The organism is Arthrobacter sp. M4 (assembly GCF_020251205.1).
Taxonomy (GTDB): domain Bacteria; phylum Actinomycetota; class Actinomycetes; order Actinomycetales; family Micrococcaceae; genus Arthrobacter.
This window is the reverse complement of record NZ_JAIWYX010000018.1, coordinates 1-56324: the sequence shown is the minus strand read 5'-3', so window position 1 is coordinate 56324 and position 56324 is coordinate 1. Positions and strand designations below refer to the sequence as shown.

Annotated in this window: 55 protein-coding genes and 2 pseudogenes; 28 read left to right on the top strand and 29 right to left on the bottom strand. The window is 61.8% G+C overall.

The features are described 5' to 3' along the window. The first annotated feature begins 215 nt into the window (after positions 1–215). The 9 genes and pseudogenes from secY to map all read left to right on the top strand — a co-directional run bounded on the left by secY (position 216) and on the right by map (position 9018). Positions 216–1526: a preprotein translocase subunit SecY gene (gene secY / locus LD110_RS20360; protein ID WP_225501629.1), complete on the top strand. Its 1311-nt coding sequence runs from the start codon at positions 216–218 to the stop codon at positions 1524–1526. 5 nt (positions 1527–1531) lie between these two features. After that, on the top strand, positions 1532–2101 hold the full coding sequence (locus LD110_RS20355; protein WP_225501653.1) for an adenylate kinase: 570 nt from the start codon (positions 1532–1534) through the stop codon (positions 2099–2101). 180 nt (positions 2102–2281) lie between these two features. Next, a pseudogene (locus LD110_RS23970) lies at positions 2282–2803 on the top strand (3-oxoacyl-ACP synthase III family protein); the annotation flags it as partial. A 203-nt stretch (positions 2804–3006) separates the two neighbouring features. Beyond that, positions 3007–3342, top strand: a complete 336-nt coding sequence (locus tag LD110_RS20345) for a 3-oxoacyl-[acyl-carrier-protein] synthase III C-terminal domain-containing protein (protein WP_225501627.1) — start codon at positions 3007–3009, stop codon at positions 3340–3342. Further along, positions 3339–4130 (top strand): glycosyltransferase family 2 protein, encoded by a 792-nt coding sequence (locus LD110_RS20340; RefSeq protein ID WP_225501625.1) that lies wholly within the window; start codon positions 3339–3341, stop codon positions 4128–4130. Before LD110_RS20345 ends, LD110_RS20340 begins: the two co-directional genes overlap by 4 nt. Next, the gene (locus tag LD110_RS20335) at positions 4127–5302 is read left to right on the top strand and encodes a cytochrome P450 (protein WP_225501624.1); all 1176 of its coding nucleotides are present in this window, start codon (positions 4127–4129) and stop codon (positions 5300–5302) included. The genes LD110_RS20340 and LD110_RS20335 overlap by 4 nt, the downstream gene beginning before the upstream one ends. 353 nt (positions 5303–5655) lie before the next feature. Further along, a complete protein-coding gene (locus tag LD110_RS20330; protein WP_225501622.1) occupies positions 5656–7218 on the top strand; it encodes a class I adenylate-forming enzyme family protein in 1563 nt (520 codons plus the stop codon). Continuing rightward, complete coding sequence (locus tag LD110_RS20325) at positions 7215–8144, top strand: NAD-dependent epimerase/dehydratase family protein (protein ID WP_225501620.1); 930 nt, start codon at positions 7215–7217, stop codon at positions 8142–8144. Before LD110_RS20330 ends, LD110_RS20325 begins: the two co-directional genes overlap by 4 nt. A gap of 46 nt (positions 8145–8190) precedes the next feature. Continuing rightward, positions 8191–9018, top strand: a complete 828-nt coding sequence (map, locus tag LD110_RS20320) for a type I methionyl aminopeptidase (protein ID WP_225501618.1) — start codon at positions 8191–8193, stop codon at positions 9016–9018. A gap of 90 nt (positions 9019–9108) precedes the next feature. Here map and LD110_RS20315 read toward each other — a convergent pair whose 3' ends face one another. The 3 genes from LD110_RS20315 to LD110_RS20305 form a co-directional block, all read right to left on the bottom strand. Then, a complete protein-coding gene (locus tag LD110_RS20315) occupies positions 9109–10455 on the bottom strand; it encodes an ABC transporter substrate-binding protein (protein ID WP_225501616.1) in 1347 nt (448 codons plus the stop codon). Positions 10456–10524: 69 nt separating this feature from the next. Continuing rightward, entirely contained in the window at positions 10525–11424 is a 900-nt protein-coding gene (locus tag LD110_RS20310; RefSeq protein WP_374200372.1) for a carbohydrate ABC transporter permease, read from the bottom strand. Positions 11425–11432: 8 nt separating this feature from the next. Then, complete coding sequence (locus LD110_RS20305) at positions 11433–12416, bottom strand: carbohydrate ABC transporter permease (RefSeq protein WP_225501614.1); 984 nt, start codon at positions 12414–12416, stop codon at positions 11433–11435. 365 nt (positions 12417–12781) lie between these two features. Here LD110_RS20305 and LD110_RS20300 point away from each other — a divergent pair, with 365 nt between their 5' ends. The 8 genes from LD110_RS20300 to LD110_RS20265 all read left to right on the top strand — a co-directional run bounded on the left by LD110_RS20300 (position 12782) and on the right by LD110_RS20265 (position 18091). Continuing rightward, complete coding sequence (locus LD110_RS20300; RefSeq protein ID WP_374200371.1) at positions 12782–13711, top strand: P1 family peptidase; 930 nt, start codon at positions 12782–12784, stop codon at positions 13709–13711. A gap of 216 nt (positions 13712–13927) precedes the next feature. Further along, positions 13928–14149, top strand: a complete 222-nt coding sequence (infA, locus tag LD110_RS20295) for a translation initiation factor IF-1 (RefSeq protein ID WP_009358723.1) — start codon at positions 13928–13930, stop codon at positions 14147–14149. A 67-nt stretch (positions 14150–14216) separates the two neighbouring features. Beyond that, positions 14217–14330 carry a 50S ribosomal protein L36 gene (rpmJ, locus tag LD110_RS20290; protein WP_011775570.1) on the top strand — a complete coding sequence of 38 codons (114 nt, stop codon included), beginning with the start codon at positions 14217–14219 and terminating at the stop codon, positions 14328–14330. Positions 14331–14537: 207 nt separating this feature from the next. Then, positions 14538–14915: a 30S ribosomal protein S13 gene (gene rpsM / locus LD110_RS20285; RefSeq protein WP_021472434.1), complete on the top strand. Its 378-nt coding sequence runs from the start codon at positions 14538–14540 to the stop codon at positions 14913–14915. A 44-nt stretch (positions 14916–14959) separates the two neighbouring features. After that, entirely contained in the window at positions 14960–15364 is a 405-nt protein-coding gene (gene rpsK / locus LD110_RS20280; RefSeq protein ID WP_225501610.1) for a 30S ribosomal protein S11, read from the top strand. Between the two features lie 142 nt (positions 15365–15506). After that, entirely contained in the window at positions 15507–16517 is a 1011-nt protein-coding gene (locus LD110_RS20275; protein WP_225501609.1) for a DNA-directed RNA polymerase subunit alpha, read from the top strand. Between the two features lie 66 nt (positions 16518–16583). Then, positions 16584–17153 carry a 50S ribosomal protein L17 gene (gene rplQ / locus LD110_RS20270; RefSeq protein WP_225501607.1) on the top strand — a complete coding sequence of 190 codons (570 nt, stop codon included), beginning with the start codon at positions 16584–16586 and terminating at the stop codon, positions 17151–17153. A 47-nt stretch (positions 17154–17200) separates the two neighbouring features. Continuing rightward, positions 17201–18091 carry a tRNA pseudouridine(38-40) synthase TruA gene (locus LD110_RS20265; protein WP_225501605.1) on the top strand — a complete coding sequence of 297 codons (891 nt, stop codon included), beginning with the start codon at positions 17201–17203 and terminating at the stop codon, positions 18089–18091. 190 nt (positions 18092–18281) lie between these two features. Here the strand turns inward: LD110_RS20265 and LD110_RS20260 are convergent, their stop codons facing one another. Next, positions 18282–20024 carry a cell wall metabolism sensor histidine kinase WalK gene (locus LD110_RS20260; protein ID WP_225501603.1) on the bottom strand — a complete coding sequence of 581 codons (1743 nt, stop codon included), beginning with the start codon at positions 20022–20024 and terminating at the stop codon, positions 18282–18284. Positions 20025–20231: 207 nt separating this feature from the next. On the opposite strand from LD110_RS20260, the gene LD110_RS20255 reads away from it, so the two are divergent. Then, a complete protein-coding gene (locus LD110_RS20255) occupies positions 20232–21065 on the top strand; it encodes a response regulator transcription factor (RefSeq protein WP_225501601.1) in 834 nt (277 codons plus the stop codon). 21 nt (positions 21066–21086) lie between these two features. Here LD110_RS20255 and LD110_RS20250 read toward each other — a convergent pair whose 3' ends face one another. From LD110_RS20250 to LD110_RS20155, 20 genes are all read right to left on the bottom strand, one after another. Then, entirely contained in the window at positions 21087–21542 is a 456-nt protein-coding gene (locus LD110_RS20250) for an Hpt domain-containing protein (protein WP_225501598.1), read from the bottom strand. Between the two features lie 135 nt (positions 21543–21677). Then, a complete protein-coding gene (locus LD110_RS20245) occupies positions 21678–22562 on the bottom strand; it encodes a type II secretion system F family protein (protein ID WP_225501596.1) in 885 nt (294 codons plus the stop codon). A gap of 7 nt (positions 22563–22569) precedes the next feature. Next, positions 22570–23502, bottom strand: a complete 933-nt coding sequence (locus LD110_RS20240; protein ID WP_225501594.1) for a type II secretion system F family protein — start codon at positions 23500–23502, stop codon at positions 22570–22572. A 6-nt stretch (positions 23503–23508) separates the two neighbouring features. Beyond that, positions 23509–25017: a CpaF family protein gene (locus LD110_RS20235; RefSeq protein ID WP_225501592.1), complete on the bottom strand. Its 1509-nt coding sequence runs from the start codon at positions 25015–25017 to the stop codon at positions 23509–23511. Continuing rightward, positions 25018–26232: an AAA family ATPase gene (locus LD110_RS20230; RefSeq protein ID WP_225501590.1), complete on the bottom strand. Its 1215-nt coding sequence runs from the start codon at positions 26230–26232 to the stop codon at positions 25018–25020. Further along, positions 26229–26999: a Flp pilus assembly protein CpaB gene (locus tag LD110_RS20225; RefSeq protein ID WP_225501588.1), complete on the bottom strand. Its 771-nt coding sequence runs from the start codon at positions 26997–26999 to the stop codon at positions 26229–26231. Before LD110_RS20225 ends, LD110_RS20230 begins: the two co-directional genes overlap by 4 nt. Positions 27000–27047: 48 nt before the next feature. Continuing rightward, a complete protein-coding gene (locus LD110_RS20220) occupies positions 27048–28097 on the bottom strand; it encodes a pilus assembly protein TadG-related protein (protein ID WP_225501586.1) in 1050 nt (349 codons plus the stop codon). Next, a complete protein-coding gene (locus LD110_RS20215) occupies positions 28085–28459 on the bottom strand; it encodes a TadE/TadG family type IV pilus assembly protein (protein ID WP_225501584.1) in 375 nt (124 codons plus the stop codon). Before LD110_RS20215 ends, LD110_RS20220 begins: the two co-directional genes overlap by 13 nt. Before the next feature lie 133 nt (positions 28460–28592). Continuing rightward, positions 28593–28820 (bottom strand): Flp family type IVb pilin, encoded by a 228-nt coding sequence (locus tag LD110_RS20210; RefSeq protein WP_225501580.1) that lies wholly within the window; start codon positions 28818–28820, stop codon positions 28593–28595. A gap of 399 nt (positions 28821–29219) precedes the next feature. Then, positions 29220–29441, bottom strand: coding sequence for a Flp family type IVb pilin (locus LD110_RS20205; protein WP_225501578.1), 222 nt, complete (start codon positions 29439–29441; stop codon positions 29220–29222). Beyond that, positions 29438–30313 carry a type II secretion system F family protein gene (locus LD110_RS20200; protein ID WP_225501576.1) on the bottom strand — a complete coding sequence of 292 codons (876 nt, stop codon included), beginning with the start codon at positions 30311–30313 and terminating at the stop codon, positions 29438–29440. The genes LD110_RS20205 and LD110_RS20200 overlap by 4 nt, the downstream gene beginning before the upstream one ends. A gap of 10 nt (positions 30314–30323) precedes the next feature. Continuing rightward, on the bottom strand, positions 30324–31277 hold the full coding sequence (locus tag LD110_RS20195; RefSeq protein WP_225501574.1) for a type II secretion system F family protein: 954 nt from the start codon (positions 31275–31277) through the stop codon (positions 30324–30326). Continuing rightward, positions 31274–32596 carry a CpaF family protein gene (locus LD110_RS20190; RefSeq protein ID WP_225501649.1) on the bottom strand — a complete coding sequence of 441 codons (1323 nt, stop codon included), beginning with the start codon at positions 32594–32596 and terminating at the stop codon, positions 31274–31276. The genes LD110_RS20195 and LD110_RS20190 overlap by 4 nt, the downstream gene beginning before the upstream one ends. Before the next feature lie 149 nt (positions 32597–32745). Further along, positions 32746–33951, bottom strand: coding sequence for an AAA family ATPase (locus LD110_RS20185; RefSeq protein ID WP_225501573.1), 1206 nt, complete (start codon positions 33949–33951; stop codon positions 32746–32748). Further along, positions 33948–34712, bottom strand: coding sequence for an RcpC/CpaB family pilus assembly protein (locus LD110_RS20180; RefSeq protein WP_225501571.1), 765 nt, complete (start codon positions 34710–34712; stop codon positions 33948–33950). The genes LD110_RS20185 and LD110_RS20180 overlap by 4 nt, the downstream gene beginning before the upstream one ends. A 15-nt stretch (positions 34713–34727) precedes the next feature. Next, a complete protein-coding gene (locus LD110_RS20175; protein WP_225501569.1) occupies positions 34728–35723 on the bottom strand; it encodes a TadE/TadG family type IV pilus assembly protein in 996 nt (331 codons plus the stop codon). After that, positions 35711–36100: a TadE/TadG family type IV pilus assembly protein gene (locus LD110_RS20170; protein ID WP_225501567.1), complete on the bottom strand. Its 390-nt coding sequence runs from the start codon at positions 36098–36100 to the stop codon at positions 35711–35713. The genes LD110_RS20175 and LD110_RS20170 overlap by 13 nt, the downstream gene beginning before the upstream one ends. Positions 36101–36225: 125 nt before the next feature. Then, complete coding sequence (locus LD110_RS20165; protein WP_225501565.1) at positions 36226–36426, bottom strand: Flp family type IVb pilin; 201 nt, start codon at positions 36424–36426, stop codon at positions 36226–36228. An 11-nt stretch (positions 36427–36437) separates the two neighbouring features. Beyond that, entirely contained in the window at positions 36438–36638 is a 201-nt protein-coding gene (locus LD110_RS20160) for a Flp family type IVb pilin (protein WP_225501562.1), read from the bottom strand. Between the two features lie 316 nt (positions 36639–36954). Then, on the bottom strand, positions 36955–37611 hold the full coding sequence (locus LD110_RS20155; RefSeq protein ID WP_225501560.1) for a prepilin peptidase: 657 nt from the start codon (positions 37609–37611) through the stop codon (positions 36955–36957). A 298-nt stretch (positions 37612–37909) separates the two neighbouring features. Between LD110_RS20155 and rplM the strand changes: the two genes are divergently transcribed. Both rplM and rpsI read left to right on the top strand, forming a co-directional pair. Beyond that, positions 37910–38353 carry a 50S ribosomal protein L13 gene (gene rplM / locus LD110_RS20150; RefSeq protein WP_225501647.1) on the top strand — a complete coding sequence of 148 codons (444 nt, stop codon included), beginning with the start codon at positions 37910–37912 and terminating at the stop codon, positions 38351–38353. Positions 38354–38390: 37 nt separating this feature from the next. Beyond that, entirely contained in the window at positions 38391–38894 is a 504-nt protein-coding gene (rpsI, locus tag LD110_RS20145) for a 30S ribosomal protein S9 (RefSeq protein WP_225501558.1), read from the top strand. Between the two features lie 87 nt (positions 38895–38981). Here rpsI and LD110_RS20140 read toward each other — a convergent pair whose 3' ends face one another. Both LD110_RS20140 and LD110_RS20135 read right to left on the bottom strand, forming a co-directional pair. Further along, complete coding sequence (locus tag LD110_RS20140) at positions 38982–40922, bottom strand: glycosyltransferase family 39 protein (RefSeq protein WP_225501556.1); 1941 nt, start codon at positions 40920–40922, stop codon at positions 38982–38984. Next, the gene (locus LD110_RS20135; protein ID WP_225501555.1) at positions 40919–42154 is read right to left on the bottom strand and encodes a bifunctional glycosyltransferase family 2/GtrA family protein; all 1236 of its coding nucleotides are present in this window, start codon (positions 42152–42154) and stop codon (positions 40919–40921) included. Before LD110_RS20135 ends, LD110_RS20140 begins: the two co-directional genes overlap by 4 nt. Positions 42155–42389: 235 nt before the next feature. Between LD110_RS20135 and glmM the strand changes: the two genes are divergently transcribed. Continuing rightward, positions 42390–43754 (top strand): phosphoglucosamine mutase, encoded by a 1365-nt coding sequence (gene glmM, locus LD110_RS20130; protein WP_225501553.1) that lies wholly within the window; start codon positions 42390–42392, stop codon positions 43752–43754. Positions 43755–44205: 451 nt separating this feature from the next. Here glmM and LD110_RS20125 read toward each other — a convergent pair whose 3' ends face one another. Further along, positions 44206–45192 carry a hypothetical protein gene (locus tag LD110_RS20125; RefSeq protein WP_225501551.1) on the bottom strand — a complete coding sequence of 329 codons (987 nt, stop codon included), beginning with the start codon at positions 45190–45192 and terminating at the stop codon, positions 44206–44208. A gap of 409 nt (positions 45193–45601) precedes the next feature. On the opposite strand from LD110_RS20125, the gene LD110_RS20120 reads away from it, so the two are divergent. The 3 genes from LD110_RS20120 to LD110_RS20110 are packed head-to-tail and all read left to right on the top strand — an operon-like array spanning position 45602 to position 47581. Continuing rightward, positions 45602–46243, top strand: a complete 642-nt coding sequence (locus LD110_RS20120) for a hypothetical protein (RefSeq protein ID WP_225501549.1) — start codon at positions 45602–45604, stop codon at positions 46241–46243. A 52-nt stretch (positions 46244–46295) separates the two neighbouring features. Then, positions 46296–46823, top strand: coding sequence for an RNA polymerase sigma factor (locus LD110_RS20115; protein WP_225501547.1), 528 nt, complete (start codon positions 46296–46298; stop codon positions 46821–46823). Next, positions 46820–47581: a hypothetical protein gene (locus tag LD110_RS20110; protein WP_225501545.1), complete on the top strand. Its 762-nt coding sequence runs from the start codon at positions 46820–46822 to the stop codon at positions 47579–47581. Before LD110_RS20115 ends, LD110_RS20110 begins: the two co-directional genes overlap by 4 nt. A gap of 15 nt (positions 47582–47596) precedes the next feature. On the opposite strand, the gene LD110_RS20105 is transcribed toward LD110_RS20110, so the two are convergent. Continuing rightward, positions 47597–48271 carry a M15 family metallopeptidase gene (locus LD110_RS20105; RefSeq protein WP_308012464.1) on the bottom strand — a complete coding sequence of 225 codons (675 nt, stop codon included), beginning with the start codon at positions 48269–48271 and terminating at the stop codon, positions 47597–47599. A 212-nt stretch (positions 48272–48483) separates the two neighbouring features. Continuing rightward, entirely contained in the window at positions 48484–49449 is a 966-nt protein-coding gene (gene coaA / locus LD110_RS20100) for a type I pantothenate kinase (protein ID WP_225501543.1), read from the bottom strand. A gap of 168 nt (positions 49450–49617) precedes the next feature. On the opposite strand from coaA, the gene glmS reads away from it, so the two are divergent. The 4 genes and pseudogenes from glmS to glgX all read left to right on the top strand — a co-directional run. After that, positions 49618–51507 carry a glutamine--fructose-6-phosphate transaminase (isomerizing) gene (glmS, locus tag LD110_RS20095; RefSeq protein WP_225501541.1) on the top strand — a complete coding sequence of 630 codons (1890 nt, stop codon included), beginning with the start codon at positions 49618–49620 and terminating at the stop codon, positions 51505–51507. Positions 51508–51511: 4 nt separating this feature from the next. Further along, positions 51512–51859, top strand: a complete 348-nt coding sequence (locus LD110_RS20090) for a holo-ACP synthase (RefSeq protein ID WP_225501539.1) — start codon at positions 51512–51514, stop codon at positions 51857–51859. A 24-nt stretch (positions 51860–51883) separates the two neighbouring features. Further along, a complete protein-coding gene (locus LD110_RS20085; RefSeq protein ID WP_225501537.1) occupies positions 51884–53461 on the top strand; it encodes an NAD(P)H-hydrate epimerase in 1578 nt (525 codons plus the stop codon). Positions 53462–53546: 85 nt separating this feature from the next. Continuing rightward, a pseudogene (gene glgX / locus LD110_RS20080) lies at positions 53547–55745 on the top strand (glycogen debranching protein GlgX); the annotation flags it as partial. Positions 55746–56324: the final 579 nt, after the last annotated feature.

The window sequence follows — 56324 nt, the reverse complement described above, 5'->3', positions numbered from 1 at the left end:
TTGCCTAGGAGCTCCCGTTGCGGGGACCATCGGTTCCCCGCAACGGGAGTTCTTTTTTGTCCGCCCGGCTCCTATTTGTCGCCGCCCGGCGCACAGCCCGCGCCTGCCGATTGTTCGCATGGCGCATCGAGCCGTTAGACTCGGTTGTTGGGTTTTTCTTAAATCCGCCTACGTAGTCGTCATATGACAGTTTCCACTTACATTCAGGAGGACGCTTGCTTAGCGCATTCGGCCGGGCGTTTCGTACACCTGATCTGCGACGCAAGCTGCTGTTCACGCTGGGAATCATCACCATCTTCCGCTTGGGTGCATTCATCCCCTCGCCTGGTGTGAGCTACCAGAATGTCCAGCAGTGTCTTGCCGCGGGCCAGGCGAACCAGGGTCTGTACCAGCTGGTGAACCTCTTCAGCGGCGGAGCGCTGCTGCAGGTGTCCATCTTTGCGCTGGGCATCATGCCTTACATCACGTCAAGCATCATTGTTCAGCTGCTCCGTGTGGTTATTCCGCGGTTCCAGCAGCTGTATGAAGAGGGTGCTTCCGGCCAGTCCAGGCTGACGCAGTACACGCGGTACCTCACCATTGCGTTGGGCCTCCTGAACGCCACCACGCTGGTGTCCCTGGCACGCTCAGGCCAGCTGCTTCCCAACTGCCAGCTGCCGATTATTCCGGACAGCAGCATTGTGACCACCATCCTGATCATCATCACGCTGACCGCCGGAACCGGCCTCATCATGTGGATGGGCGAGCTTGTCACGGAGAAGGGCGTCGGCAACGGCATGTCCTTGCTGATCTTCACGTCCATCGCCGCCGGTTTCCCGACTTCCCTTGGCGCCATCTGGAACTCCAAGGGACCAGGCACGTTCTTCACGGTGCTGGCGATTGGACTCCTGACGGTTGCGCTGGTGGTCTTCGTTGAGCAGTCCCAGCGCCGTATTCCGGTCCAGTACGCCAAGCGGATGATCGGCCGGCGCACGGTGGGCGGCACCAGCACGTACATCCCCATCAAAGTGAACATGGCCGGTGTTGTTCCCGTCATCTTCGCTTCATCGATGCTGTACCTGCCGGCGCTGGTTGCCCAGTTCAACCAGCCGCGCAACGGGGAGCCGATCCCGGGCTGGGTTGAGTGGATCAACAACAACCTCACCAGGGGCGACCACCCCATCTACATGGCGCTGTACTTCGCCATGATTGTGTTCTTCACGTACTTCTACGTCGCGATCACCTTCAACCCCGAAGAGGTGTCGGACAACATGAAGAAGTACGGCGGGTTTATTCCGGGCATCCGGGCGGGCAAACCGACCGCGGACTACCTGCAGTATGTGCTTTCCAGGATCACCCTGCCCGGCGCCATGTACTTGGGCTTCGTGGCGCTGATTCCTTTGGTGGCACTCGTCCTGATCAATGCCAACCAAAACTTCCCGTTCGGTGGTACGTCAATCCTGATCATGGTGGGTGTCGGCCTGGAAACCGTCAAGCAGATTGATGCGCAGCTACAACAACGTCACTACGAAGGGCTTTTGCGATGACGAGAATGTTGATCATTGGACCTCCCGGATCGGGCAAGGGAACCCAGGCGGAACGGATTTCCGCACGCCTCGGCGTTGTGCCGATCTCGACGGGGGACATCTTCCGTGCCAACGTCAAGGGCGAGACTCCTCTTGGCATCGAGGCCAAGAAGTACATGGACAACGGTGACTTTGTACCTGACAGCGTCACCAACAAGATGGTCCGTGACCGCCTGAGCGAGTCCGACGTCGAAAACGGCTTCTTGCTGGACGGTTACCCCCGCACGGTTGCCCAGGTGGAATACCTGGACCAGATCCTTTCCGAAGGAGACGAAAAGCTCGACGTCGTCCTGCAGCTCACGGCCGACGATGAGGAACTCGTCAGCCGCCTGCTTGGCCGCGCGAAGGAGACTGGGCGCAGCGACGACAATGAAGCCGTCATCCGCCACCGTCTGGACCTTTACCACGAGCAGACCGAAGCTGTGGTGGCCCAGTACGCCGACCGCGGGATCCTGACGCAGGTTGATGGGATCGGCGCCATCGACGAGGTCACCGACCGCGTCCTCCAGGCAATCGAGGCTGCGCAGGCCGTCTAGCAACCGGCTGTCCACAACGCGGTCCTGCCTGCTAGGCTGCCAAAGGGTGTGTCCCGTACCATGAGTGCGGGACGCACCCTTTGTCGTATGTCCGGGACCCTGGCGCCAGAACAAGGCCAGCGCTGGAGTCCCGGCAACGCGGGAAGGCGTGCAGACCTTCGGACACGATGAGCAGGCACGATGGGGGACAAGATCATGCTCACAGCTACGGGCCGAAGTGCGCGGATCGCCGGCCTTGAGGTGTACCTCCCGGCGGGAAGACTGGACACAGCCGCCGTCGAGGGCCGGCTTCGCCGGGAGAGCCCGAATTTCCGGCTACCCAAGGGCCTCATCCAGCGCGTTACCGGCATCCGATCCCGGAGCATCATGGCGGACACGGAACAGGCCTCGGACCTCGCCGCCAGTGCAGCGGCTAAAGTCTTGGCGGAATGCGGGCTTCAGGCTCCTGACGTTGATCTGCTGATCTTTGCCTCGGCCAGCCAGGACATGGTTGAGCCTGCCACGGGGCACATGGTTGCTGCGAAGCTGGGCCTTGGCTGTCCCGTGATGGACGTCAAAAACGCGTGCAATAGCTTCCTCAACGGCCTGGAGGTTGCAGATGCCTTCATCGCTGCTGGTCGTTACAACCGCGTCCTGATCACCGGGGGAGAGTCCCCCTCCCGCGCCGTGCGCTGGTCCGTCCCAGACTTCGAAACCTTTTCGGCAGCATTTCCCGGCTACACGATGAGTGACGGTGGCTGTGCCATGCTCCTTGAAGCGGTCCCTGCAGCGGATGCTTGCCAATCTGATACGACGCCGGGGATCCTTGGGACAGCTTTCACGGCTAAAAGCAGCCACTGGTCGGTGGGAACGCTGGCCGCCGGAGTTCGGCGTTTCCGCGGGACCCGGAGGCCAGCTATTTCAGCATGGACGGGGAAAAGCTCAAGGACGCGTTCCTGGACCTGGGCAGTGAACTGTTGTTGGAGACCCTGGCAGGTCTCGGTATGGCATGGGAGGACTTCGCGGTTGTGTGCGTTCACCAGGTCAGCGCTCCGTACCGGGATGTATTTGCCGAGAGGGCGGGAGTGCCACCTTCCCTGCTGGTTCCGTCCGTCGAGGATTTTGGGAATCTGGCCTCTGTTAGCCTCCCGCTGCAGCTGAAACTGGCCCTCGACGCCGGACGGTGCGGACCGGGCGACCTGGTGGCTTTGGTGGGGCTTGCCGGAGGCGTCAGCCTGGGCATGGCAGTGGTTCGGCTATGACTGAGGCAACAAACCTCGCACAGCCGGGCCGGGCGAGCCGCGGTTTGTGCGTCGCCATTCCAGCGCTCAACGAAGAGAAACTCGTTGTGCAGACCCTGCAGTCCTTGGCCCGGCAGACCTTTACGGACTTCACTGTTGTGGTGGTGGACAACGGTTCCACTGACCGAACTTGTGAAATCGTGAGGGATTTTGCGGCCACCAATCCATTCATGGATATTCGTTTGATCCACGAGCCAGTCAAGGGGACGGGTGCGGCAGCGGATACGGGGATGCGCTTCGGTGCCAGTTGCGGAGCGCGTTGGCTCGCCAGGACCGACGCGGACTGCCTGGCGGCCCCGGATTGGCTGGAGAAGATCATGGCCGCCTTCGGCGAAGGCCTGGAATTGGTGGCGGGACAACTGGTGCCCAGGGAGGATGAAGGCACGACGGCGGCAGAGCGTCGCCTGATGCTGTTGGCCGTGGAGGTAGCGTCGTTCTTCGGCCGGATCCGGCCGGGCAACAAGGGCCGCGGCTACTTGGGCCCTTATCAGATGCTGCCGGGCTGCAACATGGCCATCACATCAGAGCTGTACCTTCGATCAGGGGGCTTTCCGCGAACCAGGATCGAGGATCTGCACGAGGATCGCGCGCTTTCCAACAGTGTCAGGAAACTGACCCGCTCGTACGGGCTCCGGCGGGATGTAGTGGTGTACGGATCGTCCCGCAGGGTCAAAGCCTGGGGCCTCAAAAACACGCTCGCCTGGTACGCGGACCACCGTTACAAGCCGGACGTTGTGGATATCCGATGACTAAGTTGGCGTTGTGGGAGCGCCGGGTCCAACTGGGGGCGCATCCTTTTCTGTACCCCGGTATCAGGAGCCTGGGCTACCTCCGCCCTGTACTGAGGATCCCTCGGCTCGAAGTCCTTGTCAGCGAAGCCTCCCTGGTCCGCCAAGTCCTCATGGATCACGACGGATTCGTGAAGGATGGTCCTTCGGCGTCAGGAGGGCTGTGGACCCCGGTGGTGGGTCCCAAAGTGCTTCTCAACATGGACGGCGCCAGCCACTTGGAGCTGCGCAGGCGCCTCAATGGACTGTTCACTCCGCGCTCGGTGGCAGCCATAGTGGAACCGGGAGCCCAGCGTCTCCGCCAGGTCTTCCGCCGGGAATTGGGCGCAGGTGCGACCGTCGACGTAGTGGGGGCGGTTAAGGACCTCGCCGGTGGGGTGATCTCCCGCTTGCTGGGCGTCCCCGAGGACGCGCCGGGCAGACTGCCGGACAGGGAGTTGTTTGATCTGGGTTCCTCCATCACATCCCTGGTGCGCCTTGGCCGTCCCGAACTCACGCCGGCGCAAGTGGCGAAGGGGCGGGCCGCCGTCGAACTTTTGGCCAGGCCGGCGCGCGCCGCCTACCGGGACAGCGCGCCCGGTACCTTTCCCGGGCGTCTCCGGGAGCTGGGCATGACGGAAGAGGAGGCCATGGGAATCCTCTGCGCGTTCGTGATTGTTGGTACGGAAACGTTGGTCTCATTTATCCCCCGGCTGATCGCCCTCGTGTCCGATAGTGGCCGGGTGGCAGAGCTTGCGGCCGACCGGACCGGGCTGCCGGAAACCATCAACGAAGCCCTGCGTTTCACTGTGCCATCGCCAATGATGCTTCGCGACGCAGTGGAGACGCGCGAGCTGGCCGGAATTCGAATCCGACCCGGAGACAGGATCCTGCTTTCGACCATCCACGCCGCGAAGAGCCTGGGCCATTTCGACCCGGCCCAGCCAACACCTCCACAGGCCCGGCAGCTGTGGTTCGGGGCGGGTGCCCACTTTTGCCTGGGGATGCCCCTGGCCATGGCTGAGATCAATTCCACCCTTGACGCGTTGCTGGACCTGTACCTTGAGCGGCCGTGGCGGATCACGGCACGCAAGGTCAAACGGAGGGTACTGATTCCCGGTTACGAGAGGCTGGAACTTGCCCATGGGCGATAGGGATCGAACGGACGGCGGCAATCGAACGGACGGCGGCAATCGAACGGACGGCGGCAATCGAACGGACGCGCAAGATCAGACAGGGAGCAGCAGCGCGCCGCAGCGGAACGCAGTCAGCGGTGCGGACCTGGTGGCCGCCGTCTTCGAGGCGGCCGAAAACTTCCCCTCACATCCAGCCATCACCGGCCTCGGCAAGTTCGGGCCGGCCAAATCCGGCCTGACCAAAACCGGGCCGGCCAAATCCGGCCTGGCCAAATCCGACCCGTCCGCACGCCAACTGCAGCCCGGACGGACCATCAATTACGCCGATCTCAAGGCAGGCATCGAGGCCACCGCCCGGGGCTTGAGGTCCGATGGCTTCGGGCCGGGGGAACGCATGCTTTTCTCCGTGCGGCCCCAGCCCGGAAGCTTTTATCCTTGCCCTGGGTGCCGTCCGCGCAGGTGGCTCAATCGTCTTTATCGACCCAGGTATAGGACCAACGTTGTTTCGGGACCGGACCCAACTTGCCGGACCCCGATGGGCGGCGGCTGAATCCCTCCTCTATTCCTTGAGCGCGCGCGGACCGTTGCGACCCTTGGCCCGTCGCAGGGGCTTGCTCCTCCCCAATTACGGCGCCATGGATGTCCGGCACTACTACGCAGGCCCTTGGCTGCCCGGTGTGCCATGGGGAGCCACATCCTTGAAACGGCTGGCTGCCGGTGGAGCGGTACGCAGTGCCGATGCTGCGGTTGGCGATTCCCCGAAAACCGCACCCCACCAGCCCTGGCTCCTGCCGACGTCGGACCCTGAACAGGAAGCCGTCATCATCTTCACGTCGGGGACTACTGGGGATCCGCGCGGCGTGGTCCACAGCGGCGGCTCCCTCGCAGCGGCATTCGGCCAGCTGAGCGAGCGCTGCACTTTCGCCCCGGGCGATCGGATCCATTCGGAGCAGCTGATGATGGGGCTGCCCGCCCTGGTGGCCGGCGCCCATTGGACAATGCCTGCCTATGGCTTCTCGGCGCATGTTGACCCGCTGAAGTTGGCGGCGGAGCTTGGGCCGGCCTATGGGGAAGGGCACACCATCCGTGGTGCGACGCACCTGTTCCTTGTGCCATCCCAACTGGCGCCGATCCTGGATGCCGTGGAAGCCGGATCAATACAACTGCCCAGTACCCTGCAGACCATCATGCTCGGCGCTGCCCCTGTATTGGCACCGTTCCTCAAGCGGGCCATGGGGGTGCTTCCCGGCGTCGATTTCAAGCTCATCTATGGAATGACGGAAATGCTTCCCATCGCGATCGCTGACGGTGCCGAGAAGCTCGCGTTCGCGGAGGGCAGCCAAGCGGAGTTTACGACGCCGGACGGCAGCGGAGAGGGCGACTTCCTCGGTGCTCCGCTCCCCGCCGTGAGCATCAGGCTCACGGAGCACAACGAACTGGTGGTCAGTGGAGCCAACATGTGCCGCAGTTACCTGGGTCAAGGTCCGCTGAAGGAGCACTGGACGGGAGACCTGGTCAGGCTAGATCATGGCGGGCCGGACGGGCAGGCGCGATTGGTGATGCTCGGACGGAAAAAGGACATGATCATCCGAGGCAAGACCAATATTTACCCGGCCCTGTACGAACCGCTGCTCGCTGGAATCGAAGGCGTGGCCCAAGCCGTGATGGTTGGCCTCACTGACCAGATCGGCGACGAAGCCGTGTGGCTGGCCGTCGCCGCCGCCGCCGGCCAGGATGCGCGAAGCCTCGAGGCGAGGCTCCGCCGCGAATTGCCGCACCTCATCGACCAAACCGCGCTCCCTGACAGAATCGTCCTGGTTGACAACATCCCCACATCGGGCAGGCATCGCAAGCCGGACCGTGCGGCCTTGCGAAGGTTGCTGGCAGCGGAAAGCCCGACGCCGGCAGGGGCCTTTTCCGGGGAGCCCCAGTGAGGATCGCGGTCACCGGAGCCACGGGATTCGTGGGCGGTGCCATCGCAGCCGCGGCAGAAGGCCGCGGTTGGGAGGTGGTCCGGTTCGCAAGGAAACATGGAAACGGACTGACGTTTTGGGATCTCACACAAGACCCGCCAACGCGCCTGCCCGTTGTCGATGCAGTGGTGCACGCGGCCGCCCACGTGGCGGATTGGGGGGACCGGGCCGTTTTCCACCGGGTCAACGTCCAAGGGACACAGGCCGTCGCGGCGGCCTACCACGCCACACGCTTTGTCCACATCTCCAGCTCAAGTGTCTACCCCTGGTGGGAGGCGTGCGTGGACAGGGCAGAAGACGAGGTAGCTACCCGGCACCTCAGTCCCTATTCGTACACAAAGGCGCGTGCCGACGTCGAGGCCCGCAAGCACCCCAACTCGGTAGTGCTCCGACCGCACGGAGTCTACGGACCAGGAGACCGAACGCTGTTGCCCAGGATGCTGGCCAACATCGGCCGGGTCCCCGGTGCTTGGCGCCCCGTTCTGCTCAGTGTCGGGCATGCCGGGATACTGCATCAGCTAACCCATATCGACAACCTCGCGGCTGCCGCGCTCGCGGGCTGTGAATCGGGTCTGCGGGGAGCCGTGAATGTCGCCGACGCCGAGCCCGTTGCGCTCGGCCACGTTCTCCGGGAAGTCCTGCTCGCCGTCGGCCGCCCTGATGTTTTGGTCCGCTACCTGCCGTGGACCACGGCCATGACCGTTGCCACGGCCTCGGAGGTACTTGCCCGGTTAATGGGGCGCCCGCCTAGACTGACACGCTATGCTGTCAGCCAACTGGGCATGCAGCGGACCTACAATTTGGACCGGCTACACGAAGGTCTGGGAGTAGCCCCGGTTCGGACCACGCTTGTTGATGCGGGAAAATGGTTGGAGAGCGTGGACTGATTCGTCCGCTGCAGGCAATCACACTCACAGTTACCCAGAGGAGACCATGGCGTTCGGCCAGCCCCGTATCGAGTACAAGAACAACGCCCAGATGCGCAAGATGCACGAGGCCGGACTGGTCCTGAGCCGTGCACTCGACGCGGCTGTGGCAGCGGTGAGGCCGGGTGTCACCACCCGAGAGCTGGACGCGGCGTTCGCCGCCGTCCTGAACGATGCCGGGGCCAAATCGAACTTCCTTGGGTATCACGGCTTTCCGGCCACCATCTGCACGTCGGTCAACGAGGAAGTGGTCCACGGCATCCCGGGCGACCGGGTCCTGCAGGACGGCGACATCATTTCGATCGACGGAGGCGCGATCGTGGACGGCTGGCATTCAGACTCCGCACGGACCGTGATCGTGGGCGCCGCGGATCCCGAGGACCAGCGACTCTCCGACGTGACCCATGAAGCGTTGTGGCACGGGATCGCCGCCTTGGCCAAGGGAAAATTTGTTGGGGATATCGGCTGCGCCGTGGACGATTACGTTTCATCCGTCCCCGGCAAGCCATTGGGAATCCTGGAGGACTACGTTGGGCACGGCATCGGCTCCGAGATGCACATGGCGCCGGACGTCCTGAACTACCGGACCAGCCACCGCGGTCCCAAGATCCGCCCGGGCCTGTGCCTGGCCATCGAGCCGATGCTCGTCCGCGGCGGTATCGAAACAGCCGTCCTGGACGATGATTGGACTGTGGTCACCACTGACGGCGCGCGTTCCTGCCAATGGGAGCACTCAGTGGCCGTGCATGAGAAAGGCATTTGGGTGCTGTCCGCCCCCGACGGCGGTGCGGAGCGCCTTGCACCGTTTGGCGTGGTTCCGGTCCCAATTCCCTAGTTCCAATTCCCTGGGTCATGGGCAAAACAAATCCCCGGCGGCGCTGGAGTTCCAGCGCGGCCGGGGATTTGCTTGTCCGGGGAAGTCCGGCTACTTCTTCAGCTTGGGCTGGACATCCTTGGTGTAAATGCCTTCCAGCGTCTTCCTGAGCTCGGTCATGGTTTCCTTGACGTCGCCCTTCTGGGTGAGGATCTTGGCGGCTGCCTTGGCCATTTCCTGGTCTGCACCCGGCAGGAACACACGAGCGTTGTCCTGGACCTTGGTGGCGGGAAGCTGGTCCATGGCAGTCTTGATCTGTGGCGTCTTGGCCAGCACAGCGGTCATGTCAGCGGAGACGCGCGAAGGCATGTAGCCGGTGGCGGCGGAGAACTGGGCGGTATTCTCCGGCTCGGTCATGAATTTCAGGAATGTGGCAGCCGCCAACTGTTCTTCCTTACTGATGCCACTAGGGATTCCCAAGCCGGCACCACCGGTGGGGCAGACGCCTGAAGCCACAGCCGGGCCGCCGGGCAGGAAACCTACGCCAACGTTGAATTTCGCCGACTTGAGTACGCCCAGCAGCGATCCCGTCGACGAAATGGTGGTGGAGGTGACGCCGGCTGCGAAGTCGTCCGCTGCTTCCTTGGAGGAGACGCCGGCCCAGCCATCCTTGAAAATCGAGTCCTGGGCCCACTGGAGTGCCGCCACGGATTCCGTCGAGTCGCAAGTGATGTCCCAGCCCTTGGACCAGCCGCCGCCCCAACCCCACAGGTTGTTCTGCAGCGTCCATCCCGCGTAGCCAGCCAATGCAGGGTATAGGTAGGCGTACTGCGCACCTGAGCTCGCCTTGAGCTTGGGAGCCCATTCAGCGAATTCCTGCCACGTAGCCGGTGCACGGTCCGGGAGGCCGGCGGCAGCGAAGTGGTCCTTGTTGTAGTAGAACAGCGGCGTGGAGCGCCCATAGGGGAGGGCCCACTGCTTGCCGTCATATTGGTAGTCCTGGACCAGTGACTTTTGGAAGTCGTCTACCTTGATGTCCAACTGCTTCACCAGGCCGTCGAGCGGGATGATGGAGCCGTTGATGAAGTAGCGGAACCACCAGACATCGGAGAGGACAACCAGGCCAGGCAGCCCGGATTTCGCGGCCTGGGAGGTCTGGAACTTCTGTGCGATCTCCTCATAGTTGGAGCCCGCGGTGACTAGGTTGACCTTGATGTCCGGGAACTTTGCTTGGAACTTCTCGATGATCGCCTTCTCCACGTCCTGGGACTTGCCCGGGTGGTTAGTCCAGAAGTCGATCTTCGCAGCGGGCTTGACGCCGCTGAAGTCTATGGAGTCGTTTGTGGCGACTGCGGCTGGGCCTCCGGTGGACGGCCCGGCGCAGGCGGCGAGGGCGGCGGCACTTGCGCCAAGGCCCGCGAGGGCCAGGAAACCGCGGCGGTCAAAGGTGGATGACATGTGTGTGGGTCCTCTCAAGGATTTGATGCGATGCGGAGAAATGTGTTTCAGGAGTAAAGCGGGGGGTTCCTAGCCGGTGACGCTGCCCTGGGTGAGTCCTGCCACGATGTACCGCTGAAGGGCCGCGAAGATCAGCAGGATGGGGACAATCACCAGTACGGCACCGGCCATCAGGATGCCCCAGCCCGCACCATTGCCCTCGGAGTTCTGGAGCAGCGTGAGGCCAACGGGCAGCGTCATGGTTTCGGGCCGGTCGGTGATGATGAGCGGCCAGATGTAGTCATTCCACTCGCCGACCACGGTCACCAGTCCTACAGTGGCGATCGATGGAACGGACACCGGCACGATGATCTGCCACAGACGGCGCCAATGTCCGGCTCCGTCGATTTCGGCTGCCTCCAGGATCGACCCCGGAAGTGTCATGAAGTGCTGGCGCAGCAGAAACGTGCCGAATGCTGTGCCCAGTCCGGGAAGGATGATGCCCCACAGGGTGTTCTTGCCGCCCAGACCGGCGATGAGGACGTAGTTGGGCAGGATGCTGACCTGGGCCGGAACCATGAGTGCCACCAGGATGATCAGGAAGATAGCCTTCTTGAAGGGAAACCGGACGAAGACCAAGGCATAGGCAGTCAGGATTGCCAACAGCACTTTGATGGTGGATCCCACGATTGTCACGATCAAGCTGTTCGCGAAGAATTGCGCGAAGGGCACTGTGGTCATTGCTGTCCGGTAGTTGTCCAGTGACGGTGCCTGGGGGAGCAGCTGAAGGTTCGTGGTGACAATCTCGCCCGGCTGCTTGACGGAACTCAGCACCATCCACAGCAGTGGAAGCACAACTGCCAACGTGGCAAGCGTCAGGGGCAAGTAGCCAGCAACCACAGTCTGGGCAAGGTTGGCACGCGAGAATGGTCCGGGAAGCGGCCTCGCCGGGGAAAGTTCGGACGCCAGCGGGCGGTTTGTTTTCAGCAGGGCGCGGCTCACGAGTAGTGCACCTTCTTCTCGACGAAGCGAATCTGGAACACCGTGATGATGAGCAGAAGCGCGAAGAGCACCACGGAGATGGACGCGGAGTATCCGGCCCGGTTGAATGCCCCGAAGGCCTGGAGGTAGGCCTCGTAAATGAGCGTGCTGGTGCCGTTCCCGAGCGGTGTCATGATCCTGATCAGATCGAAGGCCTGCAGAGAGCTGAGCATCGTGGTGATCAGCAGGAAGAACGTAGTGGGCGACAGCAGCGGAAGCGACACGGAGAGGAACCGCCGAACCGTGCCGGCACCATCGAGGGCCGCAGCTTCCATCACGTCCCGGGGAAGCGACTGCAGCCCGGCCAGGAAAACCACCGCACAATAGCCCAGGTTCTTCCAGACGTAGACGATCATTACCATCACCAGGGCCAGTTGGGGATCGTTGATCCATTGCGGGCTGCTGAGTCCTACGCCGCGCAGGATCCAGGACAGCACTCCGTAGCCGGGATCGAAGATGAACAGCCAGACGAGGCCAACGCCTACGCCGCTGAGGACGTATGGCGCGAACACTGCTGAGCGGGCAAGCGTCGTGCCGCGAACTTTGGCATTGAGTGCCAAGGCCAGGAGCAGCCCGAGGACCATGGATCCGCCAACTGTCACTGCTGTGAAGGTGAGCGTGGTCCCCAGGACCTTGCCGGCGTCGTCGCTTGTGAAAAAGGTGACGTAGTTGTCCAGGCCGACCACGGTTGCCGACGGTGAGCCGAGCGTCCAGTCCAGCGTTGAGTAATAGATGTTGTTGATGAGTGGCCAGTAGGTGAAAACGAAAATGAGGGCCAGATTGGGCAGGGCGAGGGCCAGGAACACCAGGAAGTCGCGTCGGCTGCGGGCTGTCCATCGCTTGCCGGCCTGGCCGTTGAACCCGGGCCATATGCCCCTGCGGGACTGTTCCACGGCCTCAATTTCATGCTGCCGCGTCGGCGTAGTGAGTTGGGTAGTCATAGGTCTCTCACGGGGATGATGACTGGGGGGAACGCGGGCGCAGAAAGGCCGGCGGTAACTTCACCTCACCACAGCTCGTGGGTTGGTTAGCACCAAAATTGACTCCGTGCGGGATTGTTGTCCAAGCTTTCGGGGACCGTTCACTGATCGTTCGGTGAGCGGTCCGCGGGAGTTTGATTTCTGAGTGACTGCTATCACTTTGCTGTGAGGGAAGGGCTGGCGCGAACTCCCACGAGGAGCAGAATGAGGGCATGGCGCAGAGCGAACAATCAATACCCAGCGCGGCCGCGAGCGTGAAGCCGGGCGCTGATCCACACCAGGGCATCACGGCGGTTCCGGGGATAAGGGTGGGGCATGCCGGGCGCATGGGCGACGGCTGGCTGAGCGGCGTGACGGTGGTGTTGCCCCCGCCGGGAACCGTTGCTTCGGTGGACGTCCGTGGCGGCGGACCAGCAACCCATGAGACGGATGCGCTGGACCCTTCGTCCCTGGTTCCTACCGTGGATGCCGTGGTGCTGACCGGGGGGAGTGCCTATGGGCTCGCCAGTGCCGGCGGCGCCCAGCGTTGGTGCGAGGAGGATGGCAGGGGATTCGCGGTTCCCGGTGGAGTTGTGCCGATCGTGCCCGCGGCAGCGATCTTCGACCTGGGTCGAGGGGGCGAATTCACTGCCAGGCCCGACGCCGCCATGGGTTACCAGGCAGCCGCCGCAGCCGCGGCACAGCAGGAAGGGCACGACGTCGAACGCGGCAACGTGGGTGCCGGCACCGGAGCGCTGGTTGCCCGTGGTCAATTCAAGGGCGGAGTTGGGACCGCCGCCATCACGCTGCACGGTATTTCTGCCGGCGGTCCAGTCACAGTGGGGGCGATCGCCGTCGTCAACGCTTTGGGGTTTCCCGTGGGGCTCCCGACGGCGGCCGCGGCTGAGCGGCGCTCCACCACTATGTCGCCGCCGGCGCCGCTCAATACGACCCTCGTGGTCGTGGCCACTGATGCGGATTTGGATCCCGCCGGATGCAGGCGGATGGCCTCTGCCGCGCATGCCGGCATCGCCCGGGCACTCAACCCATCGCACACCCTGGCAGATGGCGACACGATTTTCGCGCTCGCCACGGGAGCCACCGTGCTGGAACGAGGGACCTCGATGGCGCAGCAGGTGGGCCTCATCACGCTCCACAGTGCGGCGGCCGACGTGGTCAGGCTGGCCATCCTTGACGGTGTCTCCGCCGCGGAAAGCGTGGTCACTCCCGCCGGGACGTTCCCCTCCTATACCCAAAGCGCTGGGGACACTGCGTGACTTTCGGGACACGGTTGGGCTACCATGAGCGGATTTAACATTCGCTCTGTTTTGGCGTAGTGTTGTCTGTTGGTTGTCTGCCCTGACGTGTCCATTTAACAGAACTCAGAGTTTGTTTTATGGAGTCGTATGGCCGCGGCAGCCAAAAACCCAAAAACGTCCGTGGATTGTCCGGTGCTGCCGGAGAGCCGCGGCAAACAACAGTTAGCGGAGGATATGGCCAAGAAGGACGGGGTCATTGAGATCGAGGGCGTTGTCACGGAGGCGCTGCCCAACGCGATGTTTCGTGTTGAGCTCACCAACAAGCACATCGTTCTCGCACACATCTCTGGGAAGATGCGCCAGCACTACATTCGGATTCTTCCTGAGGACCGAGTAGTGGTGGAGCTTAGCCCGTACGACCTCACTCGAGGCCGTATCGTCTACCGCTACAAGTAAGTAGCTGGGCGGTGGCTTAGGCCGCAAGCCGCTTCAGCTGATCAACTGCAACACGCAAAGGAAAGCCATGAAGGTCAAGCCGAGCGTCAAGCAGATCTGCGACAAGTGCAAAGTGATCCGCCGTAACGGCCGGGTCATGGTGATCTGCGAGAACCCGCGCCACAAGCAGCGCCAGGGCTAAGTTCCGAATGGAACTTCCGTGTCCGGAAACGGAAGCGGACCCTGGGTTGCTTAACCCACGCAAGTAAATAAAGGCAGCACAAGCTGAGCTGGGACATTGAGTCGTAACGAGCCCGGACAGCGTACCCCCGGTCGGAGGCTGGGGCCACACGGATAAGTGTGGGTGTACTGCCTACGACCTCCGGTTTATTCAAGGAGTACCGCCACTATGGCTCGTCTCGCTGGCGTAGACATTCCCCGCGAAAAGCGGTTGGAAATTGCGCTTACTTACATCTACGGCGTGGGCAAGACCCGTGCGCACGAAACCCTGGCCGCCACCGGCATCAGCCCTGACGTCCGCGTCAAGGACCTGACCGACGCCGAGCTGGTCCAGCTGCGTGACTACATTGAAGGCAACTACAAGGTTGAGGGTGACCTTCGCCGTGAGGTGGCCGCCGACATCCGCCGCAAGGTTGAGATCGGCAGCTACGAGGGCCTGCGCCACCGCAAGGGCCTGCCCGTACGCGGTCAGCGTACAAAGACCAACGCCCGTACCCGCAAGGGTCCGAAGCGTACCGTCGCCGGCAAGAAGAAGGCTGGCCGCTAAAAATAGCGGTTGCCTTCCCCGATAACTTTCTGTAGGAGAAATTAATGCCCCCGAAGACTCGTGGAGCTGCGGTTCGCAAGCCGCGTCGCAAGGACAAGAAGAATATCGCGCTTGGTCAGGCGCACATCAAGAGCACCTTTAACAACACCATCGTGTCCATCACGGACCCCACCGGTGCTGTGATCTCCTGGGCTTCCGCCGGTGAGGTTGGCTTCAAGGGCTCCCGCAAGTCCACCCCGTTCGCTGCCCAGATGGCTGCCGAAGCTGCTGCCAAGCGTGCCCAGGAACACGGCCTCCGCAAGGTCGACGTGTTCGTCAAGGGTCCGGGCTCCGGACGCGAGACCGCAATCCGTTCGCTGCAGGCCGCTGGCCTCGAGGTTGGCTCCATCCAGGACGTCACCCCCAGCGCCCACAACGGTTGCCGCCCGCCGAAGCGTCGCCGCGTCTAACTAGGTTTTCTTGCCCAGCCCCGGACCCGTCCGGAACAGCCACGGCTGTTCCGGACTAGGTCTGGATCGGGCTGGAAACCGAAGTCGATTTCCACCACCAGTGTTGCGTCATATAGCGGATGCTCGCCGAAAGGAAACCTAAGTGCTCATTGCACAGCGCCCTACCCTGACCGAAGAAGTTGTATCCGAGAACCGCTCCCGCTTCGTCATTGAGCCGTTGGAGCCGGGCTTCGGCTACACGCTCGGCAACTCCCTCCGCCGTACCCTGCTCTCCTCCATCCCCGGTGCTGCCGTAACCAGCATCCGGATCGATGGCGTGCTGCATGAGTTCACCACGGTTCCTGGTGTCAAGGAAGATGTCACTGAGATCATCCTGAACATCAAGAACCTCTCGGTGTCCTCCGAGCACGACGAGCCGGTTGTTGCGTACCTGCGCAAGCAGGGCCCCGGAGTCGTCACCGCCGCGGACATCGCTCCGCCGGCCGGCGTCGAATTCCACAACCCGGATCTGCACATTGCCACCCTGAACTCGAAGGGCAAGTTCGAACTCGAACTGACCATCGAGCGTGGACGTGGCTACGTTTCGGCCGCTCAGAACAAGTCCGGTGATTCCGAGATCGGCCGTATTCCGGTCGACTCGATCTACTCTCCGGTCCTGAAGGTGACTTTCCGCGTGGAAGCCACCCGTGTTGAGCAGCGTACCGACTTCGACCGCTTGGTTGTCGACGTCGAGACCAAGCCGGCCATCGCCCCGCGCGATGCCGTGGCCTCGGCAGGCACCACCCTGGTGGAGCTGTTCGGTCTGGCTCGTGAGCTGAACACCGCAGCTGAAGGTATTGAGATCGGCCCTTCGCCGACGGACGCTGCCCTGGCAGCGGACATGGCTCTGCCGATCGAGGACCTGGACCTGACGGTCCGTTCCTACAACTGCCTCAAGCGTGAGGGCATCCACACCGTGGGTGAACTCGTTGCCCGCTCCGAGGCTGACCTGATGGACATCCGTAACTTCGGTGCCAAGTCCATCGACGAGGTCAAGGCGAAGCTGGTTGAACTGGGCCTGTCCCTCAAGGACTCCCCTCCCGGTTTTGACCTGGCAGCCCGCGCCGCAGCCATCGAAGAGGACGACGCCGCGTTCAGCGACGACGAGCTCTAACAAGCAGATCTTGGCCCCCGGGTCCTTCAATGGACCGGGGCGGCCTTCACAACAGGAGAAACTACTATGCCTACCCCCGCTAAGGGTCCCCGCCTCGGAGGCGGTCCGGCTCACGAGCGCCTGATGCTCGCGAACCTGGCAGCATCGCTCTTCGAGCACAAGCGCATCACCACCACGGTCACCAAGGCCAAGCGCCTGAAGCCGTACGCCGAGCGCCTCGTCACGTTCGCCAAGCGCGGCGACCTGGCTTCCCGCCGTCGTGTCCTCGGCCTGATCAGCAACAAGGGCGTTGTCCACGAGCTGTTCACCGACATCGCCGGCGCCGTCGCCAACCGCGACGGTGGCTACACCCGCATCACCAAGATCGGCAACCGTAAGGGCGACAACGCTCCCATGGCCGTGATCGAACTGGTGCTGGAGCCCGTTTCCCCGAAGCAGGCTGTTGTTGCCGAGGCTACCGCCGCCGCTGCCAAGGCTGCTCCGGCTGCCGCTCCTGCCGAGGAAGAGGCTCCCGCCGCTGAGGCTGCAGAGGTTGAAGCTGCTGAGGCTCCGGCTGAGGCTGAGGCCGAAGTCGCTGCCGAGGAAGCTCCCGCTGCAGAAGCTGCTGAGGAAGCCCCCGCCAAGGACGAGAAGTAAATCACGTCCGGCAAGCCGGCTGATTCTGCAGCAGTAGAATCGAGGCTATGACTGAACAAAAACCCGCTGCCCCCGCTTTGGGGGGCGGCGGGTTTTTGCGTATCCGCCTGGACCTTTCCTATGACGGCGGCCCCTTCAACGGCTGGGCCGTGCAGCCAGGTTTGCCCACGGTCCAAGGCTCGCTTGAAGAGGCCCTCGAACTAATCATCCGTCGGCCGGTGCGTGTTACAGTCGCGGGGCGGACCGACGCCGGGGTCCACGCCCGCGGCCAGGTGGTCCACCTGGATATCACCGAGGCTGAGTGGCGCGCTTTGGGGCGAGGGCGCGACGTCGACCCCGCCGTCGCGCTGGGCCGCCGTCTGCGCGGGGCGCTAAGCCGGGTCCTCACGGACCAGCATGGTGCGATTGAAGTGCACGACGCCGGACTGGCACCTACAGGCTTCGACGCCCGGTTTTCAGCGTTGTGGCGCAGATACAGCTATCGGATTGCCGACGGACCGGAGCTGTGGGATCCGGTACTTCGCGGCATCACGCTGTGGCACAAGGCAAAACTGGACACCGGACTGCTCAATGAGGGGGCGGTCAGGCTCTTGGGCCTGCAGGATTTCCTGGCGTTCTGCAAGCCGCGTGAAGGGTCTACCACGCTCCGTGAGCTACAGCGTTTCGAGTTCGCCCGGGCCGACGACGGCACTATCGCGGTGACTGTCCAGGCCGACGCCTTCTGCCACAACATGGTCCGGGCCCTGGTGGGTTCGGCCCTGAGGGTTGGCGAGGGCCTCGAAAAGCCAAGCTGGCTGCATGATCGCCTGCTGGCCCGGGCCCGGGACGCCAAGTCGGTCCTGGCTCCGCCGCACCCTCTGGTCCTCGAAGAGGTAGCGTACCCCGACGACGACGGCCTGCACGCCCGCGCTGAACTCACCCGGGCACTGCGGGAGTAACGCCCTGAGGGAGTAAGCATGCCCCCGCGAGTTGGCCCCCGGAACTCCTCGAGTTGGTGCCCGCTACCAACCCGCGAGTTGGCATTTAATGGCAATGTTTGCTCCAGACATTGCCATTAAATGCCAACTCGCGGGGTCTCTGCGACGGGATTCGGTAGTGTCAGTTCCGTGGTGTCAGGATTCAGCGCCGTCAGGTTTCAGCGGTGGCGGTGCTGACGGGCAGGGTGAGCGTGAACGTGCTTCCCTTGCCGGGTGTGCTGTCGCACGTGATGCTTCCTCCGTGGCGCTCCAAGATGGTCTTGGTGATCGATAGTCCGAGGCCGGCGCCGGGGATAGCGGCTTTTCGCGCGGCGCCCGAGCGATAAAAACGCGTGAAGATCTTGGCCGCGTCATCCGGGTTGAGGCCCATGCCGGTGTCCTTTACCTGCACCTGAACCCGGTCTCCCTTCGTGGCGGCACTTACGGTCACCACGCCACCGTTCGGCGAGTACTTGATGGCGTTGGACACCACATTGTCCAAGGCCTGGGCCATCCTGAGGGGGTCGGCAGAGGCCCACAGGGGCACAGGTACATCGGTGACCAGTTGGACGTTGGCAGCATCCGCCTGGGCCTGTGCTGATCCCACGCTGTTGTGGATGAGCCCGGCGAGGTCGGTCTGCCGCGGGCGGACGTTCAGTACGGCCGATGCGGAGAGAAGCAAGTCAGATACCAGGGCCCGTAGCCGCTCAGCGTTGCGCTGGGCGACTTCGAGGCGGTCCAGGGCGGCTGGGCCTATGCCCTCGGGGTTGGACAAAACCAGATCCAGATTGCCGAGGATGGATGTCAGTGGAGATCCGAATTCGTGGGACACATTGGAGACAAGTTCCTCTTTGGCCGTCAGCGCCTCGATGACGTCTGTCACGTCACTGTAGACGACGACGGCGCCTCCGAAGCCGTCGTCGGCCTCTGGGTCCATGCCCCTAGAGGCGGTGAAAAAAGCGCGCTGTCCGGGCCCTTGGCCCATCCAGACGAGGTAGTTGGCAAAGTTTTCGCCGTTGGCGGCACGCCGGAGGGGGCGCTTTTCAGCGGGTAGTGGGGAGTGGCGATCCTGGCTGAAGAGAAGTTGCCGAGGCTCGTCCGCCACACTTCCGCCAGCCTGTGTAGCGGCGGCCTTATTGAATGACTCCTGCTTGGTGTTGGTCAGCAGCGTGGTGCCGTCCGGTCCCAAGGCGACGATGCCGACGTCGACGGTGTCCAGGATCGCATTCAGGAGTCGTTCACGGTCGCGGCTTTCTGCCAGCAGTTCGCCCAGCCTCTTGTCCTTTTGTTCGATGCGCTTCTGATGTAGCCGAATGTTGGCGCTGGCGAAGTGGATCGCCAGGGAAATTGCCAGCATCATCAACGGCAGCACCAGCAGGCTGGTGATATCCGACGGCGTTGGGTTCGGTAGGTGCTGGACGAGGGCAGGCAGGGATATGACCAGGGGGCCCACAATGCTGATGACGATACTGGTCCGCGCGTGCAGCCCGGAGGCGGACAGCCAGATGACGGGGAACATGACCAACAATGCAAGGCCCGGAATGACATTCAGGGATGCGGTCCGGGTAAGGAAGAGAGCAAATAGATCGAGGAGCGGAATAACCAGCCACAGGTTAGGCCTCAAGCGCTCCCATGGAACCAGGAAGCAAGCCAGGAATATTGCGGCATGAAAGGCGATGGTGGCCACGAAGAAGGCGTTCTCCAGAAGACCCGGCCAGGCCCACGGCGCAGAGACAACCACGATCGCGATGAAAAGGGTCAAGGGGGATTGGGACAGGGCAACCTGCCCGCGTGGTCCTAAATGCCTGTAGAAACGACGGGCATCGCGAACCATCATCTGCTCGCTGTTAATGCCCATATCTTCGGACAGTTCGGAGACTGAATCCGTCGCTTGCTTCGTTGGAAACCTCGGCATGAAGCCAATTATGCCCTCAGGACGAAGAAGTGCACCCAGAAAATTAGCAAGGTTTTACTAACGCAGCTGCTCACCGTGAACTTCATTCCCACTTTTTGGGTGCGAATTAGGTGCCAACTGCGTTTATGGATTGTAGCCTAAGTATTCGGGTGAAGCTTTGCGCATTTGCGCTGGGCGATGTGCGGGCCACCGGACGCGAGGATAACCATGAGCGAGAATGGGGTTGCTGTTGTTATCGAAGACGACGACGATGTTCGGAACTTAGTGGATGCTGTCCTGAAGGAAGCCGGATTCGAGGTTTATTCAGCTTCCAATGGGCGCGAAGGCGTCGAAATGGTCCGACAACAACAGGCCGCGGTGATTACCTTGGACGTGGGTTTGCCCGATATCGACGGGTACGAGGTCCTGAGGCGTATCCGGCAATTCAGCGACGCCTATGTGGTGATGTTGACGGCCCGCAACGAGGAGCCTGAAACCCTCACCGCTTTCCACACGGGGGCGGATGATTTTGTCACCAAACCCTTCCTGCCCCGGGAACTCCGCGCCAGGATCAATGCCATGATGCGCAGGCCGCGGCACGCGGTACCTCTTGCGGCCACGGGGGGCAGCGTCCCGCCACCGGCAGGTGTTGCGCAATCATCCATATTTCAGGGCCGCTTCGAATCCTCGGCCCAAGGTAGTTCGGCCGCGGGGACCGAAGAGGCCGTGATTAAGCACAACGGGCTGGTCCTGAACTACAAGTCCCGCGTTGTGCTCCTCAACGGCAAGCACCTGATCCTGACGCGAAGTGAATTCGACCTGCTGTTGGACATCGTCCGGGCTGGCGGCGAAGTCCGTACCCGTGCCGATCTTGTCCGGGCAGCCAGGGGAGAGCATTACCGCGACGACAGCTATATCAGCGACGCCGATGAACGTGCAGTTGAGACCCACATTGGCAATTTGCGCAGGAAACTCCGGGAAGATCCGCAGTCACCGCGTTGGCTACAAACCATTAGGGGAGTGGGGTACAGGTTGGCCCCCAAGAGGCCGGACCTTGAGTAGGCCTTGGGCGGAGAGCGGCGGTCAGGCGTTTCGCAGGACGTAGCTGGACTGCAGTTCAGCCACAGTGGCCCTGCCACAGTCATCGAGTCGAGCGAGCATGGTTCCGGCCTGTTGGACGTCACGGGTGCGAACAACGTCCTCGACGGTCGCAGCGAGATGGGCTAACTGGACGCCACCCACCATGGCGGCGGACGTCCGGACGCTTAGGATCGCTTCCAAGGCCGCGACGGAATCGTGGTTGGCGATCGCCGTGGCGAGGGCCTTGAAACGCTTCTCCCACAATTGCGTGAAGCCAAGGACAAATGCACGTGCAGTCAAGGGATTATCCAGCTGGTCTTCCAGGGTCTGGATTGCGGTGAGGTCAAGCAAGGGGGGTGCTCCATCAGGCGCAGCAGGCGCGGGCGCAGCAACGGCAGCCGGTGACGAGTCATCGGGATCCGAGAATTCGCTGCTGAGCTCAGCGCCTGGAAGGGACATGGAATAAGGCTACTTTCTGAACGGAGGAAAAAACCGATCTCGGGCGTATCCTGTGTAAACTTTGAGCCTTCCTTGATAGTCATTGGCAAAGCGGGTAATGCGATGCTGGTTTGCGGAGTGAAGCACGGCCACCTCCTACTGGCCGCTGAACTGAACCACGGTATTAATGACTGCCGGTCCAAGAATTGCGATAAACAGGACCGGGAAGATGAAGAACAGCAGCGGGAAAAGAATGGCAACGGGAAGTTTCATGGCTTTTTCCTCGGCCCGCTGACGCCGCTTTACGCGCATGACCTTGGCTTGGACGCGAAGGACCCTGCCGATTGCAATTCCATAGGTGTCGGCCTGAACCACTGCTTGGACAAAACTGCGCAGCTCTGGAATGTTGGTGCGCTCCGCCAAGGCTAGGTAGGACTCCTTGCGGCTGCGGCCTACCTGCATGTCCTGAAGGGTCCGGACCAGTTCCTCGGCCAGGGGACCTTTACCGTTTTCTCCGGCCCGCGCCATCGCGCCTTCAAACCCGAGGCCGGCTTCTACGGAAATCAGCATCTGATCTAGGGTATTTGCGAGTTCCAGTCGTATGGCCTTTTGGCGTTCCATACTTTTGCTGTAGATCAGCAGGTCCAGCAGGAAATAGCCGAGCAGGAACACAAAGATGGCCACGATTTTGATGATCGGTGCCTTGTTGCTTGAACCGATCAGCACGCCCAGCGATGCACCGATGACGCCCAGGAGTGGCTTGGCGACGAGTACGCGTCCCAGGGGCCACGCTGTGGGCCGCCCAGCGAGGGAGAGCATACGGTCGAGCCAGCGAACGTAGGCCGGTGGCGTGAGCGCCCGACCCAGCGTTGACAACAGCTGCCCGGGCGCCTTGCGTGGCACGGCGACGACGTCCTGACCCCGGGTCAGGAGCGCCTGGGTGGCCTTGCGTCCACGGCGGTCGACGATGAGAAGGGACCAGCTTAGGTAGCCGATCGGAACGGATACCAGCAGGAGGCAGGCAAGCATCAAGGGATTCATTGTCCACTCAGAACTTCAGGTTGATAATCTTGCGCATCCACAGGCTTCCGATGGTCATCAGCACAAGCGAAGCGATGATCATTGCCCAACCAAGGGGATGGGTGAACATCACGTCCATGTACTTCGGGTTAACCATCAGCAGCATGACGACGATGCCAATCGGCAGCGCGATCAGGATGTAAGCGGAGAACTTGCCCTCCGCGGCAAGGGCTTTGATGTGGCCCTTGATTTCGGCCCGTTCCCGGATGGTTTCGTTCACCTGGTCGAGGACCTCGGCAAGGTTGCCACCCACCTCCCGGTTGATCTGGATAGCCTGGGCAACCCAGACGAAGTCCTCGTTTTTCATCCGCAAAGCAGTGTCGTTGAGGGACGCAAGCAGGTCCCTGCCAAGGCTCGTTTCCGTGATCACGCGGCGCATTTCTTCGGAGGTGGGGCTCTGGGATTCGGCGGCTGCGGCGTCGATTGCCCGCAGCACACTGTGGCCTGCACGCAAACCTCCGGACAGGAGCTGCAAGGTATCGCCAAGCTGCTCGTCGAAGGCAGAACGACGGCGGCCCGCCAGGAAGGACAGCACCAGCTGCCCTAGCAACGGAGCCAGCAGGGCCAGCACCACGGCCAGCACCGGGCCTGCCACGATGAGACCGGCCAAAGCCAGAACCACTGCCCCTGAAACTACCAGCGCCAGGAACTCGGCCTGCTTCATCCGCAGCCCGGCCTTCTCCAAGGCCTCCTGGTTGAACCAGCGCAGCTTGCCGCCAGCCAGTTGGCGGTCGAGCGCTTGGACCGTGGAACCCGCCAGGCGCGTGAACGTTGAGGTCTGGTCAAGCTCGAACGGCCGCCGCCGGTCAAGCGGGACAGCAGGAGAGCGCGGGATCACGAAGGCGACACCAAACAGGACGGCGGCCGCAAGGAAGAGCACGGTACCGACAGCCAGCATCATTGTCTGTCACGGCCTTTCAAGGTTGGAATGCGAGGAGTTGGGCTGTGTGACGTTGGGTTGTGGGGTAGCAAACACCCTGGGCGACACATGGATGCCCATGTCTTCGAAACGGTCGATGAACCGTGGGCGAATGCCCGTGGCGACGGGCTTGCCCAGGAAGCGGCCGTGGCTGTCCACACCCGCGGCGTAGTCGAAGACGAACGCGTCCTGGAGGGTGACGATCTCGCCTTCCATCCCCTGGACTTCGGTGACGTGCGTAATGCGGCGGCTGCCATCGCGCAGGCGGGAAATCTGGACAATCAGGTTCACGGCGGAGGCAATCTGTTCCCGGATGGCACGCAACGGAAGGTCCATGCCCGCCATCAGCACCAGGGTTTCCAAACGTGCAATGGCGTCCCGGGGAGAGTTCGAGTGCACCGTGGACAGGGAACCGTCGTGGCCGGTGTTCATGGCCTGCAGCATGTCCAGCGATTCGCCGCCACGGACCTCACCAACCACAATGCGGTCCGGACGCATGCGGAGGGAGTTCCGCAGCAGGTCGCGGATGGTGATCTCGCCCTTTCCCTCCGTGTTGGGCGGCCGGCTCTCCAAACGCACCACGTGTTCCTGCTGGATCTGCAGTTCCACGGCGTCCTCAATAGTGACGATCCGTTCGGTGGCGGGCAGGAAGGAGGATAGGACGTTGAGCAGCGTGGTCTTTCCCGTACCTGTACCGCCGGAGACGATGATGTTCAGCTTCGCCTTGACGCACGCGTTGAGCAGTTCAGCCATTTCCGGAGTCAACGTTCCGAAGTCGATCAGGTTCCGGACCGTCAGGGGCACTTTGCTGAATTTACGGATGGTCAGCGAGGAGCCACCGACTGCCAGCGGCGGGATCACCGCGTTCACGCGGGAACCGTCTTCAAGGCGTGCGTCAACCAACGGTGAGGACTCGTCGATTCGGCGGCCAACGCGCGAGACGATACGTTCGATGACCTTCCGCAGATGCTCTTCCGAGCTGAACCGGGAGTCCGTCAGGGTGAGCTTGCCCTTCCGTTCCACATAAATCTGGTCCATGCGGTTGACCATGATTTCGGTGATGTCGTTGTCGTCCAGGAGCCGCTGCAACGGACCGTACCCCAGGACGTCGTCGGCCACGTCGCGGACCAGCCTGATCCGCTCCTCGGGCGACAGCGGCACCTGCTCAGCATCGATGAATCGGCTCAGTTCCTCGCGCGCAAGAGTCCGGAGTTCCAGTTCAGTGGCAGCGGAGTCGTTGAACCGGGCGCCCATCCGTTCGAAGAGCGCCGTAGCGGCGCGCTGCTTAAGGGTGGCAAAAGCGTCCACCGGCTGGCCCGCTTTGGCGCGTACCGCCGTCGGGCTTTCCGAGACGTCAAAGTACGACGGCGATTCGGCGCCGACGGCGTCAAAAGGCGCCTCGCGCTCGAGTACTGCAACAGGGGCTGCGCTCGTGGGTGCCGTCTCCGCAGCGGCAGGCTGGGGCTGCGCTGCTTGGATGCGGTCTGACAGTTTCACTTAGATGACCACCCTTCGATGCAGTTTCCTGGCTGGCGTGGAGTGCCAGTCCGGATGGAAGCGCTGGACCAGGCCGTGGAGGCATTTCGCGGCAGGATCCTTGCGTTGGTCCTGCAGCAGGGGGATGCCGCGGTTGGTCGATAGGGCGATGGCGCGGGAGCGCGGAATGCTGATGTCCACTGGTGCCCCGATGGTTGACTCGAGGTCCTCCACCGTGAGCCCGACCTTCGAGTCGGCCATGTTGAGGACCATGTGTCGGTTTTCCGGAAGCAGGTCCAGTTGGCGCAGGATGCCAAGGCCGGAGCGAAGGCCACGGGCGCCCGGGACATCCATTCCGCTGACCCAGATGGCGTCGGTGCACTTTTCCAACGCGGCCAGTCCCACTTCGGGAAGGCCGGGCGCAGTGTCCACCACAACGTAGTCGAACTCATCGGCGAGCTGGGTGAGCAGGTGGCCAATCTGTTCGGGCGTGATGTTGTCCGCGTCCACGGGGTTGTCCGGGGCGCAGATGGCGTAAAAGCCAGCCGGGTGTACGGTAAGGAACGCCTTCAGCACCAGCGGGTCACGGCTGGCCGCCGGAGTGACGGCGTCGGTGACTGTGTGCTCCGGGTTGAGGTAAAGGGCGGAGGCAACGTCGCCGAACTGCAGGTCCAGGTCCACAATGCAAACGCGCATGGGAGTGATGCGACCCAGTCCCACGGCGAGGTTGGTGGCGATGGTGGTCTTGCCGACTCCGCCCTTGGGGGAGAAGACACCGATCACCTTGCCCCTGCCGGTCTCCGAAGAGGCGGGCGCGGAGGTCCGGCGTCGGCTTGCGTGGTACTGGCAGGCACGCTCAAGCAGGACGCGCACCTGTGCAGGGTCCGAGCCTTGGCTCAGGATTTCGCGGACACCGGAGCGCATGGCCTGCAGGACCAGGGAAGGCTCCGATTCGGCTACCAGGACTACGCTGACCTCGGGCCAGCACACGTCCAGCACCGTGGCGAAGCGCAGGGCATCGTCCACCCGCAGCCCGGGACCCAGGACAACAACCTCAAGCATTTCTGCGGCCGGCTCCGCCGGGGTGGCGACAGGGGAGGGTGCCAGGAGTTGCTGGGGATCGTCGGGCAGCATGTCCGTGGCGAACGTCCGCACGCTGCCCTGGAGTCCGGCGACGGCCTGACGGAGCTGGGCGTCGAACTCGGTGCTCGGCGTGATGAGGATGAAGCGGCTCATCGGTAAACCTCACTGCGCTGGATGATACCGGGGTGGTTGTCTGAGCTGTCGGTTTGTTCCTTGCCGACCCAGATGCTGGCGTATTCGGCGGCGAAAACGATCTTGGAGGCCTCGGCGTCGGACACCGCGACCGTCACCAGCAGCGAGCCAGTGGGGAGGGTGGTGTCCTGTTGCTCCTGGCCGGAGTTTGATTGCGTACCTGACTTCGCTTTCGCCGTGGCGGCTTCAGGTGCCCGCTGGACGGCGGTAACCAGGGCCTTGCGGATGGAAAGCTGGGTGGTTTCCTTGTCCGCCTTTGCCTCGATGCCGCCCTTTTCCATGGAGATGAAGATGCCGACGTGCTCTCCCGGGCTAAGCCGGCCGCCGATGATGCGTTGCGGCTCCACCTGGAAGGACACTTCCAGAAGGCCCTTCGGGACGGTCACGGAGCCCGGCGTCTTGAGTTCGGACTGGGCCACCAGACGCTCCGACACCAGTTGCTCGCCGACCACAAGGTCGGCTGAGGTCACCTTGCCATCCTGTCCGTCGAGGGTCTTCAGGGCGGATTTCGCGACGGCGGTGCCCGGCAGCTGTTCGGTGGCCACCGAGGACTTGATGGACTCCACCGGAGTCCCGGCGGGGATGGCCTTCTTGACGACCAGCACCGCCACGGGGTCGAGGTTCTTGACGGCGCGCTGATCGGCGCCTTGGGCGTAGCCGAAAGTCAGCACGGCTCCGACGACGGCGAGCAGCACCGCTGCCAGGCCGGCGATCAGGCGTGACTTCATGACTTTTTCTCCTGTAATGCTGGTGTTGGGGTTTGGTGCATTGTGGAATCAGCTACTAAATTTCACGACGGTTGCGCCGTAAGGGCTGACGGGGCCGAGCTTGTAGCCGTCCGCGAGGGACACATATTTGACGAAACTTCCGATGATGCCGCGGCAGCTGCCGGTGCAGGCAAGGGAGCTCCCCACATCGTTATTGGTGTTATGGAAAATCAGGGCGGCATTAGTGCCGTTTCCGGAAGCGAATTTCCAGCCCTTGACGCTGAAGGCCGCGAAGGCCACCAGATCGTAGGAGGCGCTATTGCCGGTACCGATCACGTCGTTGTAGACGGGAAAGAGAACGACGACTGGCCTGCCCGCTGTCAGTTCCGCCGCCCATTGACCCGCAATGCCGGCGCAGTTTGAAGGTGCGTCACCACCGGTTTCGCCGACGCTCTTGTTGACGTCGATATCGACGCTGCCGCCGCAGCTTCCGGGATTCTGGGTGATCCAGGCGAACCCGCCGGGAACGGTCTTACCGGCCGGCCCAAGGTTGCACGACGCATTGTTGCCCGAGGTGTGGTTTTGGATTCGCTGCGTAGCGCCGTCCACCATTCCGTTGACCTGGCACACCGAGAAGACCAGCGGAAAGATAACCGGACCAGCTGTGGGGCTGCCCCATTGGACGGTGGAGGCCGTGGTGACTTCCGCACTTTCCATGCCGAAGATCTGGGCAAATTTGAGTGACACGCTGTTGGCCGCGTGCCCCTGTTCCTGGGCGCCCGCCGTCACCGTGACGGTTCTGTTCGTCTTGTCGAGTGCCACCGACTTGATGTTGCTCAGACCATCTACAGCGTTTCCGTTGGCGATGGTCTTGGCGAGGGTGGAGGATGTGGTGCAGTCGGTGTCCAAAGAATTCTTGGCGCACTTCTGGGCGATGGCGAGCGCCGCCGCATCGGAACCATTCTTTAGCTGGGCTTTTTCGGAATAGAGCATGCCGACGTCCACTGCTATGGCGGTGAAGCCCAACAGGACCACCATCGCAATGGCGACAATGACAATCACACCGCCGCGCTCGCCGTCGTTCTTGTTGTCCTTTAGCAGGTTTATCAGCCGCCGCACAGCATGACCCCCTTGCCTTTCATGGTGAAGGGACCGGCTATGCCGGTCAGGGTGCTGAGCGAGTAGGTGATGGTCACCGTCATCTGGGCGCCGGTGGTGCAGCTGGCAGCGCTGAAGGCGATGTTGCTGTCGGTCAGGGCGGGGGAGAGGGAGACGGCCGCGTTCTTGGCTGCTGTCTTTGCCGTGGTCTGGTTGTTGTTGACGGCCATCACGCGGACGCCTTCGCGGGCGGCATTGGTAAGGGAGACCTGGGCGTTATAGGCGCGGCCGTATTCCATGATGCCCATGAGCAACAGGACGAGGATCGGGGCAACGATGGCGAATTCAACCGCCACGGCTCCGCGTTCTTTGTCCCTGCGCATTTTTCTCCCTGACCAGTCTGTAGTTCGTTGGTACGGCAGCCCCCCAAGGCTGTGGCGGCGACCCTTTGGGCCGCCGCCACTACTGCCGTGCCCTGCCTGCCCCCAGCGGACAGGCTTTGTTGATGCGCGTTCCTTACGGTGCGCAGGTGCCGGCGGCGCCGGCTGCACCTGCGGTGTAGGTGCCACCGCTGACGGAACACTGAACCTGAACGAACAAGTCCTGGAGAGTCGTACCGAGCAAAGTGACAGCCACGATGATCACGACGGCGATGAGGCCCACCATGATGCCGTATTCGACGGCGGTGGCGCCCTTTTCGTTGCGGGTAAAGCGGGTTGCGAGGGTGGAGAGGGTGGTAAGCATTTTTATTGACTCCTGAGCGAGTTTTGTTGGGGGCGGCTGGCCCGTTCACCAGCGCTGAAATAAAGGTAGGGCCGGTTTTCCCGCTGTGGTTGGGAGTTAGGGACATCCTGTGGGAAGCCTTGGCAAGCTGCGCTTTTCTTGTGGTGTTCTTGTGGTTTTCTTGAGGTTTCTCGGGTGGAAGTCTTGAGGGTTTACTCCGGATTTTGTGCGTTTGTGGCGCATTTGTGGCGCAAAAAATGCCCCGAACCTTGAGGTTCGGGGCATGAGATTCATTGCTGAGGGCTGGATGAACTTAGATGGCCCTCTTCCGGCTCTGGGTACCGGAAGAGGGCCTGTTGGGAACACCGCCGGCTCTGGGTACCGGCGGTGGCCCAGTCTGTGGGAACTCACACTCTGCGTCTATGGAATTCCGAGGGCTGTCCTGACGCCAGTTACGAGGTAATTGAAGTAGCTGCTGAGGGCTGTTCCAAAAAGTCCCACGCCGGCCACTAAGACGATCGCGATGAGGCCAGTCAAGATGCCGTATTCCGTGGCAACTGCTCCTCGTTCGGCTGTCAGGGCGCGGCCTACGACGGCCTTTACCCAAGCCGACATCTTTTCCAAGGCTGCCGCCGCTTTCATGAGAATGCCTTGATAATGCCCATGACCGCGGGGCCCATGAGAATGATGAACAACGTCGGGAAGATGCAGAAGATCAGTGGGAAAAGGATCTTCACCGGGATCTTCATGGCGTGCTCTTCCGCTCTTTGCTTACGCTTCAGACGCATTTCCTCGGCCTGGGCCTTCAAGACCTTCGCGATTGCAATTCCGTAGGCATCGGCCTGGACAACTGCCCGAATGAAGCTCCGGACATCGGGAACGTCGATGCGCTCCGCCATTGCCAGGTAGGCTTCCTTTCGCGTACGACCCACCTGAATATCCTGCAGAGTTCTAATGAATTCATCTGCCAGGGGCCCGCGCCCGTTCTGTGCTGCTCGGGCCATTGCTGCTTCGAAGCCCAAGCCAGCCTGGACAGCAATCAACATTTGGTCCAAGGAATTTGGCAATTCCAGACGGATGGCTTCCCGGCGCTTTTGCGCCGTGGAACGGATGATCAGGTCCGGCGCGAAATAGGCGAAGGCAACAGCTGCGAGGGCGATCAACACTTTCAGCGGTGCGGGATCACCGATGATGATCAAGATCCCGACGATAGCCCCTGCCAACGCCAGAAGTGGCTTGATCATAAGGACACGGCCCAGCGGCCATTCTTTCGGGCGTCCCGCGCCGGCCAGTTGTTGGTCGAGCCATCCGACGTAGCCAGCCGGCGCGAGTTGACGGGAGAACTCCGAATAGCGCTGTGATAATGGCAGGTTCTGGGCTGCCGCAGCCTTGCGTTGACCCAGGTTTTGGCGGATGTTTTGAAGCCCTGCCCGGTCTCCGGTGACTACCAGCCAGACCATCCAGCTCACGGGCGCCACAATGGCGAGCATCGCGGCATAGGCAATGGGTTGCATGGCGTCCTCCTCAGTACTTTGGCTTGATTAGACGGCTCAGCCAGAAGGCGCCAAGGCTGAGCATGATTACTGCCGCGGCGATCATCAGGTACCCCGGAATGGTGGAGGTGAACGTCTGGGCATACGTGGGGTTGATGAATAGAAGGGCAACGAACATGAAGATCGGCAACGAGATGAGTACCAGCGCGGACACACGGCCTTCAGCGCTGAGCGCCCGCACCTGCCGTCGAATCTGATTCCGGTCTCGGATTGTCTCGCCAACATGGTCGAGGACCTCCGCAAGGTCACCGCCGACTTCGCGGTGGATTTCAATTGCCTGGGCGATCCAGCTGAAGTCCTCGTTCCGGGTTCGTACTGACACCTCAATGAGGGATTCACCTAGGTCACGGCCAATTCGGGTCTCATTAACGATTCGAGCGAGTTCCTCGGACATGGGAGCTTCACTTTCCTTCGCTGAGGCGTCGATGGCACGAAGGAGGCTATGGCCAGCCCGCATGCCACCTGTAAGCATCTGGAGCGTGTCGGGCACTTGCTCGTCGAACTTCGCCTGTCGGCGTGACGTCAGCAAATTCAAAATCAGCACCAGGGCCAACGCGGCGATGCCGCCCATGAGGAGCAGGAAGAAGATGCCTCCCACAAGGAAACCAACCACGGATGCGAGCACCACTACGATCCCGCCCATCAAGAGATAGTCGGCGGGCTGCTTTTTCAACCCCGCAGCGTCCAGGCGCGGACGGGAGAGGAGACCACCTGTCCGGGGCTGTATCCGCGAATCGATTACGTCGATAGCCGTTTCCGTGAGCCGGGTTAGTGCCGAGTTGTGGATTGGCGCGTCAGGCCGGCGGCGATCCAATGCGATGGTCCTGCGTGACTTGAAGACCACCCAAAAGAACACGCCCAGGGCTATGTACACGAGTGCAAGCCCTATTGGCAGGAGGAACGGGAACAACGCGCCGATCTTCATCGCCGACCTCCCGCCATATGGGCGCCGAAAACGGCAGGTGAGATCGGGATGCCGAGTTCCGCGAACCGGTCCGTGAACCGTGGACGGACGCCTGTTGGAATTGGCTTCCCGAGGAAGCGTCCGTTGGCGTCCACGCCGGCTGAGTAATCGAAGACAAAGGCGTCTTGGAGGGTGACGATGTCGCCTTCCATTCCTTGGACCTCGGTGATGTGCGTTACGCGGCGGGTGCCGTCACGAAGACGCGTGATGTGAACAATGAGGTTCACTGCAGAGGCCACCTGCTCCCGGATGGCCCTTAGCGGAAGATCCATCCCAGCCATGAGTACCAGGGTTTCCAGACGGGCAACGGCGTCACGCGGCGAGTTGGCGTGGACCGTGGAGATGGAGCCGTCGTGGCCTGTGTTCATAGCCTGCAGCATGTCAAGCGACTCGCCGCCGCGCACTTCACCGACGACGATTCGGTCGGGCCGCATACGGAGCGAGTTCCTTACAAGGTCGCGAATGGTGACCTCGCCGCGGCCTTCGATGTTGGCTGGCCGGCTCTCCAAGCGCACAACATGCTCCTGCTGAAGCTGTAGCTCTACCGCATCCTCGATGGTGACGATGCGGTCTGCCGCGGGGATGAAGGACGACAGCACGTTCAGCAACGTCGTCTTTCCGGTACCGGTACCGCCCGACACAATGATGTTCATCCTCGCCAGGACACAGGCCCTGAGCAACTCGGCCATCTCAGGGGAGAGACTGCCAAACTCAATGAGCTTGTTCACGGTGAGCGCCTCGCGGGCGAACTTGCGGATAGTGAGTGAAGGACCATTAACGGCGAGTGGCGGGATGATGGCGTTGACACGGGAGCCATCCGCCAAACGTGCGTCCACCAGCGGGGACGATTCATCGATGCGACGCCCGACGCGCGAGACTATCCGTTCGATCACTTTCCGGAGGGCGTCGTCGTCAGAGAACCGAGCATCAGTCTTGTAGATGGTGCCGTAGCGCTCTACGTAGATGCTGTCATGCCGGTTGACCATGACTTCGGTAATCTCCGGGTCATCAAGGAAGCGCTGGATGGGGCCATGGCCCAAGACATCGTCGATGATCTCGGAGATCAGCCGCTGCCTTTCAGATGGGGTCAGAGGCACTTGTTCCTCATCCACCACAATTTTGAGCTCATCCTTAACAAACTGGTGTAGCTCTTCCTCATTGATGCTTGAGTCGGACACCCTATTGCCGAGGCGTTCATAAAGGAGTTGGCTTACGCGCTCCTTGAGGTCGGACAGCGCCCCGCTCGACTGCCCGTTTGCGGCACCATCTTCGGTTGTCAACGGGGTGGAGGCAGCTTCGGCTGCCTTAGCTTCCTGGATTTGGCTCAGCGTGGATGCCGCACTGACCTTTTTCCCGTCCTGAGGAGCGATGTCCGGGCCCCCAGCCTGGCCGTCCTCGTTATGTAGGTATCCGAGTCTCCGTGAGAGGTTCACCGGACCACCGCCCTTCTGTGTAGTTGCTTGTGGGTTCGGGCATCCCAGTTAGGCCTGAACCTGTCAACCAGTTGTCGTAGCCCTTTCTGGGCAATATCTCGGCTGTTGTCCTGCAGCAGCGGGACGCCCTTGTTCGTGGAAAACGGAAGTGTCCGCGAACGAGGAATCGCGACGTCCACAGGAACCCCAATACTTGCTTCCACATCGGTTAACCCAAGACCACTTTTCGCGTCGGCCATGTTGAGGACCACGTGACGGTTCTCTGGAAGCAAGTCGAGCTGTTCGAGAATCTGCAGACCAGTGCGCAGGCCTCGGATACTTGGGATGTCCATGCCGCAAACCCATACAGCGTCCGTCGCCCGCTCCAACGCTGCCAGGACGTGCTCACCTAATCCAGGAGCTGTGTCGATCACGACATACTGGAACTCCTTGCGGAGCTGATCCAGCAATCGGCCAACCTGGTCCCCGGTAATCCTGTCGATGTCAACGGGATTCTTTGGCGCACACAGTGCGTAGATACTGGCCTTGTGCATGGTGAGGTACGTCTTGAGCACCATGGAGTCTTGGGTTGCCGGCCCCTGGACAGCATCAGTGATTGTGTGTTGGGGATCCAGTAGCAAGCCGCTGGCGACGTCGCCGAACTGGAGATCCAGGTCGACGATCACCACGCCCATCGGAGCAATGGTTCCCAGGCCAATCGCAAGATTCGTGGCTACAGTGGTCTTCCCGACGCCGCCCTTGGGCGACATGACGGCCACGATCCTTCCCCCCATGGCCTGGTTCGGCGACTCAGCCGTATTAGGGGCGAGTCCGCGGCGCCGGCCTGCAGCCGCTAGCGCAGCGCGTTCCACCATGATTCGAATTGTGTCGGCCTCTGCCGTGGGCGCCAGGATGTCCCGAACGCCCGAGCGCATGGCATTGAGGATCAATTCCTGTGTCTGTTCAGCGGCAAGGACAACGCTGATCTCCGGGTACTGAAGGTCCATCAGCGCGGCGTGCTTCAGTGACTCTCCAACGTCCAGGCCGGGGCCGAGGATGAGAACCTCTGGCGGCTCGCCGAGCAGCTGGCTGAGGATGTCTGCGGGTCCATCGGGCAAGTAATCAGCCTGGAACCACTGCAGGCTTCCGCTCATGCCGGCGGTCGCCGAGCGGACTCGCCGCTCGAAGTCGCTGTCAGGAGTAATGAGGACGAAGCGGCTCATCGGTATACCTTGGTGCGATCGACCACTCCGGTGTTGCCTTCAGTGGCGTTGGCGGGTTCTTTGGTCAGGTAGACCTTTCCGTATTCGGCGGCAAAAACGATCCGCTCGACATCCGCAGAAGGCCTGGCAAGAGTAACCAGGAAGTCGCCCCCACCGCTCGCCTGCTTGCCGCTGAGGGCTCCGTCACCGGATGACTGGCTCGTTGTCTTGGCGTCGCCAGTACTGGTCTGGACAGCAGTTACGAGGACCTTGTGGTAAGTCAGCTGTGTCTGGGCTGGAGCGTTAGCCTTGTCATCCCCGGCGAAAGATAGCAGAACGCCAACGGTGTCACCGGCCGAAAGGGCTCCGCCAACAACGCGGTCGATACCCAGCTTAACCGTGACTTCCTGCAGGCCTGTGGGAACCTCGATGCGACCAGGTCCCAGAAGGGCGCTGGTTTCCACCAATCGGGTTTGCAGCAGCTGTTCGCCCGGTTTGAACTCGATGGCCGAGACCTTGCTTCCTAGCTCTGAAAGGTTGCTGACGCTGTTTTCAGCGATGGCCGATTTGGGCACTGCCTTCTTTGCAACAGAGTCTCCAAACTTTGAGACGCTGGTCCCGGCGGGAATGTCCTTTTGGACAACGTAAACGTCCTGCGTCTCAGTATTTGCCATTGCACGCTTGTCCGCGCCCTGGACGTAAAGGATGAGCATGACAGTTCCGATGATGGCTACGACCAGCGCAGCGATGCCTCCCAGTAGGCGTGTTTTCAATGTGGTCACCCCTTCGGTGAATGGTTAGTTGATGAGTTTCACGACAACCACGTTGCCGTTAGGGGTGGTGGTCCCACCCGAGAAGAGACTTGGATCTGCCGAGTAGCCCACGAAGGTGCCGTACAGGCCCTTCTCGCTAGTGGTGAACACATTCGTCGGATCGTAGGTGTTGCCGGAGAATCGCCAGCCCTGGACCTTGAAACCTGCCCATTTCTGGATCATGTATTTGACGCTGCTACCAGTGCAGGGCGAGAGAATGCCTGTACAGGTGTAGGCATAGACAGGGATCGCAACCGTTTTGCCAACGAGCGAAGAGTTGAACATGATGTCGCAGCCGTTGGGCATTGAGGCGCCTGTGCTGGTCGGGTACCACTGACCTACCGTTGCCGTCACATTGCAGCCAGTGTTGCCTGTGGGCTGCAGCCAGGCGAAGCCGCCCGGAATGATCTGGTTGGATGGATTCCGTCCATTGCAGTCCAGGGCTCCCGATCCACCGCCCTGGGTCAGTATCTTGTGTGGCAGTCCATCATCCTTGAATTCACACGTGGCGAATGTCAGGGGGAGGATCGATACGCCGGACGTTGGGTAGAACCATGAGGCGGTAGCTTTTGCGCCAACGGTGACGTTCGGAGTATTGAGGGCACTGGCGAACATCTTCCGAAGGAAGCCAGCGTTTGACGTGCCGTCCTTGGTTGACGTCACAACCGTCACTTGGCCAGCAACGCTGAGATCAACCGATTGGACGTTGGACGCAGAATCCTTGGCGTTCGCGTTCGCATAAGTGTTGGCCGCACTGTTGGCACTTGCTTGGGTGCAGCCGGTAGTTTTCGAGCAGAGCGACGCAGCCGAAAGGGCTCCGGCGTCTGCACCGTTCTGCAGTTCTGCCCGCTCGGAATATATCTCTCCCACATCCACAGCCATTGCGCCGGCCCCGATGAGAACCAGGAGCATGACTGCAACCATGACGCCGGCAGCGCCACGTTCCGGGTTGTCAGTCAGTCTGCGCTTTACCCACCGCATTGCATTGCCGCCTTTCCTGTGACGCTGACCGTCGAACCGAAGAAGCCTGTTAATGAGGCAGTGTTGTAGGCCACGGTTGCGGTGACTGTTGAACCTGCGGTGTTGCAGCCGCCCGCGGAATAACTGAAGTTGCCACTAGAAAGTGGCACGCCGGGGGCGCCGGCAGCGCCCGCGGCGGATGCCTGAGAGGCGCTGTTGTGAATGGCCATGTTTCTGGCCGCTTCGCGGGCCGCCTGGGTCACGGAAATTTGCAGGTTATATGCGTGTGAGAATTCGACGATTGCGACGACGATCAGCAACAGGATGGGAGCCACGAGGGCGAATTCCACGGCGACGGCGCCGCGTTCCCTGCGCTTTTTGTGCTTGCTGCGGGTCATTGTTCCCCCAGAGGAGTGAGCAGCTTGGTGAGTGGCTGGCTCGAGATGATGTTCAGAGCCGAAAAAAGAAATGTGCCGCGTCCGCGCGGGGCGGACGCGGCACAGGAACTGGCTAGAAGCGTGATTTACCAGGTGGCGACTACACCGGCGAGGCCATTGAAGAACGTGTTGAGGTTCTGACCAAAGGCGCCGACACCGACGACGATGATGATTGCGATCAGGCCGACCAGGAGGCCGTACTCCGTGGCGGTTGCGCCCTTTTCGGAGGAGAAGCGGTCCTTGATGCCGGCAATGAAAGCGACCATGTTGACCATGAGCGACGACATTGTGAATCCCCTTACCAGGTGGCGACTACGCCAGCCAGGCCGTTGAAGAACGCGTTGAGGTTCCTGCCGAAGAGGCCGACGCCGACGACGATGATGATTGCGATCAGGCCGACCAAGAGGCCGTACTCCGTGGCGGTTGCGCCCTTTTCGGAGGAGAAGCGGTCCTTGATGCCGGCAATGAAAGCGATCATGTTGACCATGAGAGATGACATTGTAAATCCTTCCCAGATTTTTGGAATTTGATGTCCGAATTCCAAGCCGCCCCCATATTGCTTGCGATTATCCGAGGGCCCCAATGCCTTTGTTTCTCGCTAGCGGTTTGGATTTCGATGACTCAAGAATTGCGGTTTCTGGAAAGGCAAACAATGCGTAGTGGTACTCGACTTTTCCAAGGGCATTTCGAGCGCGAAGAAACGCTTCGTAGGTGGTACTCACTTTCTTGAGCAAGCCTTGCGCGTACTTTGCGCGTACTACTTGTCTTAGTAAGCAGGCTTACTAGTGTGTGTCCGATAAATAAGTTGGGAATGTCTATGGCATCAGCAGGATGACACCAAGCGCCGCACTGACCATTGCGGGGCCATGAGCTACTTCTGATGGCCTATTTGCACGCCTCAGCCGTAACATCAGCACCGTTAGTACACCTCCTACCACGAACCCCAGCAGCCCCCCATAGAACAGTTGCCCCCAGCCCAAGTAGCCCAAGTACAAACCGAGCGGCGCTGCGAGCTTGACGTCCCCCATTCCGATGCCGCCCGGCGAAATTAATCCCAGAATCAGGTAGCCAGCGAACAGGATCACTGCCCCAGCAAGTGCCCGAAGGGCAGATCCCCACCCCGTTCCGCCCAGTGCAGCTGCTCCGAGCAGAATAATGATTCCGGCCGTTAGGAGTGTCACCACAAGTTGGTTCGGCAACAAATGCAGGGCAAAATCAATACGCGCCAACTGCACTCCAAGAATGCACAGAACGATAAATGCGGGCATAAAGGCAGCCAAGCCAAATCGCAGCGCAATAAGTGCTGACAGTGAGCCGGTGAGGATCGACGTCGTAATTCTGATGCCCAAGGAGGGCATCTCCCCAAGGCGCGGCATCCACCGTGAAATGACCCACTCAAGCACGGGGCTGGCCAAGGCGCCGACAAGGCCGGCAACGAGGATGGCAAAGGGGGCTGCCGGGGCTGTTGTCACGGTGTCCTCCTAAGGGACCTGGATCCGTTGCTGGCCTGGGAAGCGGCTGGCACCCCCATTTTGACCCGGACTACCACGGAGAGCTATTCTTTATAGTCGTTGTGCGTGTCCTGTCTCGATGACACATGTCCGCTTGGGGATCCAGTTGCAGGGTCAATACTCAGGCGGCATTTTCGGGAACTCGGGATGACTGGTACATAGAGCCCTCACCTCTGCTCCGGTAGCGCATACCTGATAGGCCCAATGCTCACGACGTAGGGCCTAAAACATGAACCAGAACAAGAACGAGGCAAATACAGTGCGTACGTACACCCCGAAGCCCGGCGATATCGACCGCCAGTGGCACGTCATTGACGCCACCGATGTTGTCCTGGGTCGTCTTGCCAGCCAGACCGCAACACTGCTGCGCGGAAAGCACAAGCCGACCTTTGCTCCCCACATGGACATGGGCGACTTCGTCATCATCATCAACGCCGAGAAGGTTGCCCTGACAGGTGCCAAGCTTGAGCAGAAGCGGGCCTACCGCCACTCCGGCTACCCGGGCGGTCTGACCTCCGTCAACTATGCCGAACTGCTGGAGAAGAACCCGGTTCGCGCCGTTGAGAAGGCCGTCAAGGGCATGCTGCCCAAGAACTCCCTCGCCGCCCAGCAGCTGAGCAAGCTCAAGGTCTACCGTGGCGCCGAGCACCCGCACGCTGCGCAGCAGCCGAAGACTTTCGAAATCACCCAGGTCGCCCAGTAGTCCTGGCCACCAAACAACTTTTTTATCAAGGAGAATCGTGGCTCAGAACGAAGAACTGACCAACGAAGCCTACGAGGCTGAGGAACTGACCAGCTACACCTCTGAAAGCGCACCTGCTGAGGCCGCGCCGAAGAAGGAGCGCCCGGCCCTGACGGTGGCCGGTGCCGCTGTTGGCCGCCGCAAGGAAGCTGTTGCCCGCGTCCGCGTTATCCCGGGCTCCGGCAAGTGGCTCATCAACGGCCGTGAGCTGGCAAACTACTTCCCGAACAAGCTGCACCAGCAGGAAGTCAACGAGCCGTTCAAGATCCTGGACCTCGAAGGCGCCTACGACGTCATCGCCCGGATCCACGGTGGTGGCCCCTCCGGTCAGGCTGGTGCGCTGCGCCTCGGAATCGCCCGTTCGCTGAACGAGATCGACGTTGAGAACAACCGCCCGACCCTGAAGAAGGCTGGCTTCCTGACTCGTGACGCCCGCGTCATCGAACGTAAGAAGGCCGGTCTCAAGAAGGCACGTCGCGCCCCGCAGTACTCCAAGCGCTAAGTCTTTCGCCCCGGGGATTGTCACCAAGGCCCGCTCCACCGACTGGTGGAGCGGGCCTTGTGCTGTCTGCGCCCAGGGTTTCTGGTGCTAGAGCGCCCGACGGAGGTTGTAGACGGTTGTGCCCCCCAGCGTTTCGCTCTCAAATCGATCCTTGACCCAACGGGAGATGGTCTGCACCGTCGTGGCCTCTTGGACGGCAGACAAGAAGTCGTCCTGCCAAACGAAGTAGCAGACCCTGCCTTCCGCTACGAGTTGCTGGAATCGCTCCAGAGTGGGCGATGGGTCCTTCCCTGCGAATCCACCGAGCGGCATGACGGGGCGATCCGTCGCTAACTGCAGCTTGGCCGCGGTCTGGGATGCATACGTTGCAGCAGCCCACGTACAGGCCTCCGGAGCGTGTTTGATCTTTTCCTCAAGTTCTGGGGACGGATCTCTTCCCATCGCGATGTCGTGGGCCCAGGGCGGGCGGTTTTCCTTGACCTGGGCAAGGAAGTGGCTGATGCCGCTTTCGTTGACCGAGAGACGGCCCGACAGGGGATTAGAGCCTGTCTGGGGCACTCCTGTGCTGTAGATCGATGTGGCTAGGGGGCCAATGATGAGAACGGTTGCGAGTAAACCGCCAGCAATTTGAGGCACTCGCCGGTGTGGTGCTGGAAAGAACAGTGCCACGCACGCAGTAGTGCCGGCGATGAAGATGCCAACGGGCAGCCATTGAGGCCATCCAACTGTTGCATTAAGCAACAGCCAGGAAGTCGTGATCCCCAGAAAGGCGATGACGCTCGACAGCATGCGATAGCGTGCCGAACCCCTGGTCGTGATGATGAACTGCGCCCCCAAGCCAATCGTCAAAGCTAGGGGAGGGCCCAAGGCGGCCGTGTAGTACGTATGGATCTGCTGGCCCATGAAGCTCAAAACGAGGAAGACAATAATGAGCCACAGCGTTGATACCAGGATGGTCGCCTGAAGGCCCTTAGCTTCGCCCAGACGCTTACGGGCCACGAGGAGCACCACGGCTGCAAAAATGCCTGCGACCAGTAACCAACTGGCCTCTTGCCCATAGTTTGCGTTGAGGAGGCGCAGCACGCCGGCGTCTGTGGCGACCGGGCGGAATTGGGCGGGGATGAGGCTGGCCGTCGGATCTTCATTGCCGGTGATTCTGTCCAGGCCGTTGTAGCCCATCGTCAGCTGGAGGACGCTATTAGTGGACGAACCCCCGACGAATGGCCGTGAGGAGGCCGGCAACAGGTCAACGATGAGCATCCAAGCCGTTCCGAAGACTACCGTCGTCAGGGCTGCGATTGCCAGTGCGCCCAACCGCCTGAGCATGGGCAGTTGGCTGTAAAGGAGGAACGCTAACGCCAGAACGGGTAGGTTCATGAGCCCTTGCAATTGCTTTGTCATGAAGGCCAGGCCCAGCAATGCACCGGCCAGTGCGATCGTTCTGGTCCGCCCAGACTCCAGAGCCGTAATGACGAGGTAAGCCGCCGCTGACATGAGAAACAGCATGAGCGGATCAGGGTTGTTATACCTGGACATGAGCGCCACGATCGGAGTGGTGAAGAAGACCACTGCCCCCACTACCGAGGCGATCATGCCGCAGTGGCGTCTCAGGATCAGGTAGATGAAAAGGGTCGTCCCGACGCCGAGTAGGGCTTGCGGAATGACTATGCTGGCCGGCGAGAAACCGAAAAGCCGGACCGATAGTCCCATGAGCCACAGGCTAAGCGGTGGTTTATCGACTGTGATCGAGTTGCCCCAGTCCGAAGAACCGAAGAAGAACGATTCCCAGTCCTTTGTGCCGGACTGAACCGCTGCGGAGTAGAAGGAGTTCGCCCAGCCGTTGATCCCTAAATTCCACAGGTTGAGGGTCAGGTTCGCGCCCAGAAGCGCCGCCAGCGCCATCCATTCCTGGATGGATCGGCGCGGTTGCTTCCGGGCATCCTCTGGTTTGGTTGTCGACAGCTTGCGCTGTAGGCCGATCAGGCCGTCTGCAGCCCCAACCGACTGAACCTGTTCCAGGCTGCTCACCGGGACGAACCGCTCATCGTTGCCAGTTTGGGCACGGGCCGTGCTGAAGCTTTGTCTACTCGGAAGACCCACACCCGCAGAAGTGCAAAGCGCATCAATGTTGCAACAACGTTGGCGATGGTGAGCGTCAGGAGCTCGAGGCTCGGTGAAACATCGGCTGTCACGGCATGGAGGATGCCAAGAGATGCCGCAGTGAGGCTCCATGCCAGGGTGAAGACAACGAGTCCCTGGAACTGCTGGGTCCACAGTCTCTGCGGTCCTCGAATGCCGAAGGTAAATCGTCGGTTGGCTGCCGTGTTTCCGATCGCAGTCAGAAGCAGCGCCGCAAAATTGGCTTGCTGTGCACCCATCGGACCTTGGAGCAGAAGGTAGAGAACCGCGAATGCGAGCGTTGATACCGCCCCGACCACGCCGAACCGCACGACCTGACCGAAGAAGCTGGGCCTGGCGGGGCCGCCGATTGGCCCTCTGCCCAATTCCGCATAAATAGCTTGAAGGGGGATTGTGCCTTTGAGCATGGCACCAGCGACCCGGATAAGGCCACGGATGTCATCCAGGGCCGTCTGCTTGATGTCCACCCTGCTGTCCGGATCATCGATCCAGTCGACTGGGATCTCATGTATGCGCAGGCCCGCGCGCTCAGCCAGAATCAGTAGCTCGGTGTCAAAGAACCAGCGATTGTCTTCAACGAAGGGCAATAGACGCTGGGCCACTTCTCGGCGGACTGCCTTGAATCCACACTGCGCATCCGAGAAGCGGACCTGAAGTGTCCTCTTGAGCAACAGGTTGTAGCAGCGGGAGATGAACTCCCGCTTGGGGCCTCGGACAACCCGGGAAGTCTGCCCTAGCCGAGTTCCGATGCTGATGTCCGAGTGGCCCGAAAGCAACGGTGCTACCAGCGGCGGAAGTGCCGCAAGGTCCGTTGAAAGGTCCACGTCGAGGTAGGCGACCACCTTTGCTTCGGATGCAAGCCAAGCGTCGCGCAGTGCGTATCCACGGCCCTTAACGTCTAGCCGGCGATAATTAACATCGGGAATTTCTTCGGCAAGACGCTCGCCTATGAGCGCCGTATTATCTGTGCTGGCATTGTCTGCGATGGTCACTCGCCACGTAAACAAAATTTCCTGCGACAGGTAATCAACCAGTCTTTTTATACTCTTTTCGAGAATGGCCTCTTCGTTGAAAACTGGAACAACAATTTCGAGCGCCAAGCCCCCATAGCATGGTGTCATGCGGAAATGCTACTCGGGCGCGCTGGACTTGGATACGCAATTTTGTATCAAGATGCGCAAGGTTAGATCAACAGAAAGATTTGGGGAACATGTGTGCCGGGAAATGGCCCGGAAAGGTAAGGGCGCACATTGACGGTCGTCCTGAGGGAGACGGCGTTGGCGTGCAGTCCATGCGGCAGCGCAACATTGAGCCCCTTGGGCGGGAAGCACATCGCGTCGACTAAGCTTGGACGCGATGTCTAGATTATTTGGAACCGATGGCGTGCGAGGTCTCGCGAACGGCGTGCTGACTGCGGAGCTCGCCCTACAGCTCGCCCAGGCCGCCGCCGTCGTACTTGGCCATGACCGCACCCCCGACGGAAAGCGACCCCGGGCCGTCGTGGCCAGGGACCCCCGGGCCAGCGGCGAGTTCATAGCCGCCGCCGTTGAGGCTGGCCTCTCCAGCTCCGGCATCGACGTTTATGACGCTGGCGTACTGCCGACCCCAGCGGCCGCGTATCTGGTGGCAGACCTCAAGGCAGACTTCGGGGTAATGATTTCTGCCTCGCACAATCCAGCTCCGGATAACGGCATCAAGTTCTTCGCCCGAGGTGGCCACAAACTTCCTGATGAGGTTGAAGACGCCATCGAGCACCAGCTCACCTTAGAGCCTTCTCGCCCCACAGGCGGTGACGTGGGCCGCATCCAGCGCTTCTCCGACGCGGAAGACCGGTACATTGTCCACTTGTTGGGTACCCTCCCGAACCGCTTGGAAGGCCTCAAAGTGGTGCTGGACTGCGCGCACGGTGCTGCCAGCGGCTGCTCGCCGCAGGTTTTCAAGGACGCCGGCGCCCAGGTCTACGTGATTGGCGCCGAACCGGACGGCCTGAACATCAATGACGGTGTTGGGTCAACCCACCTTGACGAACTCAAGGAGGCTGTTGTGGCGAAGGGCGCGGACCTTGGTATCGCCCACGACGGCGACGCCGACCGCTGCCTGGCTGTGGACCATGAGGGTAACGAGGTGGACGGCGACCAAATCATGGCGATCCTGGCCCTCGCGCTCAAGGAGTCCGGCGGACTCAAGGACGACGTCCTGGTTGCCACAGTCATGAGCAACCTTGGCCTCAAGATCGCTCTTCGAAAAGCTGGCATCAGCATTCGCCAGACAGCGGTCGGTGACCGCTACGTACTTGAGGAAATGCGCGACGGCGGCTACAGCTTGGGGGGCGAGCAGTCCGGACACGTGATCTTCTCGGACTTCGCCACTACGGGCGACGGTGTCCTGACCGGGCTCCAGATCGCAGCGCAGGTGGCCCGCACCGGCAAGACCCTGAAGGAGCTGGCAACGTGCATGACCAAGCTCCCGCAGGTCATGATCAACGTGAAGGGCGTCGACAAGACGAGGGCTGCCACTGATCAAGGCGTGGCCTCCGCCGTCGCCGCTGCCGAGTCTGAGCTGGGGGATACAGGCCGCGTACTGCTACGTCCCTCCGGCACCGAGCCCTTGGTCCGGGTCATGGTGGAAGCCGCGGACATGGCGACCGCCCAGCGTATCTGTGAAGAATTAGCCGCGGTGGTGAAGAACCGTCTGGCAATACCGGCGGAACTTACCGTCTAGCCGACGCTATCCAGTGCGACTACTGCTGGCTCACCTTGGTGGGCCGGCAGTTTTATTTACGGGGAGGGAATCCCGGATCTCGAGTCCAGGCCGCCCACGATTTAATGGGGCGAATTCTCCGCAGCGGATTCGCTCGGTGGGAAGGTTTTGGGATTTCTTGATCAAATCTTTAGGGATAATTGATCAAAATTTGCGATGAAACTAGCTCTGCCTTGAGGTCCTCGTGAGAAATTCGTGACCTTGGACGCATTGTTATGGGGGTGCGCCCATTATGTTTAATGTCTCGTCGTCCGGAATTTTCGAGGAAGAATTACCTGTGGCGGTCGACGAATTATCCAATCAATTCCGCGGCGGCTCGCTTGCCGTGATGCTGTAGTCGTCCATTTGCCCATTCTCAATCCCGTGAGTCATTGCAGGACGAGGCGGCGGCCATACTCGGCCCTCAGCCTTGTCAGTTTTCGTTCTTCCAGAGTGTGCGCAGGAGCGCTCCAACGGCGAGGCATTGGACGATCGATGCAAGCCACAACGGCCAAAGGTATCGGTTGTTGGAGAAATACAGGTAATAGACGGTAAGTCCGGTCGCCGCAAACGCCAACGGAACGATGAACAGCTTCTTGTGTGTTATGAGAAGCAGGGACATGACTTCGGCGGCAAAGAAATAGCGATCGTGCATCTGGGGAAGCAACAGTGGGCAAACAGCCAGCACCGCCACTGTGAAGAGGACACGCCGTTCAGCTGAATCTGGTCCTCGCCAGTATGCGTAGGCCGTCAACAAAAGCACAGCACCGCAGAGCACCATCGCCGGAATCCTGCTCTCGGACGCGGATGCACCGGGAAACCAGGTGTAGATATTGGCAGCGCCGGCCACCAAGCTGTCTTCTTGGGTGTGGGTTTGGTTGATGTAGACGCTCAATGTACTGCCAAGCGACCGACCGAAAAATACTGGGGGAATGCTGAGCATCGCCCATAAACCAGCGGCCTGGAGGGGCAGCACGAGGCTGTAACGATTCCGCACGGAAATGAACACCAAGGCTGGCAGGAAAAAAACTGCCTGCAGCTTAAACGAAACTGCAACGGCCCACCATAGCCATGAACCGCGGGCGTCATCCTTCAGCACGCTCTTTAGAGACAGCAGTAGGAACGACGTGTAGATGGAATCGCATTGACCCCACATGCTTGCGTTGAGTAGCACGGTTGGGAGGAAAAGTGCCAGCAGGGCTGCCACTGCAGGAACCAGCTTGGCAGGCCGGAGTTGCCGGACAACAACTCCCACCGATAGCGCGAGCAGACAGTCCCCGACCAGGGAAACAAGCTTAATCGCGAACAGCGGTTCCAAGGGCAGTAAGCTCCCGAGGAACATCAAAAATAGGTAAGGAAAGTTGTAGTTGGAGAATTCCCCACCTAAGGCAGCGGCACCGTCTTCCCGAAATTCCGACATCCAAGGCAGCAGGAACGCCGTTGAATCTTCGCTGACATATGGAACCAGAGCGAGTCGGGCTCCTAGCGCTATGGCGCCAAAGACGCAGATAACGTAAACAGGGATCCGCTGCCCGGGCGGGACAACGTAGGCTCGCTTCATGCTTGTGGATTCCCCCATTGCGCAATCATTCGGTGATTGTCGAAGCCGTGTCAATGACCTGCGCCGCTGCTCCTTGCGGAGATCTTCAGCCGCGGGTTGAGATGCCGTCGCACCGGGTTCCACGCCACAGCCATGGCTTGATCAATTCTTTCGAATGAGATTCGCAAATCTTGATCCAAAGCGCGTGATATTCCTGCCCCCGCGGCGATTACCTTGATGTGGACCGACGTCCATGATTCTTCGGGGGCTCCCATCATTGGAGGATTTCATGTCGTTCATTACCGCGTTCGTCACCGGCAAAGTGGTGGCTGGGCTGGTTGCGGGCGGAACACTCGCTGCCGGTGGCACTGTGGCCGCCGCGTATACGGGTAACCTTCCAGCACCATTGCAGCAGGCGGCCCATGACGTAATTGGGGCGCCGGCTGCGGCCGCACCCTCTAAGGCACACCAGGACAAATCCGGAGACAGTGGCCCCGGGGACACCAAGGACAGCCAGGGCGAGGCGAAACCCACCGAAACACCTAGACCGCACCCCAGCGGCCACCCAACGGGGCCTGATGCCACGGGTCCGGCTGCGTTCGGTCTTTGCACGGCCTTCCTAAATGGCGGTTTGGACTCGGCGTCAACTGCTTACAAATCTCTCGCTGCTGCGGCTGCTGCAAAGGGAAGCCAGGACGTCACCGCGTACTGCAAGACGGTACCGGGGCCGGGCAAGTCGGGTCAGGCGAAGTCTGACAACCAGAGCAGGCCGGATGATGCCAAGTCCGGGAGCCGGGGAAAGTCGGAAGAACACAAGAAGGACGACAATTCGGAAGACTCCGAGTCACCTGACGCTACGCCGAAGGCAACGCCTCCCGGACAATCCAATCGCGGGCTTTCGCACAAACCTGCCGAGCCTGAGGCATCCTAAAGGGTCGACTGCAATGTTGGGGGCTGGGGGAGAAGAACCGAACAGGCATCTTGTGGCGTCAAGCTACACCGATGATGCGTCCTTCTTCACTGATGTCTACCGGACCTTTGCTCCCTCAGTTGCGGGCTACCTCAGGGCATCCGGCGTGGCCGATCCGGAGGGCGTCACTAACGACGTTTTCCTCGCACTGTTTCCCCGATTGAAAGGCGTCCACGGTGGAGAGCAAGGTCTGCGAACGTTGATCTTCTCCATAGCGCATGCCCGCTCAGTGGACCATCACCGCCGACGACGCAGAAGTCCCTCAGTGGTCGAATACGATTCCGAGAGGGACAAGCGACTGACTTCCTCGGCCGAGGATGAGGCCCTTGAGGGCAGCCCGGACGGCAACGCCCTGGCGATGTTGGATGGCCTCAGCGACGACCATCGGGAAGTCTTGCGGCTGCGAATCATCGCGGAACTGACAGTTAACCAAGTGGCTGAAATTATGCAAAAGACACCGGGCGCCATTACCCAGCTTCAGCACAGGGCGATGAAAAGTCTCCGGGAACTTTATAGGTCGGCAAATGGGGTGACGACTTGATTCAAACTCCTCACGACGAAAAAATCGTTGACCAATTCCTTTTCGAATCAGGGGTCGAAGACGCTTCCGAATTGAAGCCCCTTCTGCTCGAATTGCGGTCCTTCGTGGGCAGTGAACCTGTTGCGCCTTCGGCGGAACTGGCTGAGCTGCTGGGCGCTCCCTCACCACACTCCGCCTCACCATCCGCTGCCTCACCATCGGCTGCCTCACCATCCCAGGCACGGACGAGGCAGGGTCTGCCAACAGGTCTGGAGGCCAGACGACGCATTAAACGGCGAGCCAGTCTGACCGCCGTCGCCGTCGCAGCGTCCATGGGCATCGGAACTGCCGCCGTGGCCGCCACCGATCCCGTGTTCCGCCAACAGGCGGCAGAAACCATCGCCACGGTCATCGACACAGTAACTCACGGCAATTCCGGACGAGAGGGCCAAGGCAAGAGTCCGGGCTCCACTAAAACGCCAGCGCACAACGGGGACCATCCGAACCAAGGAGACCAAGGAAACCGGATGGAGCAGGAAACTGCGAAGGACGACCACGGCAAGGGCACGTCAGGCACCAGCGAAGGAGTCTCCAGCGAAAAGAGCCTAAGCCCGGCGAGCCTAAGCCCGGCGAGCCTAAGCCCGGCGAGCCCAAGCCCGGCAACCCCAAACCCGGCGAGCCAAAACCCGGCGAGCCCAGCCCCCGCGAGCCAAGGCCAGGCCAACCAAGGGCAAACAGGCAAGGTCCAAGGCACCGACCGCCGAAGCCCAGACAACTAGAACCGGCTTGCCGAGCTACAAGTACCCAGGCGCCACCCCCGTCCCGAAGTACTCCTCCAAAGTGGCAATTCCGCGGGCACGCATGTCCGTGGCCGCCTCCACACCCACGTACCGCAGGTGCCACGGTTCGTAGAAGTAGCCCGTTGTTTCGTGCAGCATCCATGGGTAACGCACCACGAACCCGAACTCATGCGCGTGCTCCCGCACCCAAACAGCGGCGGGCTGGTCGGCGAAGCACGGTTCAAAGCTGCAGGCTCCGCCCGCGTCGGCTATATCGAAGGCCCACCCCGTCTGGTGCTCGGAGTATCCCGGACGGGCCGACGCCGTGTCCGCGGATTCCGTTCCACGTGTAGCCGCATAACTGTTGTAGGTGGCCGTCTGGGTGGCATAGGAGCGATAACCGCTCGCCAGAGCCATTGGTGCGCCGGCCGCGCTGGCTGCTGCGAACAGGCGTTCCGCTGCTGCGGCTGTTGTGCGGTTGAGCAGCGCGGCCTCACCGCTTACGGCTAGCGGCACTGCCGGCCGAACCAAGTCACCCGGAACGAACTGGGCCGGTGTGATTGGACGGCGCTTGTTCACCACGACCCAAGGGCTCGCGGGATCGTCCAGCGAATGCTGCACGGGCAGGGTGCGGAACGGCGCCCCGGCAGCTGGCCCACCAGCCGCGGCGGCCTGCAACTGGGGATCCATGGGAGCAGCTTGAGCAGCCGACGACGGAGCCTCCGATGCCGAAGCGGCGGCAGCCGCCGTCGTGGTTTCCGAAGCAGACGCGGATGGTGAGCCGGTAGCGGACGTAACAGGCGCCGTCGGAGTTGGGGAGCCGCAGCTGGCCAACAGGGCGGCGGCAAGAACAGCGACGGAGAACCGGGACCCCCCAAACCGCGCCGCGGAACGCACGGGCGCTACACCTTCCGCAGGAGCATGCGGCGGATGGAATGGTCGGCATCCTTGCTGAGCACCAACTGCGCACGGCCGCGTGTGGGCAGCACGTTTTCCTCGAGGTTGGGTTCGTTGATGCGTTTCCAGATACCGCGCGCAGTGGACTCGGCCTCTTCGTCGGACAGCGTCGCGTACCGGTGGAAGTATGACTCCGGCTGGGCGAAGGCCGTGCTGCGGAGCTTGAAGAAGCGTTCCACGTACCACTGCTCAATGTACGAGGTCTTCGCATCCACATAGATGGAGAAGTCAAAGAAGTCGCTCAGCGCCAGGCCTTGCCGCCCATCGTGGCGTGGTCGGGCGGGCGCCAAGACGTTCAGGCCCTCCACAATGAGTACATCGGGGCGGCGGACTACTACTTCCTTGCCCGGGACGATGTCGTAGGTGACGTGCGAATACCAAGGCGCCCGGACCTCCTCGGCCCCGCCCTTGATCTCGCTCACGAACCGCAGCAGCGCACGCCGATCGTAGGACTCGGGGAAGCCCTTCCGTTCCAGCAGGTGGCGCCGCTTGAGTTCAGCCAAGGGGTACAGGAAGCCGTCGGTAGTGACCAACTCCACATTCGGCGTACCGGGCCAGCGACGAAGCATCTCCCTCAGCACACGCGCAATGGTGGACTTCCCGACGGCGACAGAACCGGCCACGCCAATCACAAACGGCGTGCGCTGGGTAGCTTCGCCGAGGAAGGTGGTTGTAGCGGCATGAAGTTGATGAGAAGCCTCGACATAGAGGTGGAGAAGCCGGGAGAGCGGAAGGTAGACCTCGCGGACTTCCTTCATATCCAGGGGGTCTCCGAGGCCCCGCAGCCGGATGATGTCCTCCTCGTTGAGGGGCTGTTCCATCTGGGCCGCGAGCCTGGACCACGTCTGGCGGTCCAGTTCCACGAACGGGGAAACGCCTTCTCCGTTCGCGTCATTGCGTTGCACAGTCACGCCTTCGATTCTGCCCCTCGGGCTATCAGATCATGAAATACGCCGAAAGTGGGCGGCGTTAAAGATGCAACTAACGGCCGTTACTGATGCAACTAACGGCCGTTAACTTTCAGCTCATTGCCAGCCCCCGGTCCGCCTCACGCAAGCGAAACGGATAGGCTTGTACCCATGTGTGGAATCGTTGGGTATGTAGGCAATGCGTCGGGCCGGGCTAACGCCACCCATGGCGCGCTGGACGTAGTGCTTGAGGGATTGCGCCGGCTTGAGTACCGCGGATATGACTCCGCAGGCGTGGCTGTGGTGGCGGAAGGCAGCATTTCGTCCCGCAAGAAGTCCGGCAAACTGAGCAATCTTCTTGACGAACTCGAGGAACACCCGCTGCCCGGATCCCTGACCGGGATCGGCCACACCCGCTGGGCCACCCACGGCGGACCCACTGACCGCAACGCGCACCCGCACCTGGCTGACGGGGGCAAACTGGCGGTCATCCACAACGGCATCATTGAGAACTTCGCTGAACTGAAGCAGGAACTCCTCGCCAAGGGCGTGGAGTTCGCGTCCGAGACGGACACGGAGGTTGCCGCAGCCCTTTTGGGCGACATCTTCCGGAACAAGCTCAAGGGCGGGGCCGACGGCGGGCTCACCAAAGCCATGCAACTTGCCTGCCAGCGGCTTGAGGGCGCCTTTACCCTCCTGGCCGTCCACGCGGACCAGCCCGACGTCGTCGTGGCCGCCCGCCGCAACTCGCCCCTCGTGGTGGGCCTCGGCGAAGGCGAGAACTTCCTGGGCTCGGATGTTTCCGGGTTCATCGACTACACGCGCAAGGCCGTGGAACTGGGCCAGGACCAGATCGTCACCATCACCTCTGACAGCGTGGACATCACGGACTTCTTTGGCGCACCCGCGGTGGGCAAGGAATACACGGTGGACTGGGACCCCGCCTCGGCTGAAAAGGGCGGCTACGCGTCCTTCATGGAGAAGGAAATCCATGACCAGCCCGACGCCGTCGCCCAAACCCTCCTGGGCCGTTCCGATGCCAGGGGCCACCTGATTCTGGATGAGCTTCGCATTGACCCCCAGCTGCTGAAGCAGGTGGACAAGATCATCGTGCTTGCCTGTGGAACCGCAGCCTACGCCGGCCTGGTGGCCAAGTACGCCATTGAGAACTGGTGCCGCATACCCACCGAAGTGGAGCTAGCCCACGAGTTCCGCTACCGGGACCCAATCGTGAACTCCAAGACCTTGGTGGTTTCCATCAGCCAGTCCGGTGAAACGATGGACACGCTGATGGCCGTCCGCTACGCCCGCGAGCAGGGCGCGCTGACCGTCTCCATCTGCAACACCAACGGCTCCACCATCCCTCGTGAGTCCGACGCCGTGCTCTACACGCACGCGGGCCCCGAGATCGCGGTGGCCTCCACCAAGGCCTTCCTGGCCCAGATCACCGCGGCTTACCTGTTCGGCCTGTACCTGGCTCAGCTGCGCGGCAACATCTTCACCGGTCAGATCAAGGACGTTCTCGCGGACCTGAACAAGATCCCGGCCAAGATCCAGAAGATCCTGGACTCCTCCACGGAGCTTCGCGAGCTGGCCCGGAGCATGAAGGATGAGAAGTCCGTGCTGTTCCTGGGCCGTCACGTGGGCTACCCGGTGGCCTTGGAAGGTGCGCTCAAGCTCAAGGAAATCGCCTACATCCACGCCGAAGGCTTCGCCGCCGGGGAACTCAAGCACGGCCCCATCGCCCTGATCGAAGAGGGCCAGCCGGTGTTCGTCGTCGTTCCGTCCCCCCGCGGCCGCGACTCCCTGCACTCCAAGGTGGTCAGCAACATCCAGGAAATCCGTGCCCGCGGAGCCCGCACCCTGGTCATTGCCGAGGAAGGCGACGAGGCAGTCCGGGACTACGCTGAGCACGTCTTCTACGTGCCGGAGACGCCCACGCTGCTGATGCCGCTGCTCACAACGGTTCCGCTGCAGTTGTTCGCGCTGGAGCTGGCCTCCGGAAAGGGCTACGACGTGGACCAGCCTCGCAACCTCGCCAAGAGCGTCACCGTAGAATAGCCGCATGATCGTAGGCATTGGCGTAGACGTTGTAGACATCGAGCGGTTTGGCCGGCAGTTGGAACGTACACCGGGCCTGCGGGACCGGCTTTTTGTGCCGGCCGAGCGGGAGCTGAACACTCGTTCATTGGCCGCCCGCTTCGCCGCGAAGGAAGCCGTAGCCAAGGTGCTTGGCGCCCCGGCGGGCATGAACTGGCAGGACTGCTGGATCGGTCTGGACGAGAAGGGGCCTACCATCCAGGTCACTGGGACCGTCCTTGCGGTCGCGGAAGCCAAGGGCGTCCTGCGCTGGCACCTGTCGATGAGCCACGACGGCGGCATCGCCACGGCCATGGTCCTCGCCGAGGGCTGACGGACAGACGCGCGGCAAGCCACAATGATCAGCGCCTTCACCGGTCAACAAGTTCGGGCAGCGGAAGCACCGCTGCTCGACGCCGGTGAGGGCGCTGTTCTTATGCAACGCGCCGCCCACGGCCTGGCCAACGCCATAGCCAGCGAACTGAAAGACAGGGGACGGCGCCTTTATGGTGCCAGCCTCACCGTGCTGGTCGGCAAGGGCAACAACGGTGGCGACGGCCTTTGGGCCGCCGCCAAACTAGCCCGTCGCGGGATGCGTACGACGGCGATCCTCACCGCGGGCAACGCGCACACCGAAGGCCTGGCCGCCTTTGAGCGGAATGGTGGGCGGGTGGAGCACCTTGGTACGGACAACTACGAGGAACTCGCTGTTCTGGCCGCGGGAGATGACGTAGTCATTGACGCCATCTTGGGAACAGGTGCAACAGGGGGCCTGCGTGGGCCTGCCGCCGAGTTCATCGCCTGCCTCGCAGAGCTTCGTCCGGCATTGGTGGTGGCCTGTGATGTGCCCAGCGGCGTGGACGCGGACACCGGTGAATCCCACTGGCCCGTCCTTGACGCTGACCTCACGGTGACTTTCGGAGGCGCGAAGGCAGGGCTGATGGCGGATCCGGGGGAAGGGCACTCGGGCTGCGTGCGAGTCGTCCCCATCGGCATCGAGGACATGTTGCCAACCCCCTCATTGCGCCGCCTGGACATGAGCGACCTCGCGGCCCTCCTCCCGGATCCGGATCGCCGCTCGCATAAGTACACGAGGGGCGTCCTAGGCGTCGCAGCAGGATCGGAACGCTACCCGGGAGCTGCCGTCCTGTGCGTCCACGCCGCGGCGCTGACCGGCGTCGGAATGGTTCGGTACCGGGGTTCCTCGCTGGTCTCCCGGCAGGTTATCGGACGGACTCCGGAAGCTGTCTGGGAACCCGGGGAGCCCGGGCGCGTTCAGGCCTGGCTGGTCGGCCCAGGCATCGACGGGCGAGAACAGGTGGACCGGGCCGCAGATTCTTTGTCCACTGCGCGCGACGCCGGAGTTCCCGTCGTCGTCGACGCCGGAGGCTTCCAGCTCCTGGAGGGATCATGTCCCGACAACTGGGTCCTCACCCCACACGCGGGCGAGCTTGCCACGCTCCTGGGCAGGTACGGCACCCAGGTGGGCCGCGACGACGTCGAGGCCCGTCCGCTGCACTACGTCCGCTTGGGCGCCGAACTCACCGGCGCCACCGTGCTGCTCAAAGGCGCCACCACGCTGGTGGCTTCGCCGTCGGGGGTGCTGTTCAGCCAGTCCGACGGCGTCCCATGGATGGCGACGGCGGGCAGCGGGGACACACTGTCCGGCATCACCGGCGCACTGCTCGCTCAGCTGGCCGAATCGGCCGCTTCGGCCGACGGTCCGTTCGCCCGTCGCGGAATTCCCGACGACGGGCGATGGGCTTCGATTGCGGCCCTCGCCGCCGCAATTCACGGCAGGGCTGGGGCCTTGGCCTCAGGCGGCGGCCCCCTGACTGCGTCAGCCATCGCGGACGCAGTTCCGGCAGTGTTGCGGACTGTGGCGGAGTCCCGCGCTAAGCCAGGAAACTCGCGCAAACGGGTTCGCCGGAGGTGAGGTAACAAACCCGGCTGCCGTTTATATGTCGTTACTAGTGGGTAGTCTTGCTGCCAAAGCTATCCATCGCCCAAGAGGAGAACACATGGACGTTTGGCCTGGATCTGCATACCCCCTGGGAGCCACCTTTGACGGTACGGGTACCAACTTCGCGATCTTCAGCGAGCGGGCCGAAAGGGTGGAGCTTTGCCTCTTCGACGACGACTACAAGGAGACCCGCTACGACGTCACTGAAGCTGACGGCTACGTGTGGCACTGTTACATTCCACAAGCCCAACCCGGGCAGAAGTACGGCTATCGAGTCCACGGCCCCTACGATCCCGCCCACGGCCAGCGCTTCAACGCCAACAAGCTTCTCCTGGATCCCTATGCCAAAGCCATTCACCGTCAGATCGACTGGGATCCTGCGCTGTTTTCCTACAACATGGGAGACCCGGACTCCCGTAATGACGCTGACTCAGCCCCGCACATGATGCTGGGCGTGGTCATCAACCCTTTCTTCGACTGGGCCGGGGACTCGCAGCTGAAAGTGCCGTACCACAAATCGGTCATCTACGAAGCCCATGTCAAGGGCTTGACCAAGCTTCATCCGGAGGTCCCCGAAGACCAGCGCGGCACCTATGCCGGCGTCGCCCATCCAGCGGTCATTAGCCACTTGCAGAAGCTGGGTGTCACCGCCATCGAACTTATGCCAGTCCACCAGTTCACCAACGATGGCATCCTGCAGGACAAGGGCCTGAACAACTACTGGGGCTACAACACCATCGGCTTCTTCGCGCCACACAACAGTTACAGCTCCAAGGGAGACACCGGCCAGCAGGTCCAGGACTTCAAGGCCATGGTCCGGACGCTGCACCGCGCCGGCATCGAGGTTATCCTCGACGTCGTCTACAACCACACGGCCGAGGGTAACCACCTCGGACCCACCCTGTCCTTCAAAGGCATCGACAACTCCGCGTACTACCGGCTGGTAGAGGGCGACCAGCGTTACTACATGGACTACACCGGCACGGGGAACTCGCTCAACGTGCGCAGCCCGCACTCACTCCAGCTGCTGATGGACTCGCTGCGGTACTGGGTCACCGAGATGCATGTGGACGGCTTCCGCTTCGACCTCGCATCCACGCTGGCCCGCGAGTTTTACGACGTGGACAAACTGTCGTCCTTCTTCGAACTCATCCAGCAGGACCCGGTGGTGTCCCAAGTGAAGCTCATCGCCGAACCGTGGGACGTCGGACCCGGTGGCTACCAGGTGGGCAACTTCCCGCCGCAATGGACGGAATGGAACGGCAAGTACCGTGACGAGGTACGCGACTTCTGGCGCGGCGAGCCGTCCACGCTTGGTGAATTCGCTTCGCGGCTCACCGGTTCCTCGGACCTCTACGAACATTCGGGGCGCCGCCCTGTGGCTTCCATCAACTTCGTCACGGCGCACGACGGCTTCACCCTCGCTGACCTGGTCTCCTACAACGAGAAGCACAACCAGGCCAATGGGGAAAACAACAACGACGGCGAGTCCCACAACCGCTCCTGGAACTGCGGTGTGGAGGGTCCAACCGACGATCCCAAGGTGCTGGCCCTGCGGGCCCGCCAGCAGCGCAACTTCATCGCCACACTGCTGCTCTCCCAAGGTGTTCCCATGCTCCTGCACGGCGACGAGCTTGGCCGCACGCAGAGGGGCAACAACAACGGCTACTGTCAGGACTCGGAACTGACCTGGATCAACTGGGACAGTGTTGACCAACCGCTCATTGAGTTCACTGCTGCGGTCACCGCCCTGCGGGCCAAGCACCCCACTTTCCGGCGCAGCCGCTTTTTTGACGGCCGCCCGGCGCTTCGAGGCGAGGGCCAGCCACTGCCGGACATCGTGTGGCTGGACGTCGACGGCACCACCATGACGCCGTCGGACTGGGACAGCGGCTTTGGCCGCTCTGTTGGGGTGTTCCTCAACGGTGACGGCATCAGGGCGCGGGACGAACAGGGCAGACGGATCACTGACGTGAATTTCCTCCTGTACTTCAATGCCCACGACGGCGACGTCGGCTTCAAGGTGCCATCGGACGAATATGCCAAAGCCTGGGACATCATCATCGATTCAGCCGGGGGCGGCGCGGACACGGATCCCGTTGCCGCTGGAGGCACTCTCAATGTCGGTGCGAAGTCGATGGTGGTACTCCGGGCACACACGAAAACCGAGGCGGAGCCGGACCACTCCGTGGCAGCATCCCTTGCGGCCCTCACCCAGACCACGACGCCGGAAACTGCGGCTTTGACCGCCCCCGCGGCCCCCGCAGGACAGCGGGCTGCCGGTGTAGCACCGGCCCGTGCGGTGCCGGCGCGTGAAGCGGCTGCTGAGGAGGAGGTTGCCGGTGAAGCCGCTACCGTCGAGGTACCGGCCGAACCTGAGGTTCCCGCGGAGGTACCGGCCGAGCCGGAGGTTCCAGCGGAGCCGGAGGTTCCGGCCGAGCCGGAGGGTGCCGTTGAGCCTGAGGTTCCGGCCGAGCCGGAGGGTGTCGTTGAGCCGGAGGTTCCGGCCGAGCCGGAGGGTGTCGTTGAGCCGGAGGTTCCGGCCGAGCCGGAGGGTGTCGTTGAGCCGGAGGGTGCCGCTCAGCCGGAGGGTGTCGTTGAGCCTGAGGTTCCTGCGGAGCCGGAGGGTGCCGTTGAGCCTGAACCTGCAGCCGCGGCACCACTGGCTGAACCACCCACACCAGCAGAGGTGGGCGCTCCAACTGAGGCAGAGGCACCCGTAGAGCCCCAGGCAGCGCCCGAAGAGACCCCTGCTGAACCCGAGCCTGCGGCTCAACCCGAGGCACCTGCCGAGCCTGCGGCTCAACCCGAGGCACCTGCCGAGCCTGCGGCTCAA

What these genes read in the sequence shown, in the direction of transcription:
- LD110_RS20355 (WP_225501653.1), top strand. Translation starts at nt 1,532, where the DNA reads ATGTTGATCATTGGACCTCCCGGATCGGGCAAGGGAACCCAGGCGGAA.
- LD110_RS20345 (WP_225501627.1), top strand. Translation starts at nt 3,007, where the DNA reads ATGGACGGGGAAAAGCTCAAGGACGCGTTCCTGGACCTGGGCAGTGAA.
- LD110_RS20340 (WP_225501625.1), top strand. Translation starts at nt 3,339, where the DNA reads ATGACTGAGGCAACAAACCTCGCACAGCCGGGCCGGGCGAGCCGCGGT.
- LD110_RS20335 (WP_225501624.1), top strand. Translation starts at nt 4,127, where the DNA reads ATGACTAAGTTGGCGTTGTGGGAGCGCCGGGTCCAACTGGGGGCGCAT.
- LD110_RS20330 (WP_225501622.1), top strand. Translation starts at nt 5,656, where the DNA reads ATGGCTTCGGGCCGGGGGAACGCATGCTTTTCTCCGTGCGGCCCCAGC.
- map (WP_225501618.1), top strand. Translation starts at nt 8,191, where the DNA reads ATGGCGTTCGGCCAGCCCCGTATCGAGTACAAGAACAACGCCCAGATG.
- LD110_RS20315 (WP_225501616.1), bottom strand. Translation starts at nt 10,455, where the DNA reads ATGTCATCCACCTTTGACCGCCGCGGTTTCCTGGCCCTCGCGGGCCTT.
- LD110_RS20305 (WP_225501614.1), bottom strand. Translation starts at nt 12,416, where the DNA reads ATGACTACCCAACTCACTACGCCGACGCGGCAGCATGAAATTGAGGCC.
- LD110_RS20300 (WP_374200371.1), top strand. Translation starts at nt 12,782, where the DNA reads ATGGGCGACGGCTGGCTGAGCGGCGTGACGGTGGTGTTGCCCCCGCCG.
- infA (WP_009358723.1), top strand. Translation starts at nt 13,928, where the DNA reads ATGGCCAAGAAGGACGGGGTCATTGAGATCGAGGGCGTTGTCACGGAG.
- rpmJ (WP_011775570.1), top strand. Translation starts at nt 14,217, where the DNA reads ATGAAGGTCAAGCCGAGCGTCAAGCAGATCTGCGACAAGTGCAAAGTG.
- rpsM (WP_021472434.1), top strand. Translation starts at nt 14,538, where the DNA reads ATGGCTCGTCTCGCTGGCGTAGACATTCCCCGCGAAAAGCGGTTGGAA.
- rpsK (WP_225501610.1), top strand. Translation starts at nt 14,960, where the DNA reads ATGCCCCCGAAGACTCGTGGAGCTGCGGTTCGCAAGCCGCGTCGCAAG.
- rplQ (WP_225501607.1), top strand. Translation starts at nt 16,584, where the DNA reads ATGCCTACCCCCGCTAAGGGTCCCCGCCTCGGAGGCGGTCCGGCTCAC.
- LD110_RS20265 (WP_225501605.1), top strand. Translation starts at nt 17,201, where the DNA reads ATGACTGAACAAAAACCCGCTGCCCCCGCTTTGGGGGGCGGCGGGTTT.
- LD110_RS20260 (WP_225501603.1), bottom strand. Translation starts at nt 20,024, where the DNA reads ATGCCGAGGTTTCCAACGAAGCAAGCGACGGATTCAGTCTCCGAACTG.
- LD110_RS20255 (WP_225501601.1), top strand. Translation starts at nt 20,232, where the DNA reads ATGAGCGAGAATGGGGTTGCTGTTGTTATCGAAGACGACGACGATGTT.
- LD110_RS20250 (WP_225501598.1), bottom strand. Translation starts at nt 21,542, where the DNA reads ATGTCCCTTCCAGGCGCTGAGCTCAGCAGCGAATTCTCGGATCCCGAT.
- LD110_RS20245 (WP_225501596.1), bottom strand. Translation starts at nt 22,562, where the DNA reads ATGAATCCCTTGATGCTTGCCTGCCTCCTGCTGGTATCCGTTCCGATC.
- LD110_RS20240 (WP_225501594.1), bottom strand. Translation starts at nt 23,502, where the DNA reads ATGATGCTGGCTGTCGGTACCGTGCTCTTCCTTGCGGCCGCCGTCCTG.
- LD110_RS20230 (WP_225501590.1), bottom strand. Translation starts at nt 26,232, where the DNA reads ATGAGCCGCTTCATCCTCATCACGCCGAGCACCGAGTTCGACGCCCAG.
- LD110_RS20225 (WP_225501588.1), bottom strand. Translation starts at nt 26,999, where the DNA reads ATGAAGTCACGCCTGATCGCCGGCCTGGCAGCGGTGCTGCTCGCCGTC.
- LD110_RS20215 (WP_225501584.1), bottom strand. Translation starts at nt 28,459, where the DNA reads ATGCGCAGGGACAAAGAACGCGGAGCCGTGGCGGTTGAATTCGCCATC.
- LD110_RS20210 (WP_225501580.1), bottom strand. Translation starts at nt 28,820, where the DNA reads ATGCTTACCACCCTCTCCACCCTCGCAACCCGCTTTACCCGCAACGAA.
- LD110_RS20205 (WP_225501578.1), bottom strand. Translation starts at nt 29,441, where the DNA reads ATGAAAGCGGCGGCAGCCTTGGAAAAGATGTCGGCTTGGGTAAAGGCC.
- LD110_RS20200 (WP_225501576.1), bottom strand. Translation starts at nt 30,313, where the DNA reads ATGCAACCCATTGCCTATGCCGCGATGCTCGCCATTGTGGCGCCCGTG.
- LD110_RS20195 (WP_225501574.1), bottom strand. Translation starts at nt 31,277, where the DNA reads ATGAAGATCGGCGCGTTGTTCCCGTTCCTCCTGCCAATAGGGCTTGCA.
- LD110_RS20185 (WP_225501573.1), bottom strand. Translation starts at nt 33,951, where the DNA reads ATGAGCCGCTTCGTCCTCATTACTCCTGACAGCGACTTCGAGCGGCGA.
- LD110_RS20175 (WP_225501569.1), bottom strand. Translation starts at nt 35,723, where the DNA reads ATGCGGTGGGTAAAGCGCAGACTGACTGACAACCCGGAACGTGGCGCT.
- LD110_RS20170 (WP_225501567.1), bottom strand. Translation starts at nt 36,100, where the DNA reads ATGACCCGCAGCAAGCACAAAAAGCGCAGGGAACGCGGCGCCGTCGCC.
- LD110_RS20165 (WP_225501565.1), bottom strand. Translation starts at nt 36,426, where the DNA reads ATGTCGTCGCTCATGGTCAACATGGTCGCTTTCATTGCCGGCATCAAG.
- LD110_RS20160 (WP_225501562.1), bottom strand. Translation starts at nt 36,638, where the DNA reads ATGTCATCTCTCATGGTCAACATGATCGCTTTCATTGCCGGCATCAAG.
- LD110_RS20135 (WP_225501555.1), bottom strand. Translation starts at nt 42,154, where the DNA reads ATGACACCATGCTATGGGGGCTTGGCGCTCGAAATTGTTGTTCCAGTT.
- glmM (WP_225501553.1), top strand. Translation starts at nt 42,390, where the DNA reads ATGTCTAGATTATTTGGAACCGATGGCGTGCGAGGTCTCGCGAACGGC.
- LD110_RS20125 (WP_225501551.1), bottom strand. Translation starts at nt 45,192, where the DNA reads ATGTCGGAATTTCGGGAAGACGGTGCCGCTGCCTTAGGTGGGGAATTC.
- LD110_RS20120 (WP_225501549.1), top strand. Translation starts at nt 45,602, where the DNA reads ATGTCGTTCATTACCGCGTTCGTCACCGGCAAAGTGGTGGCTGGGCTG.
- LD110_RS20105 (WP_308012464.1), bottom strand. Translation starts at nt 48,271, where the DNA reads ATGGATCCCCAGTTGCAGGCCGCCGCGGCTGGTGGGCCAGCTGCCGGG.
- glmS (WP_225501541.1), top strand. Translation starts at nt 49,618, where the DNA reads ATGTGTGGAATCGTTGGGTATGTAGGCAATGCGTCGGGCCGGGCTAAC.
- LD110_RS20090 (WP_225501539.1), top strand. Translation starts at nt 51,512, where the DNA reads ATGATCGTAGGCATTGGCGTAGACGTTGTAGACATCGAGCGGTTTGGC.
- LD110_RS20085 (WP_225501537.1), top strand. Translation starts at nt 51,884, where the DNA reads ATGATCAGCGCCTTCACCGGTCAACAAGTTCGGGCAGCGGAAGCACCG.